The organism is Cryobacterium sp. 10I5 (assembly GCF_035019865.1).
Classification (GTDB): Bacteria; Actinomycetota; Actinomycetes; order Actinomycetales; family Microbacteriaceae; genus Cryobacterium; species Cryobacterium breve_A.
Map to the genome: position 1 here is coordinate 1 of NZ_JASJVI010000004.1, position 56,774 is coordinate 56,774.

A 56,774-nucleotide genomic window follows, 5' to 3' on the forward strand; every position below is an offset into this window, starting at 1 on the left:
CCCCCGAACCCACGACAGCGCGGCCACCCGGGTGCAGACCGTCTCCGTCATCGCCGCCACCGGCGCCCGCGCCGAGGTGCTCGCCAAGCCGGGTTTCCTGCGACCGACCGCCGACTACCTCGCCTGGCTGCCCACCGTCGGCGCAGCGGGACTCATCATCGACGACACCGGACTCGTCTCGACCTCCACGAACTGGGAGCACTACGCATGAACGATCCGCACCTCTGGTGGTACATCTCGAGGGCGAGCGCCGTCATCGGCTGGGCGCTCATGACGCTCTCGGTGGTCTGGGGCATCCTGCTCTCCACCCGGGTGATGCGCCAGATCGACAACCCCGCCTGGCTCCAGGACCTGCACCGCTACTTCGGCGGCGCCGCGATCGTGATGGTCGCCGTGCACATGCTCACCCTGATGCTCGACGGCTGGCTGCACCTCAGCATCGCCGAGGTGCTCGTGCCGTTCTCGAGCCACTTCAAGGCGCTCCCGGTGGCCCTCGGCGTCACCGCGTTCTACCTGCTCGTCGCGGTGCAGGGAACCTCGCTGCTGATGCGCTACCTGCCGCGCCGGTTCTGGAAGATCGTGCACTACTCGAGCTACGCGACCCTCATCCTCGTCTCCTTCCACGCCGCCTTCACCGGAACCGACGTCGGCACAAGCTGGTACCGGGTCGTCTCGATCGGGCTGATCCTCCTGGCGATGCTCGCCGTCGTGCTGCGCCTCGTCGCGGCCAAACGCGGGTCCGGTGTTGCCGCCGGCCGTCCAACGGATGCCGCCCGCGGCAACCGCCCGGCCCCCGCACTGCCCGAGACGCGCACCATGCGTGTCGCGGCAGTGACCCGCGTCGCCGACGGGGTCCTCGGCATCCGCCTGGTCCCCGTGCCCTCCGCCGGATCCGAACCAGAGCTGCTGCCGGCCTGGCACCCGGGCGCACACATCACCCTGCACCTTCCGAACGGCCTCGAACGGCAGTACTCGCTCTGCGGTGACCCCGCCGAGCGTTCGCACCTCGACATCGCCGTGCTGCAGACCGAAACCTCGCGGGGCGGCAGCGCCTGGATCCACGCGAACCTCGCGCCGGGCCTCGTGCTCGAGGTATCCGGCCCGCTCAACCACTTCGACCTGGAACCCGCCGCGGCATACCTCTTTATCGCCGGCGGGATCGGGATCACCCCGATCATGGGAATGATCGAGTCCCTGCCCGCTCGCCGCGACTGGAAGCTCGTCTACCTGGGCCGCAGTCGCCGCACGATGGCGTTCCTCGACGACCTGCTCGAACGCTACCCCGACCGGGTCGCGGTCTTCGCCCGCGACGAGCAGCTCGTGCAACCCGAGGCGAGCGAACTCCTGATCGCCGCCTTCGGAGGCCGCGACGCCCTCGGAACGCCCACTGCGCCGGGAGCCTTCGCGGCGCGCGCCGACGTGTACTGCTGCGGCCCGGAATCCCTGATGCAGGCCGTCGCCGCGCTCGTGCCCCGGGAGCGGATGCACTTCGAACGCTTCGTCGCCCTCGACCGGGAATCCGCCCAGGAACCCCAGGCCGTGACCGTGACCTGCGCCCGCAGCGACGTGACCTTCGACGTGGAAGCCGGCGAGAGCATCCTCGATGCCCTGGAGAACAACGGGATGCCGATCCTGGGTTCCTGCCGCACGGGCGTCTGCGGTACCTGTGAGGTGCGCGTCGTCACCGGCACCCCCGACCACCTCGACTCGGTGATGGCCGACGACGAAAAGGACTCCCTGCGTGTGATGTACCCCTGCGTGTCCCGGGCGACCTCCGCCGAGCTGGTTCTCGACATCTAGTTCCCCCCCTCCGCACCACCAACACTCGTGCGGGCTTCCGTGAGGTGTCGCAAATCGACCTTCGTGGGCCGTGGGAACGTCGATATGCGACACCTCACGGACGTGGCGCGACACCGTCTGGAGGCCGCTCAGGCCTTCGCGGGTCGTCAGCCCCCTACGGCAGGATCGCGCTGTTCACGGAGTTCTCGCCGCCGAGCACCACGATCTTCCCCGGGCGGAGCCGGTTCAACTCGGCCTGGACCACCGCCGGGATGTTGTCGGCACGAGTGAGAAGGATCGGTGCGTCCGCGTCGCCTGCCACCGCCGCTCCCGAAAGAGCGTCCGGGAAGTTGCTTCCGCTGGCCAGATACACGACCGGCAACCCGGGAGCGAAAGTCGCCGCGGAGATCGCCGCCGATGTCGCGAAACGATCGTCGCCGGCGATCCGGGTCACGGCTCCGGCTGCTCCCGTCGTGAACGTCCCGAGCTGCGCCACAACGGATGCCCCGACCGAGCTCTCCCCGCCGAGCACCACGATCCGCCCCGGCTTCAGCCGCGTCAGCTCGGTTGCGATGGCGGCAGGGATCACGTCCTCCTGCACGAGCAGAACCGGCGCGCCCTGGCTGCCCGCGACCGGAGCTCCCGAGAGCGCGTCCGGAAAGTTCGACCCGTTCGCCACATAGACGACCGGGCGTGCCGGAGCGAAGCCGCTCAGCGAGATCGCCGCCGACGTTTCGTAGCGGTCCAGCCCCGCGATCCGCACGACGCCACCGGTTGTGAACGTCGCGAGCTGCTCGGCCACGGATGCCGAGACCGCGTCCTCTCCTCCAAGCACCACGATGCGTCGAGGCTTCAGCCGCGTCAACTCCGCCTCGATCGCCGCCGGGATCGCGTCGGCCGTGACGAGGAGCACCGACGTGCCCTGACCGCCGGCGAGCGCTGCACCGGAGAGGGCATCCGGAAAGTTGAATCCGTTCGCGACATAAACGGTGCTGACTCCCGAGGAAAAACGCCAGGCCGAGAGGGCCGCAGACGTCTCAAATCGATCCGCGCCGAACAGCCGTTGCCGCAGGTGGCTCCACTGGCTGGCGTGATCCGGAGTCCCGGCGTTCCGGATCACGTCGTCACCTACATTGGTGACCGGCTGAACCCCGCCGACCGAGGCCCAGTCTGAGACATAACTCGGCGCACCGCCCGTGACCTGGTAGACCCGCTGGCTTGGTTGCGCGGCCACGAACGTGCCGTCAGACGGATGGAAGCGCAGGTGATTCCACGGGCTCGCGGCATCCGCTGACCCCGCGTTCTGGATATCGTCGTCGCCGATCGACACCGTCGGCTTCGCGCCGCCGACCGTCGCCCAGTCGGAGATGTAGAGGGGAGCGCCTCCGACGATGGTGAACACCTGCTGGCTCGGTTGCGCCGAAACGAGCGTGCCGTCGGCCGGGTAGGGGCGCAGGCCCGCCCACTGCGAGTCGGAGAGCGCGATTGTTGGTTTGACCCCGCCGAACGTCGCCCAGTTGGATACGTAGATCGGAGCCCCGCCCGCGATGCGGTACACGTCGCCCCGGTAGCTCACGAAGTCGCCCGAGTGCACGCCCGAGCCGGAGTCCTTGAAGTGGATGTACCCCGACGGCGCACTCGCCGAATAGGTGCTCTCGTGATAGGCGCCGTCGTGGCCGCCGGTAACCGTGCGCCAGTTGTACGCTTCGACCGTCACCGTGCCGCCGGGGTTGACCGACTCGACCCAGGCGAGGTGCCCGTAGGCCCACCAGGCGACCGCGCCGACGGTCGGGTTCATGTCCACGGTGTAGCCGCGGGCGCGGGCATCATCGGCCCAGCCGGTGGCGTCGTTGTGGAACGGCATCTCGAACCCGTTCCGGGAGTGCAGCCGCCAGGCGACGAACGAGGTGCACTCGCGGTTGTACTCGAGCCAGGTGTCGAACGTCGAGTCGATCGGCGCGTTCTTCCACTGGGCCGGGTAGTCGTCGGTTCCGGCGTTCGCGGCCGGGGCGAAGACGAGGGCGGATGCCGCCAGCACGACGACCGCGACGAGTCCCGCCAGTCCACGGGTCAGCCCGAGAACCAGCCGTTGGGCGAGGCGCTCACGACGCCGGATTGCTCTGCGCGTGCGCGTGTCCTGAATCATGGGCCCCCGTCGGATCGCTGTCGCGTCCCGACCTGTCTAACAGATCCGTGAACCGGAGCCGTCCCCCCATTTTAGGTGCCGCGCAACCGCTGCGCGCCAGCTGTTTCGCGGGATGGTCGCAGACCTGCCAGACGAACACGCTAGGAGAGTTTGACCGGGCGCGTGACCGGGCAATAAGGTTCGATCCGGGGGGTTACCTCCGCGCGTACGCAGCGGTCGTCACGCTGGCCGGCGCGCCGGAAAAAAAATGAGAGTTGTCATGGGGAACATCAATCACCGAATCCGGGAGCGCAGCCTTGCTGCGATCCTGGCCATATCTGCGTTGCTCGTTGTGGGCACGCTCGCCGGCGCAACGCCGGCCAATGCCCTCGCCGACCCGGGCACCGGATCGATCAGCGGCACGATCACGCAGGATATCAAAGGCGTCGTCACGCCCTCGACGGCCTCCGGTATCACCGTGTTCACGGGCGAGGGCCAAAGATACGCGGGCTACGCTCAGGTGGATGGAAACGGCCACTATTCCGTTGGCTCGCTCGCGGCGGGCAGCTACGTTCTGTACTTCGGTGCCGGTAGTTCGGCGACCATTTCGGAGTTCTACGACAACGCGACGAGCTTCGCGTCGGCTCAACGGGTTGTCGTTGCTGCGGGCAAGGCGACGGCAGGAATCGATGCCGTCCTGGAAGCCGGATCGACGGTAACCGGGAAGGTCACCGCAACCCAGGCGGGTTCCACGCAGCCCATCGCCAACGTGTCGGTCACGGCCACGGACTCGACGGCTCCGAGCAGTCAGTACCAGTCCTGGTCGTACTATGCCCAGACGGATAGCGCCGGAGAATATTCCCTCACCGGGCTCGCGGCCGGCACCTACAAGATCAGGTTCGTCAGCAGCGACTCCGGGGTCGTCTCCAAGTGGTACACGGATTCGATCGACTTCACGTCCGCCACGACCGTCACCGTGGGCGCCCAATCGACGCTGCCCGGCATCGACGTAAACCTGCAGGCAGCAGGTGCGATCAGCGGAACAGTGACCCAGACCCTGGGCGGCGTTCCCAAGGTCGCGCAGAGTTATGTCGACGTGTATTCCGCCGAGAGCGGTGACTATGTCACCGGCGCACCGACCAAGCTCGATGGGTCCTATTCGATCGGGTCGTTGATGGCCGGTACCTACAAGGTCGGATTTGTCGGGTATGACAGCAACTCCGGCCTTGTTCCTGAATACTTCGACAACGCCAGCACTCTCGCCTCCGCAAAGCCCCTGACGGTCGGTGTGGCGTCCACAGTCGCGAACATTGATGCCGAACTGAGTGATGTCCCGCTGCCGACCAATGTCACCCGCTTGTCGGGTTCGGACCGGTTTGAGACGTCGTCTGCGATTTCCGCGGCGACGTTTGATCCGGGTGTCTCGGTGGCGTATGTGGCCAGCGGGTCCAATTTCCCCGATGCCCTCTCGGTGGCTCCGGTCGGGGGTAAGGACAAGGCTCCCGTGCTGCTGGTCCCGTCAGGTTTCATCCCGGCGCCGATTCAGGCCGAGTTGACGCGGTTGAAGCCGCAGCGCATCGTGGTACTCGGAAGTGCGGCGTCCGTGTCCGATACCGTTTTCACGGCGTTGCAGGGATTCACGACGGGCACGGTCACACGGACGGCCGGTACTGACCGGTTTGCCACGTCGGCGGCAGTCTCCGCTATCGCGTTCAGCCCCGAGGTTCCCGTGGTCTACATAGCGAACGGGTACAACTTCCCCGACGCCCTTTCGGCCGCTCCGGTCGCCGGCAAGAGCGGTGCCGCCGTGCTGCTGGTCCCGGCGGATCGCATTCCGGCGGTGATTCAGGACGAACTGACCCGGCTCAAGCCCGGACGGGTTGTCGTCCTCGGCGGATTCGATTCGGTCTCTGAATCGGTCGCGACCGCGTTGCAGGGGTACACCACGGGAACGGTCACCCGAATCGCAGGGGGCGACCGTTTTGCCACGTCGGCGGCCATCTCGCAGTCCGCGTTTGACCCGGGTGTGCCGGTCGTCTACGTCGCCAATGGGTTCAATTTCCCCGATGCCCTCTCGGTCGCCCCGGTGGCCGGGATCGACAAGGCGCCCGTGCTGCTGGTTCCGGAAGGGTGGATCCCGGCCGCGATTCAGGCGGAGCTCACGCGATTGAAGCCGGGCCGCATCGTCGTCCTGGGTGGGCCCACCTCGGTTTCCTCCGCGGTCGCCCAGCAGCTCGACGCATTCGCCGTCGCACCGTAGTCCTGTGCACCACGAACGGCCCCCGCGCGCAGGTGCGGGGGCCGTTCGGAGTTCCCCCGCCGTCTACCCGAGCAGCGCCGGCACCACCACGAGTCCGTTGAACACCACGTGCGCGATGATCGCCCCGCCGAGCCGCCCGGTGACCGCGGTGACGGATGCCGCCGCGAGCCCGAACACGAACGTCCCGGCCCCGACCACCCAGAGCACGGTCGGCGAACCGGCATCTACCACGTGCAACAGCGCGAACACCAGTGCGCTCACCGTGCACGCGAGGGCCAGGGCAACCGGGCGGCGGGCATCCGTCGCCGCGGCGACCGCCCGCAGCAGGAGGCCGCGGAAGAACAGCTCCTCAATGACGGGAGCGATCAGCACCGGCGCGAGGAGCGACAGCACGATCCACCAGGCGTCGTGCGCCGGGGCGTCGAGAGTGACGCTCCCGGTGCCGATCCGCCCGTAGCCGGCGATCTCGAACAGGCTCGCCACCACCCGGGTCAGCAGCCCGATCGTGAGCCCCCAGAGCAGGTCGAGCGGGTGGAAGCGCAGCCCGACGTCGCGGGCGAGCGAGCGGGAGCCGCGCAGGTAGCAGGCCACGAGCACGCTTCCGAGAAGTGGCACCCACACCACGAGGTAGCTGAGCACCTCGACGAGTCGCGGGTCGGTGAGGTAGCCGTGGCTGAGCGCCCAGTCGGCCGCAAGCACGAGCAGGATCGCCCCGACCGCGCCGGCGGCCGCGTCGTCGACGCCCCAGCGCACGCGCCGACCTGGGGGAGTGGCGGGAGCAGCGGATGTCATGCACTCAAGCTATCGTGCCGCCCGCGCGCTCAAGCCCGCGCACACCGCGGCAAGGTCGTCGGATGCCACGGGCCGGGAGAAGAGGTATCCCTGCGCGAAACGGCACGCGTGTTCCTCGAGCCAGTCGGCCTGGACATCCGTTTCGACGCCCTCGGCAATGACGCTGCTGCCGAGCCCGCGGGCCAGCCCGAGGATCGACTGCACGAGAGGGGCGTCGTCGGCGGCGCAGCCGATCCCCGAGATGAAGCGGCGGTCGATCTTCAGCACGTTCGCCCGCACCTCGCTCAGCCGCTCGAGGTTCGACGAGCCGGTGCCGAAGTCGTCGATCATGATCGGGATGCCCGACGTCTGCAGCTGGGCCATGTTCGCGTGCACCGCGCCGTACTCCACGACGTAGTCGCTCTCGGTGAGCTCGATCTTGAGCGCGCCCGCCGGCAGCGCCGCAGCCGTGCACAGAGCGAGCAGCCGGTCGGCGTAGTGCGGGTCGCCGAGTTCGATGCCCGAGGCGTTCACGCTCACGTAGAACGGCGGCGCCCCCGGCTCGACCGGCATCGTCCACGTCGACGCGGTCATCACGGCGGTGTCCACGATCCAGTCGCCCAGGCGCGGCATCGCACCGCTCGCCTCGCACAGCGGGATGAACTCGACCGGCGAGATCGCGCCCCGGGTCGGGTGCGTCCAGCGCAGCAGCGCCTCGGCGCCCACGGCCCGCCGGGTGCGCAGGTCCACGATCGGCTGGAAGACGAGGCTGAACTCCCCGTTCGCGATGGCCTGGCCGACCGCCGTCGCGGTGGCGTAGTGCCCGCCGTGGATGCGGGTGGTCCCGCGCCCGGCCCGCTTGGCGCTCGAGAGCGCCTCGGTTACCCGTGTGCGGAGCCCGGAGGCGGACTCGCCCGGCTCATGGCCGGCGATGCCCGCGGAGAACCCGTGGACCGACCGCATGCGCTGCACGGCGGCCTCGGCCTCCGGGGCGGTCATGCCCGGCAGCAGCACCGCGAATTCATCGCCGCTGGTGCGGGCGACCACCGTTCCCGAGTCCGGGCCGCCGAGCTGTGTGCAGTGTGCGGCGAAGTCGATCAGCACCGTGTCGCCGAAGTCGCGCTGCCGCACCTCGTTCGTGAGGGTGAAGTGGTCCAGGTCCATCAACACAACGGTCGCAACGTCCTCGGGGCGGGCATTCCGCACATGGTCGTTCAGGATCCGTTCGAAGTAGACCCGGTTGCCGAGCCGGGTCAGCTCATCGGTCTCCGACTTGAGCGCGCTCGTGACAAGCCAGTGCAGGCCGAAATTCGCCATGATCGCCGCGGGGATGATCAGGAGCAGGTCGATGCCGCGCATTCCGGGGTGCAGGAACAGCGCCGTGGTGACAAGCACAGTGCCGGCGACGGCGAACGGCAGCGACTGCACGATCGGCAGGAACATGTACGACAGGGCCAGCGCCACAAGGATCCAGGTGCTCATTGCGAGGGCCGAGGATGTGGTGTCGGTCAGGTAGACACTGACGGCGGTGTCGACCAGGACGAAGGTGAGCACGATCTTGCGCACGGTTTGGTTGAAGAAGCGGCGCAACAGGATGGACAGAAGACCGACAGCGAGTGAGATCCCCGCGATGACGACGAACAGGCCCGCATGTGGGGCCGCACTCTCTTCCGGCCCCAGAACGTAGACGAACAGCGCGAGGGCGGCCGCCGTCGTCAGGCTCCCGAGCAGCAGGCCCGCACGGCGGGCGCCGTCGAACATCCCGGGATGGAACGTGACCATCAGTTCGGTCCGGAAGAACTTCCCCAGAGACTCGCTGGGCCGTCGTGTGCGATTCCCCCCTGAATCGCTCATTAGCCGGTCGTCTGTGGTGGGGTCAGGTGCGGGCCGTCGCAGCGCGGGGGAGACGACTTCCGATCCGCCGAATTGCATACAAATGTGAAGCCCATTGGGTCAGACTACCGCCGCAATGCACGCCCTCGCTCGATTTCGACGATACCTTTCGGCGTTGCGACGCCGGGCGGCCCCCGCGCGCGTGGCGGTATGGCTCCAACCTGTGAGAACATGACTGGGGGGCACAATCTACGGGCCTTGCTGTGCACTTCAGGGAAAGGCCGCCGCGTGGAACTTCGCGACTACATTCGCATTCTGCGCAAGAGCTGGGTGATGATCCTGCTGCTCGCGCTCGTTGCGGTCGCCGCAGCCTCGACGTACTCCATCCTGCAGACTCCCAAGTACAGCGCCGTCGCGAAGGTCTTCGTCTCCACGCAGGCCAGCGGCACGACGAGCGACCTGGCCCAGGGCAGCAGCTTCACGGTGCAGCGCGTCAAGACCTACTCCGACCTCGTCGGCACCCCCATCGTGCTGTCGGGTTTCGAGGTTCCCCCTAGAACGGCCCCGCACCTCGGTGCGGGGCCGTTTGGCGTGTGGGACGCAGCAGCTTCGGGGTGTCAGCGGCCGCGGGTCGGGAAGCGGGGCGCCGCTGACCGCTCGATGGAGCAGCGCCCGGGGCGTTCGCAGGGTCCCGGTATGGTTTAGCTATGGAGTTGCACGCATGAAGATTTCTGTCATTGGCTGTGGGTATCTGGGAGCCGTGCACGCGGCCGCCATGGTGGAACTCGGGCACGAGGTCGTCGGGATCGACGTTGACGCGAAGAAGATCGCACAGCTTGCTGTCGGTCTCCCGCCGTTCTTCGAACCCGGCCTTCCCGAGATCCTGACGTCGGCGATGGCCACGGGTCGGCTCCGGTTCAGCACGGATATATCCGAGGTTGCCGGCTCCCGGGTGCACTTCGTCGCCGTCGGCACCCCGCAGAAGCCTGGCAGCTACGCCGCAGACCTGACATACGTGGACGTCGCCGTGGAAGCACTCCTCCCTCATCTGGGCGACGGAGATCTCGTCGTAGGGAAGAGCACGGTCCCGGTCGGGACCGCTCGTCGTCTCGCGGGCATCGTGGAGGCATCCGGCACCGGCGCAACCCTCGCCTGGAACCCCGAGTTCCTGCGGGAGGGCTTCGCAGTGAAAGACACCATCAGCCCCGATCGCCTCGTCTACGGTGTTGCCGCCGGGGAGCCGGGTGACCACGCGACCGCGCTCCTCAATGAGATCTATGCTGCCGCCCTCGCCGCGGAGACCCCGCTTGTGATCACCGACTTCGCCACCGCCGAACTCGTGAAGGTCGCGGCGAATGCGTTCCTCGCCACCAAGATCAGCTTTATCAACGCCATGGCCGAAATCGCCGAGGTCACCGGAGCCGATGTCACCCAGCTGGCGGACGCGATCGGCTACGACAACCGCATCGGACGCCGCTTCCTCGGTGCGGGCGTCGGCTTCGGCGGCGGATGCCTGCCGAAAGACATCCGCGCCTTCACTGCTCGTGCCGAAGAACTCGGCCGTGGCGACTCGGTGGCCTTCCTCAAAGAGGTTGATGCGATCAACCTGCGTCGTCGTCAGCGCGCGATTGACCTCACCGTGTCAGCCCTGGGAGGCCGCGTCTACAACAAAAAGGTGGCTGTGCTCGGTCTGAGTTTCAAGCCGCATTCGGACGATGTGCGTGACTCGCCCGCCCTCGACGTCGCGGTGCAACTCCACGGTCTCGGCGCCAATGTCGTGGCGACTGACCCGCAGGGCATCGAGAACTCGAAGGCCCGGCACCCGCAGCTCACCTACTCGACTGACCTCGAGGAGACCTTGCGCGACGCGGCCGCTGTCGTTCTGGTGACAGAGTGGCCTGAATTCCGCCACCTGGACCCGGTCTGGGTTGGCAACCTGGTCAAGGACAAGATCGTCATCGACGGACGCAACTCTTTCGACGCCGCCGCATGGCGTGCCGCCGGGTGGACGTACCATGGTCTCGGTCGTCCGTAACGGACGCCTCTGGCGAGCAGCTCGACTTTCACGTCCATTAGTAAGGAACGCAGCACTGCCATGACGACTCTTCCCCGCCTTGTCGCCTTCGACCTCGATGACACTCTTGCCGCGTCAAAGTCCCCCATCGACCCGAGGATGGCGGACCTGATGGTTCGCCTGCTCGGTGTCGTGGAGGTCTGCGTGATCTCGGGGGGGCAGATCGGCCAGTTCCACATGCAGCTGATCGACAACCTCATCGACGTTGACGACAAGACCCTGGCCCGCCTGCACCTGATGCCCACGTGCGGTACGCAGTATTTCCTGCATAAGCAGGGTGGCTGGACGCAGATCTACGCTGAGTACCTCACCGATGACCAGAAGTCACGGGCGCTCGCGGCCGTGGAGACCACGGCACGCGAACTCGGCTACTGGGAAAGCGACACCTGGGGCCCGATCCTGGAAGACCGCGGTTCACAGATCACGTTCTCGGCACTCGGCCAGGCCGCTCCCGTGGCCTCCAAGGTCGCCTGGGATCCGACCGGAAGCAAGAAGAACACTTTGCGTGAAGCCGTGCAGGCGCTGCTGCCCGACCTCGAGGTGCGCTCCGGAGGTTCAACTTCGGTCGACATCACCCGACAGGGCATCGACAAGGCCTACGGTATGAAGAAGCTCGCCCAACTGACCGGGGTTCCCCTCGACGACATGCTCTTCGTCGGCGACCGGCTCGACGAGAACGGCAACGACTACCCGGTGCTCGCGCTCGGCGTCGAGTGCTTTGCTGTCGAGGGCTGGGAAGACACCGCCGCCTTCCTGGAGACGTTGATCCCCAGGCTCGCGGCTGCATCCGTCTGAGCCTGCTCAGCAGGGTGCCAGATTCTCCACGTTGCTACTCAGGCTGGCGACGCCACCAAGAACCGTGACGTGGCTCGACCTGAGGGCCTGCATATCGTGGACGGTCTGCGTCGGGACGCAGTCTCCCGGTGTCAGAAACAGTGGGGAACGCGAGAGACCCGCCAACGGCACCCCGGCGAGGGCATCGGCGAAACCGGTTCCGTTGGCGAGGAAGGCCGTGCCACTGGAGTCGGACGGCATGCCGGCAAAGAATAGGTTGTTGACCTGCCGGTTGGTGTCGTAGCGATCCACCCCACTGGGATGGACCATCACCTGGCCCCAGTGGTCGAAGTACCCCAGCTGGGCGACAATCTTCGGCCGGATGGCATCCGGGCCGCCGACGACGAAGACCTCACGAATCGCAAACTGAAAACTCTTGAAGTAGTCAAAGGTGTCCTGGTCAAGGAAGGGCAGGGAACCGTCGACGAGCAGCACGGGCGCCTCGTACCTAGCTGCGGCGGGACCGATCGAGAGTGCGTCGGGGAAGTTGAGTCCGCTCGCGACGAAGATTCGGCCGCCTTCGATGTCGGGACCGAATGCGTCTGTGACGATCTTCCGGGAGGTCTCGTAGCGGTCCCGTCCGCCGATGCGCACGACATTCCGGTTCAGCCCCTGCAGGCGGCTGAACACGGCCTGTGAAACGGATGCCTCCCCGCCGACCACGACAATGCGCTGGGGCTGGAGGCGGGTGATCTCCGCAACGACGGCGTCGGGGACGCGGTCCGGCGGCACCAGGAGTAGCGCTCCTTTTCGATGGGACGCTGCCGGGCCCGCGCTCAATGCGTCGGGCCAGTTATAGCCGTTTGCGATATAGACGACGGGCACGCCGGGTGTGAATCCCGACCGTGAGACGGCTACAGCCGTTTCGAGTCGATCGGCGCCGGAGATACGAGACACAGTGGTCTTCCACGCGGGCAGCGTGCCATCGATGCCTGTCGTCGTCTGGCCTGTCTCCACCGGAACGAGCACACTGCCGGCTGCCTGCGTGCCCCCGCCGTAGAACCGGTCCGCGAAAACGGGCAGACTGTTCAGCTGTGAGAACTCCACGGCATAGGACCCGGCCGGAAGTCCGCCCACGGTGAAGGCGCCCGTCGGATCGGCCCCGCCGTTGCTCACGACAGCGTACGAATTCGAGACCGGGTCGAACAGATAGGCCGTGGCGATGACATGGGCGAGAGTGCCATAGTCCGACGGGGCCGGGCCACTAATGTGCCCAGAGAGCGAGCCGCCGTAGTTCATGGTCACGTCGACCCCGGTGACGGGAGTGCTGGAAGCGAAAACAGTCGAGCTTTCCTGCTGATAGGACGTGTTCCCGAACCAGGTTTGAGCATAGACGGTGTCGTTCGAGGTCACTGTCGAGACCGTCGCCACAATGCGATACGTGCCCGGTGGCACCTGAAGGGTGTACGTCGCCACGTCCCGCCAGGTGTCGACGGCGACGCCGGTGAGTGTGTACGCGGTCACCTGGACAAACTGAAAATCTGGAATGGGCCCGCCCTGGGGCGGAGGCGATGGGTTGGGCCTGATCGTGCCGCTGATCGTGGTTGCGGTGGCCGCCTGGGCGGGCTCACTTACGGCGAAGCCCGAGAGCAGCGACACCATCAGGGCGCACGCCAGCAGGGAGGCAATCCGTCCGCGTGGTGCGGACCGAATGCCTGCAGCCCGGAATGCGCGCATGTGTTCCCCCTGACATCGCTGCCATCACGAGGTTAAGAGGGTGAAACCACCCGGATGCAGTACTCCGAATCATAGGGTGGCGTGCGGGGCACTGCTGCCCCCCAAAGGGAGCGCGTGGGACCTCGGATGCCGTAGGGGCGGACGGTGAACGGTCCCTGGACGCAACAAGAGTGGACGGCTCGAGGGGCCCGGTTACCGGTGCTGCGCTGACCTGGCGTGGGGGAACGGTATCTGAGGAATCCCGATCAGGAACGCGGAGAGGGGCGTGCGTGCGATGACCAGCGCCGCCATCCAGGGCACGACCAAGGCCACCAGGAACGAAACCGTCAGTCCGAACGGCGGAACAGTCGACCCGGGCGGCGGGGTGCGCATCAGCCAGAGCACGGCGCTGTGGGTGAGGATCACCATCAGGCTCACCTGGGCAAGCTGCGTGAACCCGGTCTGGATGAGGCGGGGGAGTCGCGGAATGAAGGCCTCCGCCAGGAACAACAAGGCGACACTGATCGCGATCGCGACCGCTACAGAAACGATGGGTGTCCCGAAGTCGGCCCCTTTGAGGTCGACCAGAGAGGACAGCCCGGTGGCGACGAGACTGGCGCTGATCGCCAGCAGCAGAAGGCTCGTCACGACCGGTCGGGTCACACGGTCCCGAAAGCGTCGAACCAGCGTGCCCGACAGCACGAACACCAGGCAGGCGAGACCGGTTCCGACGGCCTCCGGGATCGCAGCCAGTGCGCCGTGACTGGAGTACGCGATGCCCAGGAGAATCAGGGCACACCCCCACGGCAGCCAGCTTGGCCCGCGCTCGAGGATTCTGAACGCGGGTCGACGCGGGTCTCATTCGCCTTACTCTAGGTTCACTCGAGGGTCGCGGCGAACTTCTGGAGCCAGACGCGCAGGTCCGGGCCCAGGTCGGGACGGTCGACCGCGAGCTGCACGATGGCCTTGATGTAGTCGAGCCGGTCGCCGGTGTCGTAGCGGCGGCCGCGGAAGATGACTCCGTAGACGCCGCCGGTGAACTGCGGGTTGACCGCCATCACCTGCAGGGCGTCGGTGAGCTGGATCTCGTTGCCCTTGCCGGGCTTGGTGTTCTGCAACACTTCGAAGATCTCGGGGCGGAGCACGTACCGTCCGATGATGGCCAGGTTCGACGGGGCATCCGCTGCGGAGGGCTTCTCGACCAGACCGGTGACCTTCACCACGTCGGGGTCATCCGTTGTCTCGACCGCGGCGCAACCGTAGAGGTGGATGCTCTCCGGCTCGACCTCCATCAGGGCGATGATCGTGGCGTTGCGCTTGCCCTGCTCGGTGAGCATCTTGGAGAGCAGCACGTCGCGGTCGTCGATGATGTCGTCGCCCAGGAGAACGGCGAAGGGCTCGTGGCCGATGTGCATCTTTGCACGCAATACGGCGTGACCGAGGCCGAGCGGGTCGCCCTGGCGCACGTAGTGGATGTCGGCCAGGCCGGTGGCGAAACGCACCTTGGCGAGGCGGTCCTGGTCACCCTTCTTCTCGAGGAGGTCTTCGAGCTCGGTCATCCGGTCGAAGTGGTTCTCGAGCGCGTTCTTGTTGCGGCCCGTGACCATGAGCACGTCGGTGAGGCCCGCGCCGACGGCTTCCTCCACAACGTACTGGATTGCCGGCTTGTCTACGACCGGGAGCATCTCCTTGGGCATGGCCTTCGTGGCGGGCAGGAATCGTGTTCCCAACCCGGCGGCGGGGATGACGGCTTTGGTTATCTTCGTGGTCATGCCTTCAGGGTAGTGAGGAAAGGTTACGGCGTCATTGCGGGGGGGATGGACGGCGTGTCACCCCCGTTTACGGGTGTTTTTGGTCGTTCAGCCCCGGGCCGCGGTTTGTGGCCCGAGCTATATTGTTTGCACCTGAATCGCACCGTTCTTGCACCGCGACTGCTGGAGGCCCACCGTGTCGAACCCGAATCGAGAATCGTGACGGAGGCGGCCGCTGTGCGCCAGCCGTCGGGGGCCTGGCGAATCACCTCCATCGTGCTCGTCCTCCTCCTCGCTGCGGGTGCCGGTGTCGCGAGCATCGGGTCCATCGTGGGGCGGCTCTTCGACCTCAAGCTCCCCACCTTGTCCCACCCGTTTCCCGCGGATGCCGCCCGGCCGCCGGTCTCGACCGGGCTCGCCGCAGGGGCGCAGAACATTCTGCTGCTGGGCTCGGACACGTGGGACAAGGTCAACGGTTCGATCGTGAACATCAGTAAGCAGCGCTCCGACACCATCATGGTTGTACACATTCCGGCGGACCGGCACCACGTCTACGTGATGTCGATCCTGCGGGACAGCTGGATCGACCTGCCCGGCTTCGGTTCGGACAAGATCAATGCGGCGCTCTCGTATGGGGGCGTGCCGCTCGCCGTGCAGACGATCGAAGGACTCATCGGCACCCGCATCGACCACGTCGCACTCGTCGACTATGCCGGGTACAAGGGGCTCACCGACACGCTCGGCGGGGTGGACATCCTGAACCCGGTGGGGTTCCAGTCCTCTGCGAGCGACCACTACTACCCGTCAGGGGTGCAGCATCTCACCGGCGACGAGACCCTCGCCTTCGCGCGGGAGTGGCGGGCGTTCCCCGACGGGGACTTCCAACGGGTGCGCAACCAGCAGCTGGTGATGAGGGCAACGCTCACCAAGGCGATGCAGCCGGAGACGCTGACCGATCCCGGCAAGGTGTCCGCCCTGTTGTCTGCGGTACGCCCATTCGTTGCCGTGGACGAAGGCCTCAACGTGGACTACCTGACGGCGCTTGCGGGGTCGCTGGCGAGCATCCGCTCGACGGACTTCACGTTCTTCACGGCGCCGACGAAGGGAATCGGGGTGTCGAGCGACGGGCAATCGATCGTGAACCTCGACCTGGCGAAAATGCAGACGGTGCAGCACGTCTTTCAGACGGACACCCTCGACACGTTCGAGCCGGAGTACCAGACCATGCAGACGGTGCCGGCGCCGTAGCCGCCGCCGAGAAGGGGATGACGGCTCAACGGGTGGCCGGTGCAGGGATATCCGCACGCGGGGTGGTCGGCTCGAGGTTTCGGGAGGCCAGGTGCAGCACCAGCAAGCCGAGCAGCACGCCGATGACGGAGCCGCTCGTGTTGGCCAGGACATCGTTCAGCGTGGCGAACCGGGCCGGCAGGAAGACCAACTGGCCGAGTTCGATCGTGCAGCTCGCAGCGAAGCCGGCCGCGATGCCGAGCCACCAGCGGGATTTCCCGGCCAGGACCACGATGAACATTCCCACCGGGATGAAGAGAACAATGTTCGCGGTGAATTCCACCAGGCTGTACCGCAGCCAGTCCGGGGCGCCATGGGCGTGCAACCACCCGAGCACCTGGGTGAGAGTGCCATCGAGGCTGCCATCCACCGGCGTCGGCCAGAATGCGATGAGTGCGAGGAAGACCAGGTAGGTGGCGGCGAGGCCGAGCATCCAGCGGCGCAGTCGGGGATGCCGCTGGGCGCGCCCGTCGCGGTCTGGTTGCCCTCGGCGTTCAGCGACCGAGTCGAACATCACAGCACCTCCCGGACATGAGCGGGTGAGGACCGGTCCGACGGCGTCGGGTTGTGGACCACGTCACCATCGATCCGTCCACTGTATTCCTCCCCGCTGGCAACCGGCTGCCCGGATTGGCGCGGGTTTGCGGGCCGTCGGGCCAGCGGATACGGTGGGCAGGTCAGAATTGCTCAGGCCAGGGGCCCGAGATTGCGATTTCTGAGGGGGTCCACGCGTGAGCGTGGCGGTGCGCGAGTGCCGGAGGACTAGGTACATGAGCCGATCCGGCCGCGCCCGCGAACGGTTGGGCGCAATCGCGATCTGGCTGCTCGTGCTGGCCTCGGTCGCACTCTGGCCGGACGCCTTCGTGCGCTGGTTCCTCCCCAAGGATGCCCTCGCTGCCATTGCGGTCGTCCTTGCCGCGCTGTCCGGCGCACGGGGACGACTTCCGCGCTGGTTTGTCGCCGCGAGCTCGGTGGCTGCGGCCATCGCCCTGACCGCCGTACTCCTGTCCGCAGCGCCGGCCTCCCAGCTGTGGGGCCGATGGCCGCGCTACGAGGGCCTGGTCACCCTCCCCGTCTACTTCGGTGCGGTCTGGGCGGGCGCGCGCGTGCTGGGGCCCGGGACTGACTCTGCGGCCGAGGCCGCGGCCACGGCCGGGGCGTCGCGGACACGGACACTTGTGCGCGCGGTCGCTGGTGCGGCCCTGCTGCTGGGCTTCGTCTCGGTGTTGGAGGCCTGTGGTGCCCGGCCGTTCCCCTCCGACCTCGCCCGCCCCGGAGCGCTCACCGGCAACGCAACGGACCAGGGTGTCCTGGGTGCGTTGTTCCTGGCGCTGCTCGCGCTGCCCGTACTGCGCGCATGGGCGCCGCACGCCGCTCCCGCGACCGGCGGCGCGGCATCCGCTGCCCGAGGCCAGGTCGTCGCGACCGCCGTGACTGTGGGCGAGCGTGCCGTTCTGAGCGCGGCCCTGGTTCTGTCCCTTGCGACGGTCGTTCTGTCGGCGTCGCGTGCGGGACTCGTCGCCGCCTTCGTTGTGCTCGTCACCCTCTCGGCGCTCGAACTTGCCCGCCTGCGCCTTGCCCGTCGCCGAACCAATTCGACGGAGTTTTCGGGTAAAACGATCAAAAACAGCCTTCCCACGCGTGTTTCGGGCAAAAAGTCCGTCGAATTGGTTCACTCTGAGCGCGGCCCGGGGCGCGGGCGGGCACTTCGCATTGTCGTCGTGGCGGGCGGCGCCGTGCTTTTCCTCGTCGGTGGGGCTTTCGCCGTGCCGTTCACCCGTGACCGCTTGCTCGGCGTGAGTCCCCTCTCCGGGTCCTCTCTCGAGGCGCGGTTCGCCTATTGGCAGCAGAGCATCGATGCGCTCGCGGGGCGGCCGTTCGGTGTGGGCGCGAGCGGTTTCCTGAATGCGAACGCGTCCGCCTCGACCTGGGCCGACACTCTCGATTCCCCGCACAACTGGATCTTCCAGGTGCTGCTGGCCGGTGGCATCCCCTTGCTGTTGGTCGTGCTGGGCATCTTCGTCTCCGTGGGCGTTGTCGGGGTTCGTGTCTGGCGACGGGCCGCGATCGGTCAGGCGGATGCCGCCCGCGCCGACGTCCTCGCCGCCGCCGGTGCCGGGCTGGCCGGCTACGGCGTGGCACTACTGACCCACTTCACGGCGCCGTCGACGACGATCGTCGCCGGACTGCTGCTCGGACTCCTGGTGTCCCGGGCGCCCAAGGCCCGGACGTCGTCGCCGCGATCGTCGCCAGCGGGCAGTGGCCCGGCGGTTCGGCGAGGTGTGGCGGGCATCCGTTCGGGGTTGCTTGTCCTCTGGGCCGTCTGGCTGGTCCTACTCGTCGGCGCAGATGTTCCGCTCGCCGCGGGGGTGAGCGCCGCCGCGCGCGGCGACCTCTCCGGCGCCGCGGCGTCGTTCGAGCGGGCGCAGGTGTTGCGGCCGTGGGACGCCGACCTCGCGAGCATCGCGGCGCAGTCGTTTGCGGCGGAGGCCGACGCGCAGGTCGCCGGGGCCGCCGGGTCGGCCGTGACGTGGGCCGAACGATCGCGGGCGCTACTACCGGGGACTGTCGCGACCGAGCGGGCGCTCGCCGTCGGGCAGCTCGGCACCGGGGACATCACCGGTGCGGAGGCGACCCTCGCCGCACTCGCTGCGCTCGCCCCCAACGATGTCGCGGTGGCGGTGCAGCATGCGGTCGTGCTCTACCTCGGCGGTGACGCGGAAGCCAGCGGCCTCGAAATCCGTCGAGCTCTGACGCTCGACCCGGCCGACCCGACCGCACTCAAGGTCCGCGACTTCCTCGCCGGGCACTGACGCTGCAGCGCCCGCCGCGCCCGCTGCGTCCGTTAGAGGCCTCACGTTTGAGGCCGGTGAGAGGAGGTCCATCCCAACCAATTCGGCAGAGTACGTGCCCTTTCGGGACCTGGGACAGCTTCTCATCCGGTTCGAAACTCGAAAACTCCGTCGAGTTGATTCGGAGACGGGACGTCACGGTCAGGATGCCGGTGGGTGTAATGGGGGGCGAGGTTCGATGATGCGCCCGGTCTGCAGAACCGCGATGCGCTCGCAGCACTCGGCGGCGACGTCGACGTCGTCGGTGACGAGGATGAGCGCGAACTTGTGCTCGCTCTGCAGGGTGCGCACGAGGCGGAGCAGGTCGACGAGCGAGCGGGCGTGCGCGGGATCGGCGGGGATTGCGGCGATGACGAGTTCGGGGTCGAGGGACAGAGCCGCGGCGACCGCGACCCGCTGCACGACGATGGGGGAGAGATCGCCCGGGTAGGACAGGGCCACGACCTCGGGGTTGTCCAGGCCGACGCGGGCGAGGGCCTTGAGGGTGCGCGCGCGGGCGGAGGGACGGTCAAGTCCGAGGCGCCGGCGGAGTGGGGTCGCGAGTTGGCTGAGGATGGTGCGGGAGGGGTTAAGGGACCCCAGGAGGTCGGGCGGAAGGTATCCAATGTTGGCGCCGAGGAGGCGGGCCCGGGCGCGGCGGTTCAGGCCGACGAGCTCCTGGCCGTTGAACAGGATCGACCCGTTCGTGACGGCCTTGTTCGCGGGCAGCAGGCCGGCGATGGCGAGCGCGGTAGCGGTCATGCCGCTGCCGGACTCGCCGACGAGGGCCAGCGACTCGCCCTGCATCAGGGTGAGCGCGACGCGGGACACCTCTGGTTCACCGGGAGTTGCACCGCGGCCGCGAGTGCGCGGACGGGTGTGACCGACGGTGAGTCCGCGCACATCGAGCAGCGCCATGGCCCGGAATGCATGGGAGGGCACGGGATCCTGGTCGGCGCGCTCGCGCACAGCGGTGGTGGACTTGGTTCCGGCATTCCTGACGGTGTGGTCACGTAAATGGTTCATGGCCGGGCCTATCGTGTTGCAGCGAGTGATTTACTGTATCCAATCGCCACCAGCTATGACCGGTTCTACAGAGATTCTCAGGAACGGCATATCTCCTGCGAAATGTCCCCCAACCGGCCAAAAGTGCCCATTCTGCGGGGTCGGGCTGGAATTTGCAGGAGTTATGCACCGGCGGGTGCGCACAGCAGGGAATCTCGCACGTTCAAACGTTGTTTGACTGGAAGATGAAAACTTTGCCGATCAGCGTGCTCGACCTGGCCAGCCGCCCCGCGGGCGGCACGAACGCGGAGGCCGTGGCCGGCAGCATCCATTTGGCGCAGCGTGCGGAGGAGCTCGGCTACGCCCGGTTCTGGGTGGCTGAGCATCACAACATGCCGGCGATCGCCTCGAGCGCGCCGCCGGTGCTGATCGCGGGGATCGCGGCGCGGACGACGCGGATCCGGGTGGGGTCTGGTGGCGTGATGCTGCCCAACCATGCCCCGCTCGTCGTCGCCGAGCAGTTCGGCACCCTGCGCGCGCTCTATGGCGACCGGATCGATCTCGGTATCGGACGCGCGCCCGGCACCGACGGCGCGACGGCGCTCGCCCTCCGCCGGAGCGAATCGGGGCTGGGTGTCGACGACTTCCCGCAGCAGCTCGTGGACCTGATCGGGTTCTTCCACGGCGGCATGGCGGCGGACAATCCGCTGAAGGGTATCACGGCCTACCCGGGGCTCGGCGACGCCCCGGAGATGTGGCTACTCGGTTCGAGCGGGTTCAGCGCGCAGCTCGCCGGGGCGCTCGGGCTGCCGTTCACGTTCGCGCACCACTTCGCGGGCGAGCACACCGAGGAAGCCCTCGACCTGTACCGGGCGCACTTCGAGCCGAGCGCGTTCCTGGCCGCCCCACACGCGATGATCGCGGTCGGGCTGATCAGCGACGACGACCCCGAGGTGGTGCGCCGAGAGTCTCTGCCCGGGCTGATCACCTTCCTGCGGATGCGGCAGGGCAAGAAGCCCGCCCCGGTGTCGCTCGAGGAGGCGCTCGCCTACCGTTTCACCGAGTACGAGCTCTCGTTCGTAGCGTCCCGGAACCGCCGCCAGGCCGTGGGCGCCCCGGCCGAGGTGGATGCCCGGCTCACGGCGCTCCTCGACGCCACCGGGGCCGACGAGCTCATGCTCAGTGCGCAGTCCGCGACACTCGCCGGGCGCATCCGCTCGCTCGAGATCGTGGCCGGCCTGCGGGCAGACCCTGCGGACGCCGCGGCATAATACCCCTGTTCGGGGAAGAAACTGAGGGGTAGTCACGTCCCGCTAACCGGGATTTACTGACTGGGCCGCCCCCACCCGAACAGGGGCGGTACGGGCAGGTTGCTATGGACGCGCCACAACACCGGTCGTGGTTCCGCCGAACGGTCGGCGGGTGCGCCCGCGTCGTCGGGGCGGTCAGCCTCGTGCTCGTCGCGGCGACGCCCTCGTTCGCCGCAGCCCGCATCACAGCGGATGCCCCCGCGCCCGATCCCGCCTCCGCGTCCGCCGCTGTCGCGCCCGGCTCCGGCACCATGTCGGCAGCCGGGGCCCGCGCGACCGCCTCCGCCTCGCCCGCAGAATCCACGTCCGACTCGTCCGACTCGTCCGACTCGGCGGTCGGCGCCGTCGGGTCCGGCCGGTACGCGAACCTGCAGCGGACGCCATTCCGGTCGAGAGTGGCCCTTGTGCCGGTCATTGTCGACCGGAAAGGTGCCTCTCGCGGTCTCGTCGACTGGCAGTCTCCGCGGCCGGGGTCCCCCGGGGCAGTGGTCCGGCTGTCGTTCGGCGCCACGCAGTCCGCCGCCGCGCACACGGAACGGATCGCAGAAGCGGCGCGCATCGCCGAGGTCGCGCGGGTTGCGGAAGCTGCCCGGGTTGCCGAAGTCGCCCGGGTCGCGGAGGTTGCCCGGGTTGCGGAGGAGGCGCGGGTCGCGGAAGCGGCGGCCGTTGCTTCCGAGGCGGCACGGGTCGCCGTGGCCGCGCAGGCCGCTGCAGAGGCGGAGGCGGAAGCGGCAGCATCCGCCGCCGCGCAAGGCGTGCCCACCTACACGAAGTACGTCTGGACCAGCGGCTGGCAGGCCGAGATCGACAGCTGCCAGGGCGCGGTCGACCTCAGCGGCAACTACGGAGTCGCGGTGATCGCCGAGCACTGGTCGTGCGGCGGGTCGCACTTCCCGGCGGACGGCACGACCATCGCGCTGACCGGGGTGAGGTCGGGCACCTACCTGGTCGGCGCGGTCGTTGCGATCCTCAACGCGAACACCGAACGCGCCGATGCCATCCCGCGCGGCTACGACCTGCTGTACCAAACCTGCATCAACGGCTCGAACACGACCATGTCGTTCACCGAGCTCACCCGGGTCGGTTGACCAGCGGCATCCGCCGGCTGGAGCACACCGCCGCGTCGGCCTGTGGACGACGCGAGGCGAGGTGAGGTGGCGCAAATCGACGTTCCCGTGGCTTACGAACCTCGATTTGTGGCACCTCACGAGGGCGACGCTCGTGGCGCACCAGCCCACCCCGATGACCAACCGTGAAGTGTCGCATATCGAGGTTTAGAGGCTGCGGGAACCTCGATTTGCGACACCTCAGCGCGAGGAGCGGCCACCACGACCCGTGTGCGCGGCTCCATAACAGGGTGGGCGTTCAACGCAAAACCAGTCGCCCTGTGCACGACAGCTCCGGCAGAGTCTCGGGCGCGCATCCTCGTCACATGACCAGTCGCATTCCACTCCCGCCAGGCCTTGGTGATGGGCCGTTCACGACTCGCGCCGCCGCCGAATTGGGTATCGGCGAGGCGCGACTCCGGGGCCCCGACCTCGCCCGCCCGTTCCACGGCGTGCGCTTGCCGCAGTCGGCGATAGCGCTCGGCCAGCGTGCGCGAGCGCTCCAACTTCGGCTTCCCGAGCCGGGGTTCTTCTGCTCGATTACGGCGGCGCTCATCCAAGGGATGCCGCTCTCGCGCCGGCACGAACGCACGCGCGAGCTGCACGTAGGGATGCCGTCGCCGTTGCGCTCAAGCCGGTGTGCCGGGACAGTCGGGCACAAATTCCTGATCGAGCGGGGCGATCTCTGTGAGTGGTACGGCTTGCGGATGACCGTGCCCGTGCGCACGTGGTGCGACCTCGCCACTGTTCTCGACCTGGAGGACCTCGTCGCGGCCGGTGACTACGTGATCAACGTGGAATACGGGCTCGCAACATATTCAGAACTCGCGGCCGCTGCCAGGCGCCACCGCGGCCGGCGCGGCCGGGCGCGCCTGGGCGAGGCGCTGGCCCTGCTTTCCGACCGGTCGCGGTCACGAGCCGAGTCAATCGTCCGTACCACGATCGTGCTCGCGGGGATCGAGGGGCTCGTCGTGAACCAGCCCATCGCGGATGCCCGGGGCGTTGTCATCGCCGAAGGCGACCTCTGTTTCCCCGAGCGCCGAGTGATCTTCGAGTACCAGGGCGACTATCACCGAACCGAACCCGATCGATGGCGCAAGGATCAGACCCGCAAGGCCCGACTGGCCGCAGCGGGGTGGACGGTCGTCGAGATCGCCGGCGACGAGCTCGAGAACCGATGGATGCTGCTGCAGATCATTCGCGACACTCTCGCGCTGCACCCCGCTCGCTGACCCGTGCGCTGGCTCCCTCGCTGTTCCTGCGCTGTTGCGGCCTTGCCCGCTCGCAGTCGCAACCGTGCGCATCCACTTGGTGAGGTGTCGCAGATCGAGGTTCCCGTGGCTTGCGAACGTCGATATGCGACACTTCACGGAGTTCAGGCGGACGGGTCTTCGCTCGAACACGACCATGTCGTTCACCGAGCTCACCCGGGTCGGTTGACCAGCGGCATCCGCCGGCGCAGATGCTACCGATATTGTTTAGTTAGCAACACTAATTGCGTTCTTTCCCTCCCGGGCATCGCGCGCACGGTACCAGGCCCCAAGCGACGTTCCAGTGCGTCGTCCGGCCGGCGATGCGCTCCGCATAGACCATCGCCCCAGCGAAGGAAAGAACGGCATGACGCAACCAACCCAGGCGCCGACCGGCGGCGACTCCGGTGGTCCCGGTGTCGATGACAACGACAGTCCAGCGGGAGCGACTCGCGGCGAGATCGCGCGCGTTCTCCGCCTCGAGGCTGCGGCGATGGACCCATTCGCGGTAGTCCTTACGTCAATCGAGGACGGCATCGGGCGGTGGCTGGAGTTAGGTACGGGGGACAACACTCGGGTGGCTTTTGCCGAGTCCGCTGAGTACATCTATCCGAGACAGGTCGAGGCCCGTGGTGCGACGAACGCGACCGCTGTTGAGTTCATGGTGGAGAACGCGGCGGGTGACGAACGTCGCGCGGGGCGGCCGTACACGGTGGCCATGGGCGACCGGCTCAGGCTGGCGACGGACGTGCAGGTGTTCGAGTGGATCGACGCGAGCCAGAGCGTCGGCCGATCATCTGAGCGCCCTCCGTTCAAGCGCCTCGTCATGTGGTGGTTGGTCAGCGCCGTGGCGACCGGTGCGACGATTTCACTCTATGCACTCGCCGACGCGGGGGCCCACGTCGGCGGCTATATCGGCGTCGGTGCCGGTGCACTCGCGATCGTCTTCGGTGCCGCGGCGACTATCCAGAGGAATATCCGGATCTCGGTGCGCATTCGGAGAGCGGCGTTCGCATACTGGCAGGTGGCACGAGCCGCGCAGGTCTCAGCGATCTACCCGCCAGAACGCGCCGACCCCGAGGCCCAGGAAACGGTCGTTGGAGACGACACGCCCCAGCCGCCGGAACACTCGGGGTCGCCAGACGGGCGGATGCTGCCGCACTAGAAGTGCGCGTCGACCCGCTTCGGCAGCACGAAGACGAGCAGCAGCGCCAGCACGCTGAACGCGGCGCTGACGGCCATCGCATCCGTCGCGGCGGTCGTGAATGCGGACGCCAGGGCGTCCTTCCCCGGTCCGGCGACGACGAGGTTGCCGAAGAGCACGCTGCCGATCACGGCGATGCCGACGGCGGCGCCGACCCGCTGCATCACGCCGACGACACCGCTCGCGGCACCGGCCTCTGCGCGGTCGACGGTCGCGACGATGAATTGCGCGTTCGGGGCGATGAAGAATCCGCTGCCGAGGCCCGCGATGAGCAGCGGCGGAAGCAGCTCCCAGTTGGTGATCGACGGGCCGATCAGGAGCAGGGCGAGGTAGATCCAGATCAGGCCGGTCGTGACGAGGGTCACGCCGATCACGAGTACAGTGCGGCCGAGGCGCTGCGCGAGCCGGTTGCTCTGCGAGGCACCGACGATGTTTCCGATCGCGAACGGGATCGAGACGAGCCCGGACTCGAGGGCGGTGTGGCCGAGGCCGGCCTGCCAGAGGATCGAGATCGTGAAGAAGATGCTCGTGAACGCCGCGAAGTAAACGAGCGCGAGCACGACCCCACCGGAGAAGGCCGGGTGGGAGAACAGGTGCGGCGGCACGAGCGGGCTCTTGCCGCGGCGGGTGAAATTGACCTCCCAGGCCCCGAACGCGGCGAGGAGCAGCGCCCCGGCGACGAGGGTGAGGTAGGTCCAGAGCGGCCAGCCCTGGTCCTGGCCCTCGATGAGCGGCACGAGCAGGGCGACGAGGCCGCCGGAGAGCAGTACGAGCCCGATGAAGTCGATGCCCGAGCTCGTCTTGTTCGGGTCGCGCTCGGCTCCGGCGGGGAGCATGAACACGGCGGCGATGAGCGCCGCGACGCCGATCGGAAGGTTGACCCAGAACACCAGGCGCCAGCCGTTCTCGTCGCCGAACGCCTGGATGATCAGGCCACCGAGGATCGGGCCGAGCGCGGTGGAGACACCGATGACCGAGCCCATGATCGCGAACGCCTTGCCGCGCGCCATCGGCGGGAACAAGAGCTGGATCACGGCGGTGACGGCGGGCACGAAGATACCGCCGGCGAGGCCCTGCACGACGCGGGCGATGATCATCTGCAGGTCGTTCTGCGCGAGGCCGCAGGCGAGGCTCGCGAGGGTGAAGAGCGCGAGCCCGGTGAAGAAGACCCACTTGTGGCCGATCCGGTCGCCGAGCCGCCCGGCGGGAATGAGCGCGAGGCCGAACGCGAGGGCGTACCCGGAGATGATCCAGGACAGCGTCGCCTCGGAGGCATTGAGGCTCTCCCGGATGGTCGGCAGGGCGACGTTCACGATCGTGGTGTCGAGCAGCGCCATGAACATGCCGGCAAGCAGCACGATCAGGGCCTGCCACGCGTGGCGGGGGATCACGACGGGCGGTCGGGTGCCGGGCGTGCCGGTGCCGGAGCCGGCCCCGGTGGAGGTCGGAGCGTTGGTGTCTGACATGGTCAGTCGGCCTTTCGGGCTAGTTCGTCCGCGACGATGTCGGGGAGGACGGTGACGAGGTGTTCGTGCCAGGCGATCTCGGCACGCAGGCGGGCGGCCTTGTGTTGCATGACGAAGGCTTCGCTGGCGGTGAGATAGGGGAGGGCGTGGGACGTGGTGGCCTCGGAATCGGTGAGCAGGGCGCGCAGGGCGAGCAGGCGCGCCTCGATCATCAGGGGGAGTTCGTCGAGTCGTTCGGGGTCGAGCCGGGTCATTGCGAGGTCGAACGGGTCGGGCTTGAGCACGATCGTGCGCAGCCCGTCGAGCCGGAGAGCCGCGAGGTCCCGGCCCCCGGCATCCGAGATCTCGTAGACCTGCCGCTCGGGGTAGTTGCCCTCGCGCTCGACGCGGGCCACGTGGATCAGCCCCTCGGTCGCGAGCCGCTTGATCGCGCCGTACACCGCGCCGACGGAGATATCCGTCCACATGTGCACGTGTTCCTCCTCGGCAAGCAGCCGCAGCTGGTGCCCGTGCATCGGCCCGCGCTCGGCGAGGGAGCCGAGGATAAACAGACGGATCGAGGACATGCGCTTACTCTCGCATGATTAGTCGCGCGAGTCAAGGCCGAAAGTCGTCGCCCTTCTCCAGCGGATGCCTGCCGCGCGCACAGCAGAAAACCCCCACTCTCGCGAGTGGGGGTTTTCTGTTTCTGTGTCTTGCTGTCGGGGTAACAGGATTTGAACCTGCGACCTCGTCGTCCCGAACGACGCGCGCTACCAAGCTGCGCCATACCCCGATGGCCCGTAAGCCTTGTCAAGTATAACCCCATGCACGCGGATGCTCGGTGCACCCCCAAACGGATCCCGTGAGCGCCGCCTACGACGAGGCGGTCAGGGTCAGCAGGGTCGCCTCGGGCGGGCAGGCGAAGCGCACCGGGGCGTAGATCGACGTGCCGAGGCCGGCCGAAACGTTGAGGTATGCGCTGCGGAGTCCGGATCCCCAGAGGCTGAGCCCCTTGACCTGCGACCGGGGAATGTCGCAGTTCGTGACGAGGGCGCCGAAGCCGGGCACGCAGACCTGGCCGCCGTGGGTGTGCCCCGCGAGGATCAGCTGCGCGCCGTGGTTCACGAACGAGGTGAGCACCCGGCGGTACGGCGCGTGCGCGACGCCGATCGTGACCGTCGGCCGTGGCTCGCGGTGCTCCGCGGAGTCCGGCCAGGTCTCGTCGCCGAGCGGGTCGTCACCGCGGAGGTCGTCGACGGCCCGGGTGATCAGGTCGAGGCGGTCGCGTCCGATGTGCGGGTCGTCCACGCCGAAGAGCTCGAGGTGGGTGCCGTTGATGTCGAGCGCCTCCGCGGCATTGTTGATGTCGTTCCAGCCGAGATTCGCGAAGATCCTGTGCAGACGGTCGGTGTCGAGCCGGTTCTGCGGGGCGGCCTTGAGCAGCGACGGTCCGCCGAAGTACCGGAACGGATTCTTCAGCTGCGGTCCCCAGAAATCGTTGGAACCGTTGACGAAGATCCCGGGGATCCCCGCGAACGGCTCGAGCGTGTACGCGAGGGCGTCGAAGGCATCCGTGTGGCCGAGGTTGTCTCCGGTGTCGACGACGAGGTCGGGCTTCAGCGCGGCGAGGCTCCGCACCCACTCCTGTTTGTCCTTCTGCCAGGGGGCGAGGTGCAGGTCCGAGATGTGCAGCACACGGATCGGTTTCGAGCCGGGGGCGAGCACGGGCACGGATGCCTCACGCAGGGTGAACATCCGGCGTTCGAGCAGAGATCCCCAGGCGAACGCGCCGGCACCGGCCGCGGCTAGCGCGCCCGTGCCGACGAGGAGGGCCTTGGCCCCGGTGCCGAGGGTACTCATCCGCCCGCCTTACCGATGCCGTTGGTGGTGGCGAGCTTTCCGATCACGATCGTGATGGTGTCACCGGGCTTGGCTCCGCCACCGGCGGCCGGGGACATCGAGATGACCTTGCCCACCTGTGTCGGATCGGTGGTGTCGCCGTCCGTCTTCGCGACGGCGAACTTGCCGAGCGTCGATCGAGCCTCACCCTCACTCTTGCCGACGACGTCGGGCACGACGATCTGCGAGGCGTTGCTGGTGTACACGGTCACGCTCGAGCCGCGGCTCGTGCTTGTTGCTCCTGCCGGGTCGGTCTTGGCGATCGTGCCGCCCGGGAGCTCCGAGTCAATCGGGCCGCCGTTGACGAACAGGAAGCCGGCCGCCTCAAGGGTGGTCTGGGCCTCGGTGAGGCTCTTGCCGCGGAGGTCCGGGATGGGGATCTGAACCGCATTGACGATCGTTCCGGTCGCGGCGGGGAACGCGTCTCCGCCGTACTTGGCGTTGGCGACGCTCATGATGACCGGCCACATCCGGTGTCGGGCGGTGGCCGCCGGGCCGCTCGCGAAGGTGGTGTTGCGCTGGTCCTTGTCGCCGGTGACGCTCATCACTCCGACGATGGTCGCGACCTTGCTGCTTGCGCCGCCCATCCAGGTGTCCTTGTTGCCGTCGGTGGTACCGGTCTTACCGATCATCGGGACCTTCGGGCTCGTGGCCGCGTTCGAGGCGGCGGCAGTTCCCCCCGATCCCATGACCTGTTGCATGGCGGTCGTCATGCCGGCCGCGACGTTGGGGTCGACTGACTGGTGGCAGTCGCTTGTCGGTGCCGGGAGTTTGGTTCCGTCGGAGCCGGTGATGTGGTCGATCACGATCGGGCTGCAGGTGGTGCCCTTGTTGGCGATGCCGGCGAAGGCGACCGCCATGCTCAGTGGTGCAACCTCGTTGGTGCCGAGCACCGCTGAGGCACCCTGCTCGAGCGGGGCGCCGTCGGCGCGCGTGACGTCGAAGGCCTCGGCGGTCTTGCGGATGGCACACAGGTCGAGTTTCTTGGCCATGCCGATGAAGCCGGTGTTGATGGACCCGATCGTGGACTGTAGCGCGCTGTAGTTGGCGCCGGTTTCGGACGATGAGTCGTTTTTGGGGTTGTAGCCGGGGAAGCTCACGGTGCCGCCGGTGGCGCAGCTGTCGCGGAAGGTGCCCCAGTTCGATTTGATGCGGGAGTCGACCCGCTCATTGAGCGAGTGGCCCTCGGTGAGCCACTCGGCGAGGGTGAACACCTTGTACATCGATCCGGGTTGGAACCCGCTGGACCCGCCCTGGTCGACGTTGGTGTTGTAGTTGATCCCCGTGTAATTCGCGCCGGTGGCTTGCACGGCCGGGTCTTGGCTGTAGTCCTTGTTCTGCGTCATGGCGAGAACCTTCCCGGTGCCCACACCGACGCTCACGGCCACTCCTCCGACGTCCCAGCCGGGGAAGGTATCGGGGACGTTGGCCTTCATCGTCGCCTCAGCGGCCTGCTGGAGGTCCAGGTCGAGGGTCGTGTAGACGTTGAACCCGCCGCGGCGGAAGTTGGCCATCCGGGTGGTGTCGTCGGCGCCGAAGACCGGGTTGTTCTGCAGGGTGCTCACGACAAGGTCGCAGAAGAAGGCGCTGCCGCCGGCGGTCTGGCAGCCGGTCGAGGGCTCGTGGATGCTGGGCTCGATGGCCGAGGCGACCGCGGCATCGTGGTCGGCCTGGTTGATCTTGCCGTACTTGAGCATCTGGTCCAGTACGTAGTCGCGGCGGTCCTTGTTCGCGGCGTAGCCGTTCGCTGCACCGTTGGTCGCGCTGTCGGGCTGGTCGAGCTGGAACTTGACTGGGTTGTTCACGATCGCGACGAGGCTCGCCGCCTGCGGCAGCGTCAGCGTCGCCGCGGTCGAGCCGAAGTAGTACTCCGCCGCGGACTCGATGCCGTAGACGGTGCCGCCGAAGCCGGTGATGTTCAGGTACTGGCGGAGGATGTCGTCCTTCGCGTACTTCTTCTCCACGCCGATCGCGAGGCGCATCTCCTTGAGCTTGCGGTCGGGAGTGGTCGCCGTGGCCGCGTCATAACAGTCCGACTTCTTCTGCGCATCCGTGAGCACTTCGCACTTCTGCACCAGGACGTTCTTGACGTACTGCTGGGTGATCGAGGACCCACCGCGGGTGCCGCCGCCCCCAAGGGTCGAGACTAGGCCGCCGACGGTGCCCTGCAGGTCGATGCCGCCGTGGTCGTAGAACCGGGGGTCTTCACCGGAGGTCGCGGCGTCCTTGACGAACTGGTTGATCGCGTCCGAGGCGACCTCGACGCGGTTCTGGTCGTAGAACGAGGCCAGGAGATAGGGGGCACCGGTGCTCGTGGTCGCGTAGATATTGCTCTTCTGCGAGAGCTGGTCGATCTTCAGGTAGTCCGGCAGGTTCTCGAAGACGTTGATCGTGTTCGTCGCGGCCATGCCCGACAAAGCGAGAACGGGAGTGACCGCAGCCGTCACGAGAACACCGACGATTGCACTCATTCCAACGAAACCCAGGAGACCGCCCAGGGAGCCGCTGACCGTTCGATTTTTGGCAGACATACAATTGAGCGTAAGGGACAAATCTGTAAAATCGCCTGAATCGGAGTCTTATGCCTGCCTGGGAGTACCTCACCACCCCGCTGATGATCCACAACACCGCGGCCATTCTGAACAGCTGGGGATCGGACGGCTGGGAGCTCGTCCAGGTCGTACCCGGACCGGAGGGCGGGCTCGTCGCCTACCTCAAGCGTCCCGTTGTGAAAGAGGCCTGATCATGTCGATCATTGATGCGCGTCTCGCCGAACTGGGGATCGACCTGCCCAGCGTGGTTCCTCCGGTGGCGTCGTATGTTCCCGCCGTCGTCTCCGGCAACCTGGTCTTCACCTCCGGCCAGCTGCCGATGGTGTCCGGCCTGCTGCCGGAGACCGGCAAGGTCGGCGACGGCCACGGTCTCGTGCCCGCAGCGGACGCCCAGGAGTACGCCCGCCTGTGCGCGCTCAACGCGCTCGCGGCGATCAAGGCCGTGATCGGGTCGCTCGACCGCATCACGCAGGTCGTCAAGGTCACCGGCTTCGTCGCATCCGACCCCGCGTTCACCGGCCAGCCCGGAGTCGTCAACGGGGCATCGCAGGTGCTTGGCGAGATCTTCGGCGACCGCGGCGTGCACGCCCGCTCGGCGGTCGGCGTCGCCGTGCTGCCACTCGACTCGCCCGTCGAGGTGGAGCTCATCGTCTCCTTCGCCTAGGCATTCGCGCTCACCAATGCGACGGCGGGCTACTCGGCGAGGACGCGGTCGTTTTCGGGGGCTCGGGCTGCGAGGGCAGCGGATGCCGCGGCATCCGCCTGCCTGCCGCCGTGCCCGCGAAGCGCCCCGGCCTTCTCGCTCGCCCACCGGCCCGTCCAGGTCGCGAGGCGCTGCGCGGGCAGCTCGACCCACAGGTACATCAGCTGCGCGAGCACGAGGCTGAGCGGCACGGAGACGAGCGCGCCGAGCCACCAGCGGCCCGGTCCGAACATCGTGCCGAAGGCGACGACGACCGGGAAGTGCACGAGGTAGAGGCTGAAGCTCACCGTGCCGAGCCAGACCAGCGGCCGGGCGGAGAGCGGGCGCTGCAACGGGGGCCACAGCGCGACAACGGCGACGACGAGCACGGCCCCGGGCACCCGCAACGCGAGGGTCAGGTCACCCCAGAGTCCGCTGAGCTGCGGGCGCAGTAGCCAGTGCGACACGAGCAGGGCCGGGCCGAGGGCGGTGAGCCCGATCCAGACGGCGGTGCCCCCGCGTCGCGCGGCGACCCGGGCGGCCCAGATGCTCAGGGACTCGTAGTTCGCGGCGAGCAGGGCGCCGAGGCCGAACGCGGGCAGGTACATCAGTGGTTCGATGCCGGTGACGTACCCGGTCGCACTCACGGCGAGGAAGGCAGCGGCCCAGAGCGCGGGCAGCCGGCGCGTCGCGACGGCGAGCAGCACGCAGATCGGCAACAGAAGCGAGAACCACATCTCCCAGGTCAGCGACCAGAGGGGCGGGTTGACGTCCGGCCGGCCGGAGCCGCCGATGACGCTCGCCTCACCGAGCAGGTTGGGGAGGCCGATGTCGGGGCTGTCCTGCCGCTTGAGCCAACTGCCGCCGACGTCGATGCCCGTGCGCGGCACGAGCAGGATCCACGCCGCGGCGAGGGCGACGGACACGACGACGGGGATCGCTAGGCGGATGATGCGGCGCGGGTAGTACGCGACCCAGTCGTAGCCGCGGGAGGAGAGCCCGTTCGCCGTGCTCGCGGCTGTCCTCGCGGCGCGGCTCGCGAGGGGGGAGCGCACAAGCACGAAGCCGCTCAGCACGAAGAAGACGAGCACGAACTCGGGGCCTGCAACGAGGAACTTGAGCGGGGTCAGGGTCGACCACCAGCCCGCCGAACCGGTGTTCACGCCGACGGTGGACTGGTAGGCGGCGGCGATACCGGGAGCGGTCATCGAGACGTGGTGCACGAGCACGATGCCGGCCGCGACACCGCGGAGGGCATCGAGGGCGACCAGGCGTCCGGACGAGGGAAGGCGAGGCATTGTCCCCACGATAGGGGGACCGCTTGTGAAAACCCTCACTGCCCCCTCGTCCGACGCCGACGCGCCTACTTCAGGGTGCTCTTGATCACCTGCATCACCGAGGTATCGGCGAGGGTCGTCGTGTCGCCGATTTCGCGGCCCTCTGCGACATCCTGCAACAGACGGCGGATGATCTTGCCCGAGCGGGTCTTCGGCAGCTCGTTCACGATGAAGATCTGCCGCGGACGCGCGATCGCGCCGATCTGCTGCGCCACGTGCGCCCGCAAGACCGCCTGGATGTCCTCGTGCGAGCTCTCCTCGAGGTGGCTGTACTTGATGATCACAAACGCGACTACGGCCTGGCCGGTCGTCTCGTCGTGCGCGCCGACCACGGCCGCCTCGGCCGTCATCGGGTGCGACACGAGCGACGACTCGATCTCCGCGGTCGAGAGCCGGTGCCCGGAGACGTTCATCACGTCGTCGACCCGGCCGAGTAGCCAGATGTCGCCGTCCTCGTCGAGACGGGCGCCGTCGCCGGCGAAGTAGCGCGGGTTCTCCTCGCCGAACTTCTCCCAGTACGTTTCGATGAACCGCTCGGGGTCGCCCCAGATGCCGCGGAGCATGGACGGCCAGGGTTCGGTGACGACGAGCAGCCCGCCGTTGCCGTGCCCGACGTGCACGCCGGCCTCGTCGAGCACGTCGATCGACACCCCGGGGATCGGCACCTGCGCGGCGCCCGGCTTCGCGACGGTGACCCCGGGAAGCGCGGAAATCATGATCGCGCCGGTCTCGGTCTGCCACCAGGTGTCCACGACCGGGGCGACGTTGCCGCCGATCACTTCGCGGTACCACATCCACGCTTCAGGGTTGATCGGTTCGCCGACCGAGCCGAGCAGCCGCAGGCTCGACAGGTCGAAACCCTGCGGAATCTGGCGGCCGAGCTTCATGAACGTGCGGATCGCGGTGGGCGCCGTGTAGAGGATGCTGACCTTGTACTTCTCGACGATCTCCCACCAGCGGCCCGGGTGCGGGGTGTCCGGGGTGCCCTCGAAGAGCACCTGCGTCGCCCCGTTGGCGAGCGGGCCGTAGGTCACGTAGCTGTGACCCGTGATCCAGCCGACGTCCGCGGTGCACCAGTAGACATCCGTTTCGGGGTGCAGGTCGAAGACGTTCTTGTGCGTGAAGGCGACCTGAGTGAGGTAGCCGCCGCTCGTGTGCAGGATGCCCTTGGGCTTGCCGGTCGTGCCCGAGGTGTACAGGATGAACAGCGGATTCTCGGCGGGGAAGCCCTCGGCCTCGTGCTCCGCGTCGACGCTCGCGAGCTCGTCGTGCCACCACAGGTCGTGGTCGGTCCACTCCACGTCGTTGCCGGTGCGCTTGACGACGAGCACGTTGCGCACAGTCGTCGGCGTGCCGGACAGTGCCATGTCGACCGCGGGCTTGAGGGGCGTGACCCGGCCCTTGCGGTAGCCGCCGTCCGCGGTGATCACGAGCACGGCGTTCGCGTCGTCGATCCGGGAGCGCAGGCTCTCGGCGCTGAAGCCGCCGAAGATGACCGAGTGAACCGCACCGAGGCGGGCGACGGCGAGCATCGAGATCACGGCCTCGGGGATCATCGGCAGGTAGATCGCGACCCGGTCCCCGGCCTGTACACCGAGCTTTGTCAGCACATTGGCAGCTCGCTTCACCTCGGCCGTCAACTCGGCGTAGGTGATCGCGCGGGAGTCGCCGGGCTCGCCCTCGAAGTAGAGCGCGACCCGGTCGCCATGGCCCGCGAGCACGTGCCGGTCGAGGCAGTTCCAGGCCACATTGATGTGCCCGTCCTCGAACCATTTCGCGAACGGCGGGTTGGTCCAGTCCAGCACTTTGGTGAACGGCTTGTGCCAGTGCAGCAGGCTGCGGGCCTGATCGGCCCAGAATTCGAGGCGGTCGTCCGCGGCATCCGTGTAGAGCTGCGAAGTGCCGACGGCGTGGTCCGCGAACTCGGCAGTCGGTGCGAACCTGCGGGTTTCGTTGAGAAGGTGGTCGATCTGAACGCTCATAGCTTGTCGCTCCTTTGCGATGACGGCCGGGTGCGTAACAAGCCCCTCGTGCACCATACCCTGAGGATCCGCGAACCCACGTTGCGGGGAATTGCGGAGCGGCTCCCTCGGCGCCGAACGCGCCGCGATCGCCGCAAGACCCCCTGGATAGGGGCCACGGAATCGTGTCCTCATTTATGAGGACACGGGGGACTTGCGCATCTGGATTTTCCTTATACACTTGGACACGTCCGAACGAAAGTTTTGACCTGCATCACGTTTGGTTCCCCCCAATCAGCGTGATGCCGAGGCGGCACCTGTTCCCCCCAATAGGTGCCGCCCCCCTTTTTTTAACGACTCGGCGGTTGTGTGGCCGGTCGATGGCCCCTCCTGCACCGCTGCCGCGCTGGACGAATTGTCCACAGTCTTCGCGGCGGCCCCGGTCAATCGCTCGTCACGGCCTACCGTCGGGGCATGGTGCAACCGTTCATCGCCGTCCCGTCGCTCAGCCGTGAGCGGATGCCGGGCGCCCCCGGCACGGGGGAGCGCGCGTCGGTGGCGCGGTCGCTGCCCGAGCGGGACCTCTCCGAACTGGGCGCGCTCGCGCGGTACGCGGCATCCACCGGCGTGACCGACCTGTTCGTGAATGGCGAGGCCGGCCTGTGGGTCGACGCGGGCCTCGGCCCGGTGCGGGAGCCGGGCTGGCGGAGCGCCGAGGCGGAGGTCAGAGCGCTCGCCGTGCGGTTGATCGCGCTCGGCGGCCGGCACATCGACGAGGCGAGCCCGTGCGTCGATGTGCGGCTCTCCGACGGCATCCGCGTGCACGCCGTGCTGCCGCCGGTGTCGAGTACGGGCACCCTGCTCTCGATCCGGCTGCCGCGGCCCGACCGGCCGAGACTGGCCGCGCTCGCCGCCGCGGGGCTCTGCGGCTCCGGGGCGGCAGGCCAGGCGCTCACGGCGCGCCCGCGCGCCGCCGTGCAGGGCCGGGAGGACCTGCTCGTGACCGGGGCGGCGGGAAGCGGCAAGACGACCCTGCTGGCTGCGCTCCTCGGCGAGGCGCCGCCGGGGGAGCGCATCGTCGTCATCGAGGACGTCGCCGAGCTTCGCATCGAGCACCCGCACGTTGTGGCGCTCGAGTCGCGGCAGCCGAATCTCGAGGGCGCTGGCCGGGTCGGCCTCGATGCGTTGCTGCGCGAGGCGCTACGGATGCGCCCGGACCGGCTGGTGCTCGGTGAGTGCCGTGGCGGCGAGCTGCGCGAACTGCTCGCCGCCCTCAACACCGGGCATGACGGCGGGGCGGGCACCCTGCACGCGAATTCGCTGGGCGACGTGCCCGCCCGGCTCGAGGCCCTCGGGGTGCTCGCCGGGATGAGCCAGGCGGCCGTCGCCTGGCAGACGGTCAGCGCGATCGGTCTCGTGCTGCACCTCGAGCGCCGCGGCGGCTCGCGGAGGATCGCCCAGCTCGGGCGATTCGAGCTCGACGCCCGGGGGCTCCTTGTCACCGTGCCTGTTGCCGTGCCGGTCGTCCCGTGATACGTCGGCGTGAGGCCGACTCGGCGGCGCGTGTGGGCCGTGCGCCGCGTGCGGATGCCGGGGGGTATCGTCGCGGGACGGGGCGCCGCCGGGCTCGCCGAGACCCGCGACGGGACGTCGACATCGAGCACGCGGCCCGGATCGCGCAGCGGCTGGCCGTTCTCCTCTCGGCGGGGGTGTCGCCCGTGACCGCGTGGGGATATCTGGACGACGACACCGGCCCGGACGCCTCTCGTGTTGTCCCGCTCGGTACCCATCAAAGGCGACCTCGCCCGAACCGCCCCGGTGCCGATGGGCCGGCCGTGGGCATCCGTGTCGTGAGGGCCGCCGGTCTCGCCGCAGGCCGTGGAGACAGCGTCGCGGAGGCCATTGCGGGGGAGGCGCGGACCGTGGGCGGGCAGCCGGGAGACGCCTGGTTCGCTGTCGCCGCCGCCTGGGAGGTGGCGACGCGGTCAGGGGCGCCGCTCGCCGCGTGCCTGCGTCAACTCGCGGCCAGCCTGCGCGACCTCGGCCAGCTGCACGCCGACCTCGAGACGGCGCTCGCCGGACCGGCCGCGACCGCGCGGCTGGTCGCCGTCCTGCCGCTCGTCGGGATCGCCTTCGGCGGCCTGCTCGGGTTCAACACTGTCGCGACGCTGTTCCTCACGGTACCGGGCTGGTTGTGTCTCGGAAGCGGTACCGGACTCATGCTCGCGGGGAGCGTGTGGAATCGCCGGCTGCTCCGGCGGGCACGGGCACGGGCCCCGACGCCGGGTCTCGAACTCGACCTGACCGCGATCGCGATGAGTGGCGGCGGTTCGGTCGAACGCGCCCAGGCCCTGGTGACAGAGGCGCTCGGTCGGTATCTCCCTGCCGACGGTGTCCGGCGCACCGCCGGCGACCGGGTGCTGGACCTGGCGGTGCGTGCCGGCGTGCCCGCCGCCGAGCTTCTGCGCAGTGAAGCCGACCAGCAGCGCCGCGACGCCCGCACAGAGGGCCAGCGGCGGGTGATCGCCCTCGGGATGGCCCTGCTGGTTCCCCTCGGGGTATGCGTACTCCCGGCCTTCATGCTGCTCGGCGTGGTCCCGCTCCTCGTCACGGTGCTGTCGACGACACTGTCGGAGTTCTAGCCGCCGGCGTCCGGACACGACAGAGCCAGACCAGAGCGTACGGCCCGTTCAGAGGCGAATCGCGGTCCGCTCAGCGCTGTCTGACGAGTCGGTGGCGCGCCACGCGTAAAGAACAGCAAGCGCGCAGACGATCGCGAAGGCGATTGAGCCGATGATCCACAGCGGCATGGGCCCGATGGGGAGACCCCACCACCACTCGACGTTCTTGTCGAGGTTCGGCCAGAAGACGTCGAGCCCCGTCGTGAACCGGCGGAGGGTGAACCACTGGATGGTGAGGTTGCTGAGAATTGCAGCGGCGGCAACGAGCACCATATGCACACGCCCCAGTCCTGCACTGGCACTGCGGAAGCCCAGAAGGCTGACTCCGGCAAGAATGATCAACAGCGGATAGAGATACCGCGACTGCACCTGTTGCCCGACAAGGATGTGGTCGCGCATGAGCCACACCATCGGCAGCAGCACCAGCAGGCCGATGATCATCGCCAAACTGAGACCCTTTCTGACGCTGAGCCGCCGCAGGCCGAGAAAGACGACGCCGCCGAACGCGAGCATCACAGGGAACCACACGAGGCCCGGCGCGCCGGTGTCGAGCGACGGCGTGCGTCCGGCAACGGGCGTACCGAAGGCACCCGCCCAGAGCTCTGGCAGCCGGATCAGGTTGTTCCAGAACAGATCGGCCCAACCGCCTGGCACGCTGCCCTCCGGGCTGGAGATGTTCTCCCCCACCAGATTGACCGCTCTCGTCTGGCCTGAGGTGAGATAGCCCACGCCGGCGAGTGCCACGAGCGCGATCGGGAACACGGCGCGGCGCACGAAGGCGCGCGTCCGTTCGGCCTTGAGCACACCGACCAGCACGATCGCCACAACCGCGTACGCCGCGGAGTCGGCCCGTGAGCCGGCGCCGATGACCGTGGAGACCAACGCGAGCGCAGCGAGGCCGATCTGGCGGCCCCGAGTCTCAGCCTCAAAGAATCCCAGTATCGCCAGCCACAGGGTCGAGGCAGACAGAACTCCCCAGCCGCTGGGGTTGACGCTGGCGATCAGGAACACGCCGAAGGGCACGAGAGTGGCCAGCGTTGCCCACACCATCAGGCCGCGACGGGCGCGGGGGAGCAGGAGGAACAGCAGCGACATCATCACCACGTAGAGCAAAGAGTTGAATGCACGCATCAAGAGCACCGACAGGGAGATGTCGGTGCCCGCGAAAATGCTCATCGTGGCGTAGAAGACCGGCGGGTAGACGCCGACGAAGTTTCCCCGGTCCGTGTCCGTCAGGACCGATGACGGTGTAGCGGGGCACGAGGCAGACTGTCCCGGAAGGTGAGTGAAGCACTGGCTCGCGACGATCAGCTGGAGCGGCACGTGCCGATGTGCGTCGTCAGATCCTGCTTCGCAGAGGCCGTCCCGGAGTCCGGAACCGCACCACGAGCTGGCGAGGTGGAAGTCTTCATCTGCGCCGGAGCCGACCGGTGACGACGCACTCCAGGACAGAAGCGCGACGAGCAGGGTGATGGGTGCCAGGCAATACGCAACGATCCGCAGAATCTTGCTGCGTCGCTCAGTCATGTAGATCCGATCATTTCGTGCCGAGAGCGGATGCCGGGCGCAGGAACTGAATCTACTACGGGCTCGCGCTCGGTCTGACGACCCGTGCGCCGGTGCCGCCTAACAAGAGTGTCCTGCTGTACCGGTCACCTGAGCCGGCCGGTACCCGCACAGGGCACACGAAAAAAGAGCCGGACCCGAGGGCCCGGCTCTTTCGAAGTCACGGTAAGTCTGTCCAGCTGCTCTAGTCCTTGCGCTCCGGACGAGCTTTCTTGTCGGCGCGTTTTTCCTTCAGAGTCTTCGCTGCGGCAGTCTTGCCGGTGCTCTTCTTAGGGGATTTGTCTGCCATCAGCGCCTCGTTCCCCGGACCCTGGTGGGTGCCGTTGGGAAGACACTACGCTCATCTTTCGCCAAAGGTAACCCCTTTCTCAAATTGGTCTCCGGGGACCACAAATCGGGTCCCAGAATCGTCCCCGTCTTTCCGCGAGAGTACGATTTTGGCCCTTAAACCGCCGTTTTAAGGGCCGAAATCGTACTCTCGCGGAAAGCTGTGCGGGGTGCGCGGGTCCTCAACCGGACCGGGTCGGGCGGGGTTGTGCACGGATCTCGGACGGGAGCCGGCACCGGCGACCGGCGGGGCGAATCTGGACTCGATCGTGCCGCCGGACTACCGCGTCGCTGGACGCGAGAGGAGAAGAACCGATGCCGAGCACCACAGCCACATCGCAAAGCCAGACCGGGCCCATGCCTGCCCCGGACCTGTCCGAGTCGCCCGTTTCCGAGGGCGCGCTTCCGCCGAAACCGAGAAGGCGGGTCTCCGGCCTGGCCGACGCTGCGGCGGGCGCGGTGCCGCACGGCATCGTGCGCACCCGGACCGTGCCGACGAACACGTCGCGCGCCCTGAGACGGCTGCGCGACGAGGCGGGCGCCGCGACGGCCGAGTACGTGATCGCGACGATGGCGGCCGTCGGCTTCGCCGGGCTGCTCATCCTCATTACTGGGGCAAAAGAGAAGAGCTTCTACGCAGGCCGATGCGCGGACAACCTCGCCCGCCGAACGACGTCGACGATGTCAATGCGCAGCGCGGTGCACAACCTGTCGAGCTGATCGACATCGAGAACCTTGTACCCATTCAGGTACTTGGACAGCTGGGACTGGGAGACACCCACCGCGGCGCCCAGAGTGAACTCGGTCATTCCAGAGAGCCGGTACTCCCGCTTCAAGATCTCCGCGATGGCGACAGTGAGCGGCCCGGGCTGCTTTGGATCTCCAGAGGGCACGATTTGACGCTAGCGCGGCGCGACCGCAGTGCTCGTTTCCATCGCGCCTCTAGTTCATATGAACTAGGCTCAACTATGGAGAAGCGGCAACGTCGACTTCTAGTAGCGGACTCGGTACGTGCCGAGATCGCCCGTCAAGGTTGGACGCGCGAGCGCCTCGCCGAGTCTTTAGATACACCGCTGGCCTCGCTCGAACGCAAGCTCTCAGGTGACACGGCAATCGACGTTGACACGCTGGATGAGATCGCAGCCGCTCTTGGAGTTGCCGTCGACTCGCTTCTTGGTTCCGAGTAGCGGTGGCCCCAGGCCACGGGGATCGGGGATCAGTTGTCTATTGTCGTTCTGGATTCAGCAGTGATTGAGGCGGCGGCGGAGGGCATCGGAATCACGGATCGCGCTGGCCTCACCGCGTACCTCGGACTGGACATCTCGCAACCGGTATCGATGCTGATGATTGCCGCAATCCTGACCCGCCTGCCCGTCGAGCTCGGCGCCACATTCCGGATCGTTGACTCGGATAGTCTCAGGCCATGACCTTCTTCACGGATAAGCCGACACCCCCGCGCGATCCGAAGGGCCCGGCGTCGAAGGTAGACCGCAACCCCTTCGAGGTCCTGCTCAGTGTGGGCGGCGTCATCGCGCTGATCGGCGGCATCATCCTCTCCTCGGTCGGCAACTCGATCTATGCCAGCGCAGACCGAGTGTCGGCCTACACGAACGCCCTGGCAGGCAACTCGTTCGACACTCCGAATAGCTGGGGTCTGCAGCTCAGCGCCTTCGGGAATCAGCTCTCGACCGTCGGCCTCGTCATTCTGATCGGGATGGCCTTCTACGGAATGGTTCGCTGGAATCAGATCCGCTCGAGGTAGCACGTGGGCGTAGCATCTCGGCATGGATGACCTTGCCGAGGTGGACCCGCCGAACTGTCCCACGTGCTTGACCAGATGCGACGCAGCCGGCACGATCCGGCATCCGTTCTGGCTGTGCCCGTGGTGCAAGACTGCGGTGATTGCGCGCGGGTGATCGCGTTGGCCGTTCCTTCGTCGGTAGTGGTGTTTTAGAATCGGACCAGCGCAGGCCGGTGCGCTCCATTCTCAAGGAGCCCCGATGTCGATGCCGAAACCGATCCGCTACAGCCGTGACGAGTGGCTGTGCATGCGCAACGATCCAGCCCTACCGAAGGCGATCATCCGGCGCGTGCACGTCATCAACCGGGCGACCGGCGCAAAGGTCGAGAAGTTCCGCGCGGTGACGTGGTCGATCGAGACGGACCAGCGGGAACTCGTCGGCTACTTCGACGATGTACGATCCGCCAACGAAGCTGTGCTTTACGACGTTGTCGTGCACGGACCCATCGGGCCGGCTAACGGAATCCGGGCCTGAAATTTGGCCCAGTCCACGCCTTCTGAGGCGGGAATCGACCCTTGTCGTGCAGCCGGCGCGCCCAGCTCACGTTGGCAGCGGATAAATTGGAACTCTAGCCCGCGTCCCTTTTCCTGAAGGGGAGCTTCGCCATTGGATAGACGTTAGCCGCAGCGGTGTTCACGATGTCATCGGCGCGCACGATCCTGATCATTTCACTCAGTACCCATATGAGTCTGAGAGCTCCGTGAGACAGGACGAGGAGCGCCAGTGCAAAGAGCGATGGGGAGATCCAGGGCATACCAACCACGTTGAACATTGCTGCCAACACACAGAAGGCACCCGCCTCGAACCCGGACAGCGTGCTCGCGACCCAGGTGCGCGGCAGGGCGGGGCCTGCATCGGCCCGAAATTTTTCGAACCTGGGACTGCTTGCCGACAATCCAAAGACGACTACGACTCCAGCAAACCCCGCAACGATGGCGGCAGGACCGAGCAAGGCCAAATATAGAGCTTGAACTTGACCTTGGTCTGCATTGTTGATCAGCCCCAAACCGATGTTCGGTATCCAATTGAGTACCGTCAAGAAGAAGTGCACGGAAACAAAAGCAGCCAACGCAAGTTCGACCCAGAAGGGTTGATCGCGTATGAAGGCTAGGGTCCTGAGCTTCATTCTGACCTCCCAAATTAAAGCTCTAAACGGAACGCACGAATCGCCTCAAACATTGCATCCAACACGACGGTAGGCGTCGGTTCTTCATCTTCATCAGTGCCGATTTGCTGGCGGATCGTAATTCGATCCCGTTTGAAATCGATTTCGTCCTTTTCGAGTTCGCCAGCTTCGTTTTCAAGGATAACGGTCGCTTTGGCTTTTCTAAAGGTGGTAGACGCGTTCAATAGCTCTCGCACGTCCCGTACGAGTTCTTGCCCGCCCGCGTCGTCCGGCTGAACATTTCCGTAGCTGATCATCAGGTCAACCGAGACGGAACCGTAGGACACGCTTTGCGCTTCCTTCAGAGCCTTGCCAAGCTTGCCGACTGGCTCTTCGGATTGCATCGCACCAGGCAGGATCTTCAAGTGGACCTTCGTCGCAGCCTGAGCCTTACCCAGACGAGCGAGTTGGTCTGTTCGGGTGACTGCCTGGAGTTCGAGATGATCTCCCACAGTCTCAAATCCGAGAACGAGATTTAGCCAGCGCGCGACTGCCGAGCTCGTGGGCCCGGCCGAGGACCTCATCATTGCGATGTAGCGAGTGCCGGACACTGGGAGCAGGTAGGCCGGTTCGTGGAGGGAGACAACAACCCCTTTTGACGCCAGCGTACCGAGCTCTCCATCAGTGCCGACTGCGTCGGGCCAGTCTTGACCCGATCTACGACGGTCTAGGTAGAAGTAGTCCGTTGACGGTCTTGTTTCCGCTCTGGCCTCGCCTTCGATGTCTCGGCCGAAGAACGTGATCTGACGATCTTCGGGCGTCATCCCAAGCACCAGATTGTGCAGATCAGTCCAGAACGTCGCGGGCACAAGTTGCACTTTTTCGTTCTGGTCCACGATGATCGGTTCGTAGAAATAGACAGTGCGAAATTTGGTTCCAGCCACAACATCCCCCTATGAATCCGCGGTACTCCGTGGCTTCGCCTCAGTCTGACACCTCCCATCATCGGCCCACGACGGCCGAGGTCCCCCAAAAAGGGGCTTCTCGGACATGAACGGATAGGCGAACCTAACGTGCACCACCGGCCAATGACCTGACCCATTGAAGTGTCGTGATCTCGGGTCGATTCCGCATCCGAAAGTGGTCGTCGGCGTGAAATAAGTGAAAGGCCCCGGCCGCCCTCGAGGTGAGGACGGCCGGGGCCAGTTTCGTGCAGGGATTACGCGGCGGGCGCGGCCGTCGTCGTGCCTAATGTTTGAGCTGCGTCCGCGATGCCGGTCGGCTTCCACAGACCGAAGTGTAAGGCGACCGCAATGAGGAAAGTGCCGAGGCCCTGAACGAGGCCCGTGAATAGGTCGTAGGTCGTGCCGGCCTGGATAGCGGCGAGAAGTTGGGCGAGCAGGCCGGCGACGAGCGCGAGTCCCGCAAGATAGATGGCCTTCCGGCCCGGGCTGGTCTCCTTCGTCGTGACGAGTCCGACGAGGATCGGGAGGATTACCGCGATGAGCAGCCAGAGAAGAAGGGAAAGGTTGAATGCGAACGAGATCACGGTGTAACTCCTTGGGTTGGGATGGGTGCTGGCATGGGGTCGACGCGGCAGGGGCCGGCGACAGTTTGAGTGGTGGTTGTGCTGTCGGGGAGGGTGAGGGTGAAGAGCCAGTAGCCGTCGCCCTGGCAGGCGATCGCGGTGACGCTGGTGCCCGTGAGGCCAATGGCTCCGACGGCACCTGTTGCTCCGGTATCGCCGGTAGCTCCGGTCTGTCCGGGGATCTGTGAGTCCTGGCCTGCGGTGCCGGTGTCGCCCTTCGCCCCCGGGATGAGGGATGCGGGGCCGGTCGGGCCGGTGCAGTCGAGTCGGATGACGCAGTAGCTGGCGACGGATCCAGCGACTTCCTCGCTCGTCGGGGGGCGGCCGACCGCGCCTGTGTCCCCGGTAAGACCGCGCGCGCCCGCGCCTGGGGTAGTGGGTGCGGCGTCGACGATCGCGTCGGCCGGCGGTGCGACAGGGACTTCTCCCGTGTCCTTCACCTGCTGCCGGAGCGCATCAGAATTCTCCGCGAGGGTCTGGATGGTGCTGCCCTGATCGTGGATGGTCCCCGCCTGCGAGGTCGCCACCACCGATAGGCCGAGGAACCCGGCGGCGATGGTGAGTGCCGCGAGAATGATGGCCAGTTTCTGCAGTTTCATGGTGCTCCTAGTCGAAGAGATCATCGGGGAAAGGCGGGGCGGGAGGCCCCTTCTCGTCGTTGATGTGCGCACGGAGCGTGCCTGAGTAGTTCTGCCATTTCAGGTTCCGGTCGTCTTGCTTGTCTGACCGCGCTTCGAGTTTCGTGATCCGGTCCCGGTCGCTGGTCTTCCGGGTAGAGATCCACGTGAGGAACCCGAGCGCGAAGGTGACGGCGACCCCCACAGCGGTGAGGACAGAGGGTGCCCAATCACTCATCGGGTGTCGGCTCCTGTACGCAGTCGCACCAGTCGCAGCTCATCCCGTGGATACAGGTTGAATCCCAGTTGTGCTGGCAAGCCATGGGGGCTCCTTGGATTGTGTGAGAATGCGGGCATGGTAAATCAGCCGAAGACACCGATCACGGCGACCCGGATCCCGGAGGTGTTGAAGGCTGCGGCGAAGGCGAAAGCGGCCGAGCGTGGGGAGACGCTGACGGATGTCATCGTGCGCAGCCTGGAGGAGTACGTGGCTGCTCCCTGAACGGGGGTGCTGCACGAGTAGACAGAGGTGTATATACACCTCTACAGTTTGAGCCATGAAGACTTTCTGGGGTGCCGTTGTTGCAGTCGTCGTTGCCGTGTCGCTGACCGGGTGCGGGGAGGTTGCGGTGTCCACGCCGACGACTCCCGCCAGTGCGCACCGGACTGGCGTTGCGGTGGAGGCGACCTACAGCCCCGCCCCCATTGCGCCGGAGGTTGCCCCGATCGTGTCGGCCGCGCCCACCCCAGTCGAGGTAGCCGAGGTCGCGGCCGTCACCCCGCCCGATGTGATCCCCGCGCCCGCCGTTGTCGTCGCCCCAGCTGTCGAGGCTGCTCCCGAACCGGTCGCCGCCCCTGCCGTTACCCCTGCGGTTGACCCGTTGACGTCCTGGCTGGCGAACCCCACATTCACGTGTGACGCCGGATTCGCTCCGGGCTGGATGAATGAAGATGGCGTCCCGACCGCCTGCGTGGCAAACTGACCGCTTACCCCACAGCAGAGGCCGGTGTCATCTGGACGGCATGCCATGAAATCTGCGCAACAGGTGCGGCACCCGGCGACCAGTTGGCGAGTGTGATGATGCAACTTGTGGCGGTAGGTGTGGCAATACCAACCGTGAGGCGCGCATTGTCGGTTGACACCACAACAATTGGGGGCTGGGTGAATCGTGCAGACGGCCATGTCAGTGTCACGTTCTGTGTGGCACCAGCAGAAATGGAACCGAGGCTGGCGCGAGTGCCAGAGCACATGGCATATGGGGCGGCAAGCTGATTGTTGACGTTGTTGATCGCACCGCCCACTGTGACGTCACCGACCACGTACTGGGACGGTGCCTGAACGACCGCCGTCCCGCTGGTCGGCAGCGCGTTGTTACCGACGTAGACGACTCCGGAACCCGAGGTGAGAACGAGGTTGGTGCCGGCCGCTCCTCCGTTGTCTGACCCGGCGATGCTGCCCGCTGTTGTGCTCGTCGCCCCGAAAAACGTGATCGTGTTCGCGGCCCCATCGACAACCGTTCGTCGGCCACTGGCCGCGGTTTGCAGGGTGCTGCCAGTGATGATCCCCGCGGTGATCTTCCCGGCGTCGATATTCGCGATCAGGAGGCTGTCGATGGTGCGTGCGGCCCACGCCCCCGAGGTAAACACCCACTGCCCGGTGATCAGGGCGGCGGTCGTCTTGAACCAAGTGTCGCCCTCAACGTATGCCGTTCCCGATGCGGCCGAGGTTGAGAAGATGATCTTGTTCTTCCCGTTCGCCGTGGTCTGCGCGGTGACCGCTTTCCCATCGGCGGCTGCGGCCGCGGCCGCGGCATTGTTCGCGGCGGTCTGCGCGGTATTGGCGGCAGTCTGAGCGGTGACCGCCTTTCCATCGGCCGTGTTGGCGGCTGTCTGAGCGGTCGCGGCGTTCGTTGTGGCGGTGTTCGCCTGCGTCTGCGCGGTCGCGGCGTTCGTCGTCGCCGTGTTGGCCTGACCCTGAGCAGCCACTGCGGCGCTCTGCGCGGTCGCGGCGTTCGTAGTCGCGGTGTTGGCCTGACCCTGAGCGGTGGAGGCGGCAGAGCCCGCGGCAGCAGCAGCGGTAGCAGCATCCGTGGCCACCTTGTCTGTCACGGCAGCCCACGTGGTCCCCGATACCCATTTCTTCGGGGTGTTCAGGTTGCTCGTGGAATCGATCCACAGCGTGAGCGCATTCTGGTACGCGGCGCTGGGGGCGGCGGTCTGATAGAGCACCACGGCCTTCGCGTTGGCGATGCCCGCTGCGGCCGCAGCATTGGTGTCCGCGAGGTTCGCCTTCGACTGCGCGGTCGCGGCATTCGTCACAGCCGTGTCGGCCTGCGCCTGAGCCGTCGCCGCGTTGGTTGTTGCGGTATTGGCTGTCGACTGCGCAGCTGACGCCGCCGTGTTGGCAGAGGCCGCGTTCGTGGTCGCCGTGTTGGCCTGACCCTGCGCAGTGACAGCCTTCGCGTCCGCCGTCGAGGCCGCCGAGATTGCGGTGTTCGCTGCGGTCTGGGCGGTCCCCGCCGCGTTATTCGCCGTGACCGCCTTCGCGTCCGCAGTCGCAGCGTTCGTGACCGCAGTGTTCGCGGTGCCCTGAGCTGCGATTGCCGCCGATTGGGCCGTCGCCGCGTTGGTGGTCGCAGTGTTAGCCTGCGTCTGGGCAGCATTCGCGGCCGTCTGTGCCGTGGCCGCATTCGTCACAGCGGTGTTCGCGGTGCCTTGCGCGTTCGTCGCCGCCGTATTCGCGGTGGCCGCGTCCGACTTGGCCGTGTTCGCTTGGGTCTGGGCCGTGGCGGCCGCAGTATTGGCGGTCGCTGCTGCCGCTGCGGCATCCGTGGCGGCCTTGTCGGTGATCGCCGCCCAGGTGGTGCCGGATACCCACTTCTTTGGGGTGTTCGCCCCCGAGGTCGTGTCGATCCAGAGCGTGTTCGCGTTCGCGTAGGTGCTGCCCGGTGTCGCCGTCTGGTAGAGGACGACGGCCTTGGATGCGGCCAGTCCAGACGCAGCGGCAGCAGCTCCGTTCGCCGTTGATGCCGCGGTGGCCGCACCGTCCGCAGCGGACTGGGCTGTGACCGCTTTCGCATCAGCCGTGGACGCAGCGCCCGCGGCTGCTGTTGCCGCAGACTGCGCCGCAACAGCCTTGCCGTCCGCCGTGGAGGCCGCAGAGGCAGCCGTCGCCGCGGCGCTCTGAGCGGTCACTGCTTTGCCGTCAGCGATCGACGCGGCCGAAGCGGCAGAGTTTGCGGCAGCCTGCGCTGTGGCTGCGTTTGTCGTCGCCGTCACGGCTTTGCCATCGGCAGTGGACGCGACAGTCTGGGCGGCCACGGCCTTTCCGTCCGCGGTGCTCGCCGCCGCCGCGGCACCGGTCGCCGTGGACTGGGCAGCACCAGCGGCGGTATTCGCAGCCGCCGCGTTCGTCGTTGCGGTATTGGCTTGTGACTGGGCAGCCGCGGCCTTGCCGTCAGCGACGACCGCGGAGTCGTGCGCCGTGTCGGCGGTGGACTGAGCGGCGGCCGCCTGGGCAACGACGGGGGAGACGGTGCCTGCGATCGACGCCGCGATCTCGCGGAGTCTCCGCTCGATGTTGGCCGCCTTCCGCTGGCGCGTGTCCTCGCTGGGCAGCATGGCATCGCTGAGATTCATTACAGGCTCGCAATCGTTGTATCAAAAAGCGTTGGGGTGATTACGGATGTTTCGGAGAGGGTCCGCTCCCAGCCAATGCACCGGGCCGTGCCCACGATGCCGCCCGGGAAGGACGGGACCGACTCGGCCGGGCCATCGTCGGTGTTGACGACCCCACCGATCACGAACCCGATGTCGTCCCCGATGCCCCAGCCGTCCGGGGCCGTGTCCGCATCAGCGGAAAGCGCGATCGCTGAGCTGCCCTTTTCAAGGATCCGTAGCGCGGCTAGAGCGTGGTCGATGAGGTTATCGAGGGTCTTGATCGACGTGGACGGCGTCCACCGATGCTCGAATGTCGGCCGGATCGGGTCGTCAGCGAGTTGGGCTGGGGACTGGAGTCGTGCGTCGCCGCTTGCCGTCGACGTCGCCACCACGCAATTCGCGCCACGGCCGTTCGCGAAGCTGCGCACCATCACGAAGGAGGACACGCAACCAGGCATCTCGAACGTTGCCGCCGGGCCGAGGCCTTTCCCGGGTGCGATACCGATGCGGTCACCAACGTAGAGGACGGGTGTGATGCGCTCGGGGTTGTGCTGGCGTTCCCAGCCGACCGTCCACTCGGGGCCACCGTCGAGACCCATCAGGTCCGTGAGGGTCGAGTAGAGCGTCTTGTCGTTGGCGTCCTTGCACTCGAGGTCGCGGAGCTTGCCGTTGCCCGGGGTGGTGAACTGCACCCGGAATGGCACGCCGCCGAGCGGGCCGGCCGCCGCGTACTTCTCCACCAGTGTCTTCACGATGACGTTCTGTCCGACCTGGGTGAAGAGCTCGTCGCCCACGTAGCGTCGGTCGAAGTACGCCTCGAGCGTGGCGAGATTCAGCGGCACAATGGCGCCCTCGGACCGGGTCGGCTCCGTCACCATGCCACCCCAGTCCGGCTCGCCGTCAATGAGGAGGTTCATGACCGACGCGCCTTCGAGGGTGGCGCGCTCCCAGTTCTCCGGTGCGGTCGGCAGGGGCAGTGCGCCCTGCGCGGATTCGTACCGGCCGAGTGTCGCCTTGACGGTGGGCACGACGAGACCGGGCAGGTCAGCGAGGATCCGGCCTGTTTTCAGGTCGGTTGCCACCCATGCAAGTTCTGACATTGCCTACCGGCTACTTGCCGAGCGCTGCGAGCGAGGTGATGACGGATGCCTTGTCAGTGGACAGTCGCTCGAGCGCACGGCGGTCGATCTCGTCGGCCGTGGCCGTTGCGGCGGCTGCGATGTCTGCGGTCGGCACCGACTTGACCACTGCTTCGAGGGCAGCGAGGTCGGCATCGGAGAGCACGGTGCCGGTCTTGATCTTGGCGATGGCGGTCTGCACGACGGCGACCATCTGGCGGAGGCCGTCCTTGGAGTCGGTCGTCGCCCAGAGCAGAAGCGCGTCGGTCCCGAGGAGGGAGTCGACTTTCTTGTTCAGGGCATACACGCCGACCTCGATGCGGCCCACAGCAGCGGTCGCGATGCCTGCGAGGGCGCGGTCTGAATCGTTGAACATGTCGTCTTCTTCCACTGGTTGTTCGTTCAGGCCAGCAGTCGCTGAGCCGTCGATGGGTAGTGCGAGGCCGCCGGCGTAGTTGGTCGACCAGCCGAGGTATCGCGCGGCAGGGCGCGCGTCGAGGTAGTGCTGCACGGACGAGAAGCCGACATCGAGGCCGACCATTTCGGGGCAGGTGGCGGACATCATTGCGAGGCACCCGCCGCCCGGCTTGGCACCCTGCCCGACGTGGCCGTTGTTGATCCCGGCGATGGAGAAGAAGTGCCACGCCGCGACAGGTGCCGCGTCCCGGTCCTCGTTGAGGTCCCCTGAGTTGTTCGCGACGATCTGCGCTGAGTCGACCGCTTTCGTCGGGTAGCGGGACCATCCGCGTGCGCTGTTGAAGCGCATCTGACCCGAACCACACATCTGGTCCCATGTGGCCTTGTCGATTGGCTTCCGGTTTGCGAGCATCCAATCGCGCCACTCGTCGTAGAAGGTCATCAGGCACCCTTCGCGGCGACGTTGAAGAACGAGGACGCCGCATTCTGCGCACCCGAAGAGTTGTACGCCGCGAGGGCCGCGCCCGAGTTCTGCCAGACGGCCACCCGGAGAGTGTCGCCGGCGGCGAGGAGAACGCTCCCGGCCACCTTGAGGATGCCGACGGCAGATGCCGACCCGGCCACCTCGTCGTAGAGGATCGGGTTTGCGGCTGTCGACGCACCGTTCTTTAGGACGAACAGACGCCGCGCCCCCGTTCCGTTGGCTGCGAAGCTGAACGCCGCCGAGATGTCGTACACGCCCGCGGCGAGGATCGTCACCACTCCGGCCGCATACGTGAAGCCACGGACCGTGGGCGATCCGCTCCAGGTGAAAGTCGACTCCAGGACCGTGTCCGTGGTATTGGCCAGGGAGGGCACTTTGTCCCGAGAAGCGAGGAAGTACGGCAGCTTCCCGGCGAGCATCTGCCACACAGAGCCGTCATAGAACTCGAACCAGTCCGTGTCGAAGCGGTACACCTGCTGGGGCTCAACCGGTACGACAGCATCACGCTCGGTAGCCGTGCGAACCGGGAGAGTCCCGCCGGCAGCGACCGCGTACGGCGCGATCCACGTCACTGTGGGTGCGCCGCCGCCAGCGATGGGCATGTTGATGCGCGCGATCGCGAACGCCCGCGACACAGGCAGGGCCGGATCCGGGGCGCCCGCAACCAGCGGACCCGCCACATACTTCCGAGTCACCACCGGGGCCGCGCTGCCGTCCTCCACCGGAATGTCGATCTGCACGTAGATCAGATCCGAGCGCGCGAAGGAGGCACTCGCTGGAGTGACCGCACCTGTGGCAGCCGCGTCCAGGGCAAACGTCACGAGCCCCGCCTCGGCGGCAGCCTCTACGTCTGCGACGCCAGCGAGAGGCCCGCACGTCCACGTCGTCGAGGTCGCCGTGACCGTGGTGGCGGACGTGCCAGAGCGCACCCCGGAACGCCCGCCGAGAGGACGCGTGGCCGTGGCCCCGGCAAAGGCCACCGCGTTCACCTGCCGCAGCATTCGCCCATTGAATAGGGGGACGTTGGCGATGGAATCTACCGGATGAAGTGTGTCGACCATGAGTCTCCTACTTGTCTGCCGAGGTGGCGGTGATCGTGAGTTGAGCGCCAGCCGTGTAGCTCGTCGCGGTGAATGACCATGTGTTGGGTCCGGGTTCGAAAGTGGACCAGCCGCGCGAGCCGATGAACGTGTTGCGGGAGGCCTGACCGTTCGCCAGGACTTCCCGTTTCTCGAAGTCGATGTCCAGCCACTCGCCGGCGCCGAGCACAAGCGACGGCAGAGACAGGACCTGTGTGCCGTGAGTGATGACCGGGCCGGCACAGGGGCCTTCGATGCGGGCGAAGACGGGCCCGGCGACGTTCCCTGTGTTCACGAGGCTCAGTTGCCCGGTGACCTGCAGCGCATTGATGCTGTACGGGATCGTGTACGGGAGCGCCAGACCGCCCGAGGTCGACGGCAGGTAGGTAGAGCCGCTGACCAGCGCGTAGAGTTTGCGCGGATCCTCCGCGACCACCTGGAGAGACCATTCGGCGACGGTCGGGCCGATGCGTTTGAAGAGGACGACATCGGTGCGCTTGACCAGGCAAGACCGCACGATGCCAGCCTCATCGACGACGAGCGGCACGTTGTCGTACGAGCACGCCTTGTTCAGCGCGTTCTCGTACGACACCAGCGAGGCGAACGACGGCATGAACACCTTGCCGCCGGCCGCGATGTGCCGGGCGTTCGCGTAGCCCTTGCCCGTCCACGCCCCGGCGCCGCGCGGCTTCTGCTTCACGTCGACGCTGGAGGCCGGGGACCCCTCCCACCCCTCGAAGGCTTCCAGCACATACCCGATCCCCGTCGCAGGATCGTAGTCCGCCAGGGCGAGCCCGGACAGGACTGGATAGGTGAGTTCCAAAGCCACTAGACGGCCCCCCAATTGTTTTCGATCCGGGCAATTGAGAGCGCTGTCGCCTGAGCGTCATACGTTTCATAGATGTTGAAGATGCGATCGCCGCCCCGCCCAGCGGACGTCTTCGAGGGGCTGCTCCCGCCGGCGAACTGCTGCGCGCCGACTGGGACGAGTTGATACCCGAACTGGCCCGCGACGTCTTCGAGGATCGCCGTCGACCGGCTGCGCTTCGATTCGGCCATGGGGATGTAGGCCTCGCCGCCTGTCTCCTGCTCTGCCCACACCCGGTACTCGCCTGCGCGAGCGATCTGCGCGACGTGGTGCTCGGACCCACTGCCGTTGGCGAAGTACCGGACGCTGCCGTTGGCTTGTGCCGACAAAACCGAACCGTTGGCCTGGCCGGTTACGTAGAGCAGCGAGCCGGAAACCGACTTGCCGGGTGACGTAATCAGCGCGTAGAGCGCGCGGACCTTCGCGGCCGCCTTATCGGTCTCGACGTTGACGGAAGGTGCAAAACCGTCGATCTTGAGGCCATAGTCTGCGAGGATCTGCTCGACTGTCGACGTCCCCGCGGCAAGCTTCCCGGCGATCTCTGCGGCGGCGCCCGCGCCCAGCTGGCCAGCCGCTGCGGCGACGACTGTCTCCGCTTGCTGCAAGGTCAGCGCATACGCGCCCGTTGCCAATGCGGCTTTCTCCGAGAAGAGGGAGTCAGCTTTGGCGAGCTCATCACCGGAGGCGCTGACCAGCTGCGCGACGAGCGGTGCACCCTCGGGGCCCATCTTCGCGAGCTCGTCGAGGGTGCCCTGCGACACCTTTCCCGCTAGCAGGATCATGTTCGATTCCCAGTTGTTCTGGGAGTCGACCATCGTCTGCAGCTGCGCGAGGTAGTCGTCGAGGTTGACCGTGAAGCCGTCGTAGTAGTCAGTCCACGAGTCGGTGCTGGACTTCGTACCATCGGCCGTCGCCTGGGCGACCGCCTTGTTCTGGTCGATGACGTTCTGGTAGGCGCCGCCGATGTCGATGAAAGCGGCATCCTGATCGGAGACGGCCTTGATCCAGTCTTCGGATGCCTTGGTCGCTGCCTCAGTGGCTACCTTGGCGGCTTCGGTCGCGGCCGTGGCAACTGTCGTCGCGCCGGTGTCGCCTTCGAGTGCGGCCTTGTGTGCGGCCCACGCCGTCTCTGAGTCGGCCACCTCGCCCTTAGTGCTGGCGACCACCTTTCCGAGGACGTCGGCGGCGACTCCCGCCTCGTCCGACTTGCCCTTGTGTTCGGAGATGACCTTATTGACGTGCGCGACCGCGTCGGCTTCTCCGAGGACGGCATTGGTTACGTCAGCAAGGGAGATACCAAGCTTCTGGGCGGAAGCGACTGCGCTGCCGCTCTGCTCGAGGTTGTTGACGACCATCTCGCGGGTGTTCTTCGTGAGTGCGCCCGTGCTCTCGTCGAGCGAGCGGGTGTAACCGTCGACCCGGTTCTTTGCGTCGAGGTTGATCTTCGCGTAGGCACCGAGCACGATCGCGGCCGCGGTGATGGCCAGACCGATGGTCCCGCCGACGACGGCAGTCTTGGTCATCGTGGAGTTCAGGAGGCCAACGGCGGTCTTGAACTCTGCGATCTTTGGGACGGCTCCCATGAAGGTCCCACCGAGGAGAAGGACCGCAGCTGTGCCGACACCGAGCCACAGAACCGTGCTCTGCATCCCTCCGTCAAGGCCCGAGTACCAGTCGATGAGGTTCGAGAGGATCTGGACCATGTCGCGCAGGGACCCGTTCGCGGCCCCACCGGTCTTGATGAGCGCGGTGTCCATGGACCCGCCGAGGCGTTCGATGTCCCCGGAGAGGTTGTCGGTTGCCTTCCACGCCTGCTCAGCTGCGTAGCCCTGGTCGTTGACCTCGTTGGTCCACTTCTTCACGCCGTCCGCGCCGGCGTCGTAGAGGATGCCCGCGGCGCTGGCTGCTTCTGCGCCGAAGATGGCACCGAGAGCGGCAGATCGGGTGCTTTCGTCGAGTCCGCCGAGGCCCTTCTTCAGTTGCTCGGCGACGCCGGCCATGCCGATGAACTTGCCCTGTGCGTCCCAGACGTTGATGCCGTATTGCGCCATTGCCTCGGCGCCCTTAGCCACAGGTGCAGTCAACGACGAGATGACGCTGCGGAGGCCCGTGCCAGCCTTCTCGCCGAGCAGACCGTTCGAGGCGAGCAGGGCAAGGGTGCCGACGGTGTCCTCGAGCGGGATGTTCAGGCGGGCGAAGGTGACGCCGACGTAGTCGAGCCCGAGCGCGAGGTCTTCGACAGAACCCTGCGCCTTGCCCGCGCCTGCAGCGAGGAGGTCGGCGACGTGCCCGGCCTTGTCACCGCTCAGCTTGAACACGGTGAGGGTCGTGGCGGCGATCTCTGCCGCCCGGGCGACGCCGAGCTGGCCGGCGGCCGCGAGCGCGAGGGAGCCGGTGAGCGCGCCGCCGAGGATGTCTGCGGTAGACAGGCCCGCCTTGGATAGTTCGGTCTCGGCGTTGGCGGATTCGGTGGCGGAGTAGATCGAGGCCGCGCCTGCTTCGAGTGCCGCCGCGCTGAGCTTCTTCTGGTCCTCTGCGCTGGCCATGCTCGCCGCGCCGACCTCGGACATGGCCCGGTCGAACTCGGCGTACTTCGACACAGCCAGGATTGACATGGCCGCGACAGCCGCACCGATGCCGACGGCTGCGGTGGCGACCTTGTCGCGCGCCTGCTCCGACTTGACCTTGAGGGCTTCGAGTTCGGCGGCGGTCTGCTTGACCTTCGGCGCCGCGGCGGTGTTCTCGTCGCCGAGCTGCTTCGTGGCCTTGCCGGTGTCGTCGAGCGGGGCCTTCGCGGCGGTGCTCGCCTTGCCGGTCTTGTCGATCTCGGTCCCGAGGGGAGTGACCTTCTTCGCCGCTGTCTCGGACTCGGTGCCGACGTCCTTCGTTGACTTGGCTGCTCCGTCGAGGGGTGCCTTCGCATCCTTTGCGGACTTGCTCGTCTTGTCGAGGGCTTTGCTGGTCGGCTCCACCTTCGTGGCGGCGGCCTGCGCGGCGGTGCCGAGTTCCTTGACGGCTTGGTCAGCTGCCTTCGCGTCCCTCTTGAATACGTCCGCCCCCACCATCGTGAGCCGGAATGCGATTGCTCCTGCTTCGAACAAGGGCCATCACCTCTTTCTTGATCCACGAGTCCGTGTCGGAGTCGATGAGTCGTGTGATGGCGGAGCGGACGTAGTGCCAGGTGCGCGTGTCGAGCGCCCGGTCGAGGTCCGTGATGAGGTTGTGCTGTGCGAGGTCTAGTTCGACCTCGCCGAAAAGCTGGGGGAGCACGAGGCCCCAGAGTTCTACTCCGGAGACGCTGCGGGCTTGGGCTTCCGTACCGCCCTGTTGGCGCGCGGCTTGTTGGCCGGCAGCCTGTCGACGGTCGTAGTACTCCTGGCGGTACGCAGGGTAGGTTCCTGTTTCTGGATCAGGGTCTCCAATGCCGTACTGGGCGCGGTCTGCGTTGGTAAGATCCCCAAACTCAGGATCAGGAGCTCCAGTGCTTTTTTTGCGCCGGCGAGGCCTTCACCGCCCGCGAGGTAGGCGTTGACGCCTTCGAGGCCGAGCACGGTCTGCCAGTAGAACGCGGGGGTGAGGACGGATTCGCCCTCGAACAGCGTGAGTTCGTCCTGCACGCGCTCGTACACGTCTTCACCGGCGCTCTCCCGCAGGATGGCTTCCATGCCGACGGCGGAGGATGCCCCGGCGCAGATGGCGATGAACTCGTTGGTGAGCGCCTTGCCGCGGCGGCCGCTGAGTGGGGCGATGATGAACGGCTCGTCGACGCCCTCGATGTGGATCGAGAGGTTGCGGCCGGTGAGTGTGGCGATAGTGGTCATGGGGTCTCCCTGCAGAGGTTGGTGAAGTGGAAGGGGTGCCCGGCGGCCGACCGAAGCCGGCCACCGAGCGGGCAGTGCTAGACGATCCGCGTATACGGGAGCGCCGCGCTGGCGCCGATCGCGTTGGTGAGGATGATCGGCGCGGATCCGGCGGTTCCGGCCGGGAGCTCGACGACGACGATGTTCAGCTCGTTCGGGATCTGCGAGATGGACATGGCCGCAACGCCGCCGACGGTTGCGGAGATGATCGCGTTCACGTTGAAACCACGGACGTAGACGTTGTCGTTCGCGCCCTTGCCGGTGGGCAGCGCGGAGTCGAGCACCGGGATGCCTGTGCCCGCGATCGGCGAGGTGATCTGGGCGATCGGGCCGTCGTTGGTGAGGGTGAACGTCCACACGAACTTGTCCTTGAACCCGGTCGAGGACTTCACCGCGGCGACCGAGTACGAACCCTCGAGGGCGATGAGCGTCTCGTCCTTCGCGTCGAAGGTCTGGGCGCTGATCTTGTTCGCGGCACCCGTGGCGCGGGCGACGTTGAGCAGGGCGACGAGCCACGGCTGCGCGATGCGGCCGAGTGTGTCTCGGATGCCCTCCACGGTGAACGTGATGACCTGGTTGTAGCCGATCACCGAGACGGAGTCGGTGCCCTTGAGCCCGTAGGCCTCGCGGGCGACGGTGATCGGGGT

General features: G+C 67.1%; 51 protein-coding genes, 1 tRNA gene and 1 pseudogene (1 of these 53 running past the window's edge). 23 read left to right on the forward strand and 30 right to left on the reverse strand.

The genetic code is table 11. From position 1 onward, the window contains the following. On the forward strand, positions 1-211 hold a 211-nt coding region (locus QN350_RS02260; RefSeq protein WP_323515666.1), incomplete at its 5' end, for a hypothetical protein. After that, positions 208-1,800 carry a 2Fe-2S iron-sulfur cluster-binding protein gene (locus QN350_RS02265; protein WP_322138834.1) on the forward strand — a complete coding sequence of 531 codons (1,593 nt, stop codon included), beginning with the start codon at positions 208-210 and terminating at the stop codon, positions 1,798-1,800. The genes QN350_RS02260 and QN350_RS02265, both read left to right, overlap by 4 nt. Before the next feature lie 154 nt (positions 1,801-1,954). On the opposite strand, the gene QN350_RS02270 is transcribed toward QN350_RS02265, so the two are convergent. Beyond that, positions 1,955-3,925 carry a cell wall-binding repeat-containing protein gene (locus tag QN350_RS02270; RefSeq protein WP_322138835.1) on the reverse strand — a complete coding sequence of 657 codons (1,971 nt, stop codon included), beginning with the start codon at positions 3,923-3,925 and terminating at the stop codon, positions 1,955-1,957. A gap of 259 nt (positions 3,926-4,184) precedes the next feature. On the opposite strand from QN350_RS02270, the gene QN350_RS02275 reads away from it, so the two are divergent. Next, on the forward strand, positions 4,185-6,164 hold the full coding sequence (locus QN350_RS02275) for a cell wall-binding repeat-containing protein (RefSeq protein ID WP_322138836.1): 1,980 nt from the start codon (positions 4,185-4,187) through the stop codon (positions 6,162-6,164). 63 nt (positions 6,165-6,227) lie between these two features. Here the strand turns inward: QN350_RS02275 and QN350_RS02280 are convergent, their stop codons facing one another. Next, positions 6,228-6,956 (reverse strand): CPBP family intramembrane glutamic endopeptidase, encoded by a 729-nt coding sequence (locus QN350_RS02280; protein WP_322138837.1) that lies wholly within the window; start codon positions 6,954-6,956, stop codon positions 6,228-6,230. 9 nt (positions 6,957-6,965) lie between these two features. Continuing rightward, positions 6,966-8,717, reverse strand: coding sequence for a putative bifunctional diguanylate cyclase/phosphodiesterase (locus tag QN350_RS02285; protein WP_322138838.1), 1,752 nt, complete (start codon positions 8,715-8,717; stop codon positions 6,966-6,968). Between the two features lie 339 nt (positions 8,718-9,056). Between QN350_RS02285 and QN350_RS02290 the strand changes: the two genes are divergently transcribed. The 3 genes from QN350_RS02290 to QN350_RS02300 are packed head-to-tail and all read left to right on the forward strand — an operon-like array spanning position 9,057 to position 11,637. Next, positions 9,057-9,473 carry a Wzz/FepE/Etk N-terminal domain-containing protein gene (locus tag QN350_RS02290; RefSeq protein WP_322138839.1) on the forward strand — a complete coding sequence of 139 codons (417 nt, stop codon included), beginning with the start codon at positions 9,057-9,059 and terminating at the stop codon, positions 9,471-9,473. A gap of 16 nt (positions 9,474-9,489) precedes the next feature. Further along, complete coding sequence (locus QN350_RS02295; RefSeq protein ID WP_323515670.1) at positions 9,490-10,803, forward strand: UDP-glucose/GDP-mannose dehydrogenase family protein; 1,314 nt, start codon at positions 9,490-9,492, stop codon at positions 10,801-10,803. Positions 10,804-10,863: 60 nt separating this feature from the next. Further along, positions 10,864-11,637 (forward strand): HAD-IIB family hydrolase, encoded by a 774-nt coding sequence (locus QN350_RS02300; RefSeq protein WP_322138841.1) that lies wholly within the window; start codon positions 10,864-10,866, stop codon positions 11,635-11,637. Positions 11,638-11,643: 6 nt separating this feature from the next. Here the strand turns inward: QN350_RS02300 and QN350_RS02305 are convergent, their stop codons facing one another. From QN350_RS02305 to galU, 3 genes are all read right to left on the reverse strand, one after another. Continuing rightward, positions 11,644-13,140, reverse strand: a complete 1,497-nt coding sequence (locus QN350_RS02305) for a cell wall-binding repeat-containing protein (RefSeq protein WP_323515673.1) — start codon at positions 13,138-13,140, stop codon at positions 11,644-11,646. Between the two features lie 405 nt (positions 13,141-13,545). Next, positions 13,546-14,040: a hypothetical protein gene (locus QN350_RS02310; RefSeq protein WP_322138843.1), complete on the reverse strand. Its 495-nt coding sequence runs from the start codon at positions 14,038-14,040 to the stop codon at positions 13,546-13,548. Positions 14,041-14,210: 170 nt separating this feature from the next. Beyond that, the gene (galU, locus tag QN350_RS02315; protein WP_322138844.1) at positions 14,211-15,104 is read right to left on the reverse strand and encodes a UTP--glucose-1-phosphate uridylyltransferase GalU; all 894 of its coding nucleotides are present in this window, start codon (positions 15,102-15,104) and stop codon (positions 14,211-14,213) included. Between the two features lie 216 nt (positions 15,105-15,320). Here galU and QN350_RS02320 point away from each other — a divergent pair, with 216 nt between their 5' ends. Then, the gene (locus tag QN350_RS02320) at positions 15,321-16,331 is read left to right on the forward strand and encodes an LCP family protein (protein ID WP_322138845.1); all 1,011 of its coding nucleotides are present in this window, start codon (positions 15,321-15,323) and stop codon (positions 16,329-16,331) included. 25 nt (positions 16,332-16,356) lie between these two features. On the opposite strand, the gene QN350_RS02325 is transcribed toward QN350_RS02320, so the two are convergent. Further along, positions 16,357-16,884 (reverse strand): VanZ family protein, encoded by a 528-nt coding sequence (locus QN350_RS02325; protein WP_322140375.1) that lies wholly within the window; start codon positions 16,882-16,884, stop codon positions 16,357-16,359. A gap of 256 nt (positions 16,885-17,140) precedes the next feature. Here QN350_RS02325 and QN350_RS02330 point away from each other — a divergent pair, with 256 nt between their 5' ends. Further along, positions 17,141-19,183 (forward strand): O-antigen ligase family protein, encoded by a 2,043-nt coding sequence (locus tag QN350_RS02330; RefSeq protein ID WP_322138846.1) that lies wholly within the window; start codon positions 17,141-17,143, stop codon positions 19,181-19,183. A gap of 180 nt (positions 19,184-19,363) precedes the next feature. Here QN350_RS02330 and QN350_RS02335 read toward each other — a convergent pair whose 3' ends face one another. Further along, positions 19,364-20,227, reverse strand: coding sequence for an ATP-binding cassette domain-containing protein (locus QN350_RS02335; protein ID WP_322138847.1), 864 nt, complete (start codon positions 20,225-20,227; stop codon positions 19,364-19,366). A gap of 224 nt (positions 20,228-20,451) precedes the next feature. On the opposite strand from QN350_RS02335, the gene QN350_RS02340 reads away from it, so the two are divergent. The 4 genes from QN350_RS02340 to QN350_RS02355 all read left to right on the forward strand — a co-directional run bounded on the left by QN350_RS02340 (position 20,452) and on the right by QN350_RS02355 (position 25,037). After that, positions 20,452-21,477, forward strand: a complete 1,026-nt coding sequence (locus QN350_RS02340; protein WP_322138848.1) for an LLM class flavin-dependent oxidoreductase — start codon at positions 20,452-20,454, stop codon at positions 21,475-21,477. Between the two features lie 104 nt (positions 21,478-21,581). Next, the gene (locus tag QN350_RS02345; RefSeq protein ID WP_323515676.1) at positions 21,582-22,604 is read left to right on the forward strand and encodes a hypothetical protein; all 1,023 of its coding nucleotides are present in this window, start codon (positions 21,582-21,584) and stop codon (positions 22,602-22,604) included. 344 nt (positions 22,605-22,948) lie between these two features. Continuing rightward, positions 22,949-23,854: a hypothetical protein gene (locus QN350_RS02350; protein ID WP_322138850.1), complete on the forward strand. Its 906-nt coding sequence runs from the start codon at positions 22,949-22,951 to the stop codon at positions 23,852-23,854. Between the two features lie 385 nt (positions 23,855-24,239). Further along, positions 24,240-25,037 carry a hypothetical protein gene (locus tag QN350_RS02355; RefSeq protein ID WP_322138851.1) on the forward strand — a complete coding sequence of 266 codons (798 nt, stop codon included), beginning with the start codon at positions 24,240-24,242 and terminating at the stop codon, positions 25,035-25,037. Here the strand turns inward: QN350_RS02355 and QN350_RS02360 are convergent. From QN350_RS02360 to QN350_RS02380, 5 genes are all read right to left on the reverse strand, one after another. After that, the gene (locus QN350_RS02360) at positions 25,034-26,542 is read right to left on the reverse strand and encodes an MFS transporter (protein ID WP_322138852.1); all 1,509 of its coding nucleotides are present in this window, start codon (positions 26,540-26,542) and stop codon (positions 25,034-25,036) included. The two genes, QN350_RS02355 and QN350_RS02360, sit on opposite strands and share 4 nt — an antisense overlap. A 2-nt stretch (positions 26,543-26,544) precedes the next feature. Then, entirely contained in the window at positions 26,545-27,108 is a 564-nt protein-coding gene (locus QN350_RS02365) for a PadR family transcriptional regulator (protein WP_322138853.1), read from the reverse strand. A 135-nt stretch (positions 27,109-27,243) separates the two neighbouring features. After that, positions 27,244-27,317, reverse strand: a tRNA-Pro gene (locus QN350_RS02370). An 80-nt stretch (positions 27,318-27,397) separates the two neighbouring features. Next, positions 27,398-28,384: a metallophosphoesterase gene (locus QN350_RS02375; RefSeq protein WP_322138854.1), complete on the reverse strand. Its 987-nt coding sequence runs from the start codon at positions 28,382-28,384 to the stop codon at positions 27,398-27,400. After that, on the reverse strand, positions 28,381-30,894 hold the full coding sequence (locus QN350_RS02380; protein WP_322138855.1) for a transglycosylase domain-containing protein: 2,514 nt from the start codon (positions 30,892-30,894) through the stop codon (positions 28,381-28,383). The genes QN350_RS02375 and QN350_RS02380 overlap by 4 nt, the downstream gene beginning before the upstream one ends. 110 nt (positions 30,895-31,004) lie before the next feature. On the opposite strand from QN350_RS02380, the gene QN350_RS02385 reads away from it, so the two are divergent. Together QN350_RS02385 and QN350_RS02390 are read left to right on the forward strand one after the other, a co-directional pair. Then, entirely contained in the window at positions 31,005-31,166 is a 162-nt protein-coding gene (locus QN350_RS02385) for a DUF4177 domain-containing protein (RefSeq protein WP_166787392.1), read from the forward strand. A gap of 2 nt (positions 31,167-31,168) precedes the next feature. Continuing rightward, positions 31,169-31,639: a RidA family protein gene (locus QN350_RS02390; protein ID WP_322138856.1), complete on the forward strand. Its 471-nt coding sequence runs from the start codon at positions 31,169-31,171 to the stop codon at positions 31,637-31,639. Positions 31,640-31,668: 29 nt separating this feature from the next. Here QN350_RS02390 and QN350_RS02395 read toward each other — a convergent pair whose 3' ends face one another. Continuing rightward, on the reverse strand, positions 31,669-32,955 hold the full coding sequence (locus QN350_RS02395; protein WP_322138857.1) for an acyltransferase: 1,287 nt from the start codon (positions 32,953-32,955) through the stop codon (positions 31,669-31,671). A gap of 65 nt (positions 32,956-33,020) precedes the next feature. Next, on the reverse strand, positions 33,021-34,976 hold the full coding sequence (acs, locus tag QN350_RS02400; protein ID WP_323515679.1) for an acetate--CoA ligase: 1,956 nt from the start codon (positions 34,974-34,976) through the stop codon (positions 33,021-33,023). A 453-nt stretch (positions 34,977-35,429) separates the two neighbouring features. Between acs and QN350_RS02405 the strand changes: the two genes are divergently transcribed. Together QN350_RS02405 and QN350_RS02410 are read left to right on the forward strand one after the other, a co-directional pair. Next, positions 35,430-36,488 (forward strand): TadA family conjugal transfer-associated ATPase, encoded by a 1,059-nt coding sequence (locus tag QN350_RS02405; protein WP_322138859.1) that lies wholly within the window; start codon positions 35,430-35,432, stop codon positions 36,486-36,488. A 302-nt stretch (positions 36,489-36,790) separates the two neighbouring features. Continuing rightward, positions 36,791-37,597 carry a hypothetical protein gene (locus QN350_RS02410; RefSeq protein ID WP_323515682.1) on the forward strand — a complete coding sequence of 269 codons (807 nt, stop codon included), beginning with the start codon at positions 36,791-36,793 and terminating at the stop codon, positions 37,595-37,597. 48 nt (positions 37,598-37,645) lie between these two features. On the opposite strand, the gene QN350_RS02415 is transcribed toward QN350_RS02410, so the two are convergent. Continuing rightward, positions 37,646-39,163: a DUF2142 domain-containing protein gene (locus QN350_RS02415; RefSeq protein WP_322138861.1), complete on the reverse strand. Its 1,518-nt coding sequence runs from the start codon at positions 39,161-39,163 to the stop codon at positions 37,646-37,648. Between the two features lie 723 nt (positions 39,164-39,886). Between QN350_RS02415 and QN350_RS02420 the strand changes: the two genes are divergently transcribed. Further along, positions 39,887-40,249 carry a DUF4244 domain-containing protein gene (locus QN350_RS02420; RefSeq protein ID WP_322138862.1) on the forward strand — a complete coding sequence of 121 codons (363 nt, stop codon included), beginning with the start codon at positions 39,887-39,889 and terminating at the stop codon, positions 40,247-40,249. Between the two features lie 8 nt (positions 40,250-40,257). Here QN350_RS02420 and QN350_RS19930 read toward each other — a convergent pair. Further along, positions 40,258-40,338, reverse strand: a pseudogene (locus QN350_RS19930) (hypothetical protein); the annotation flags it as partial. A gap of 159 nt (positions 40,339-40,497) precedes the next feature. On the opposite strand from QN350_RS19930, the gene QN350_RS02425 reads away from it, so the two are divergent. The 4 genes from QN350_RS02425 (at position 40,498) to QN350_RS02440 (ending at position 41,805) form a co-directional block, all read left to right on the forward strand. Beyond that, positions 40,498-40,716, forward strand: coding sequence for a helix-turn-helix transcriptional regulator (locus QN350_RS02425; protein ID WP_322138863.1), 219 nt, complete (start codon positions 40,498-40,500; stop codon positions 40,714-40,716). A gap of 60 nt (positions 40,717-40,776) precedes the next feature. Continuing rightward, on the forward strand, positions 40,777-40,956 hold the full coding sequence (locus QN350_RS02430) for a hypothetical protein (protein WP_322138864.1): 180 nt from the start codon (positions 40,777-40,779) through the stop codon (positions 40,954-40,956). Then, on the forward strand, positions 40,953-41,291 hold the full coding sequence (locus QN350_RS02435; protein ID WP_322138865.1) for a hypothetical protein: 339 nt from the start codon (positions 40,953-40,955) through the stop codon (positions 41,289-41,291). Before QN350_RS02430 ends, QN350_RS02435 begins: the two co-directional genes overlap by 4 nt. A gap of 238 nt (positions 41,292-41,529) precedes the next feature. Next, positions 41,530-41,805, forward strand: a complete 276-nt coding sequence (locus tag QN350_RS02440) for a hypothetical protein (protein ID WP_322138866.1) — start codon at positions 41,530-41,532, stop codon at positions 41,803-41,805. 94 nt (positions 41,806-41,899) lie between these two features. Here QN350_RS02440 and QN350_RS02445 read toward each other — a convergent pair whose 3' ends face one another. The 5 genes from QN350_RS02445 to QN350_RS02465 form a co-directional block, all read right to left on the reverse strand. Further along, positions 41,900-42,457, reverse strand: coding sequence for a hypothetical protein (locus tag QN350_RS02445; RefSeq protein ID WP_322138867.1), 558 nt, complete (start codon positions 42,455-42,457; stop codon positions 41,900-41,902). Between the two features lie 14 nt (positions 42,458-42,471). Beyond that, on the reverse strand, positions 42,472-43,380 hold the full coding sequence (locus QN350_RS02450; RefSeq protein WP_322138868.1) for a hypothetical protein: 909 nt from the start codon (positions 43,378-43,380) through the stop codon (positions 42,472-42,474). A gap of 275 nt (positions 43,381-43,655) precedes the next feature. Beyond that, complete coding sequence (locus QN350_RS02455; protein ID WP_322138869.1) at positions 43,656-43,985, reverse strand: hypothetical protein; 330 nt, start codon at positions 43,983-43,985, stop codon at positions 43,656-43,658. Then, positions 43,982-44,623 carry a hypothetical protein gene (locus QN350_RS02460; RefSeq protein ID WP_322138870.1) on the reverse strand — a complete coding sequence of 214 codons (642 nt, stop codon included), beginning with the start codon at positions 44,621-44,623 and terminating at the stop codon, positions 43,982-43,984. The genes QN350_RS02455 and QN350_RS02460 overlap by 4 nt, the downstream gene beginning before the upstream one ends. Positions 44,624-44,630: 7 nt before the next feature. Next, the gene (locus tag QN350_RS02465) at positions 44,631-44,879 is read right to left on the reverse strand and encodes a hypothetical protein (RefSeq protein ID WP_322138871.1); all 249 of its coding nucleotides are present in this window, start codon (positions 44,877-44,879) and stop codon (positions 44,631-44,633) included. A 117-nt stretch (positions 44,880-44,996) separates the two neighbouring features. Between QN350_RS02465 and QN350_RS02470 the strand changes: the two genes are divergently transcribed. Together QN350_RS02470 and QN350_RS02475 are read left to right on the forward strand one after the other, a co-directional pair. Beyond that, the gene (locus QN350_RS02470) at positions 44,997-45,143 is read left to right on the forward strand and encodes a hypothetical protein (protein ID WP_322138872.1); all 147 of its coding nucleotides are present in this window, start codon (positions 44,997-44,999) and stop codon (positions 45,141-45,143) included. Positions 45,144-45,198: 55 nt separating this feature from the next. Next, positions 45,199-45,624, forward strand: coding sequence for a hypothetical protein (locus QN350_RS02475; protein ID WP_322138873.1), 426 nt, complete (start codon positions 45,199-45,201; stop codon positions 45,622-45,624). Between the two features lie 4 nt (positions 45,625-45,628). On the opposite strand, the gene QN350_RS02480 is transcribed toward QN350_RS02475, so the two are convergent. From QN350_RS02480 to QN350_RS02515, 8 genes are all read right to left on the reverse strand, one after another. Next, the gene (locus QN350_RS02480) at positions 45,629-48,280 is read right to left on the reverse strand and encodes a hypothetical protein (RefSeq protein ID WP_323515685.1); all 2,652 of its coding nucleotides are present in this window, start codon (positions 48,278-48,280) and stop codon (positions 45,629-45,631) included. Continuing rightward, positions 48,280-49,401: a hypothetical protein gene (locus tag QN350_RS02485; RefSeq protein WP_322138875.1), complete on the reverse strand. Its 1,122-nt coding sequence runs from the start codon at positions 49,399-49,401 to the stop codon at positions 48,280-48,282. Before QN350_RS02485 ends, QN350_RS02480 begins: the two co-directional genes overlap by 1 nt. A gap of 10 nt (positions 49,402-49,411) precedes the next feature. Continuing rightward, positions 49,412-50,278 (reverse strand): hypothetical protein, encoded by an 867-nt coding sequence (locus tag QN350_RS02490; RefSeq protein ID WP_322138876.1) that lies wholly within the window; start codon positions 50,276-50,278, stop codon positions 49,412-49,414. After that, positions 50,278-51,381, reverse strand: coding sequence for a hypothetical protein (locus QN350_RS02495; RefSeq protein WP_322138877.1), 1,104 nt, complete (start codon positions 51,379-51,381; stop codon positions 50,278-50,280). The genes QN350_RS02490 and QN350_RS02495 overlap by 1 nt, the downstream gene beginning before the upstream one ends. A 7-nt stretch (positions 51,382-51,388) precedes the next feature. Next, positions 51,389-52,222 carry a hypothetical protein gene (locus tag QN350_RS02500; RefSeq protein ID WP_322138878.1) on the reverse strand — a complete coding sequence of 278 codons (834 nt, stop codon included), beginning with the start codon at positions 52,220-52,222 and terminating at the stop codon, positions 51,389-51,391. A gap of 5 nt (positions 52,223-52,227) precedes the next feature. Beyond that, positions 52,228-55,368: a phage tail tape measure protein gene (locus QN350_RS02505; protein WP_322138879.1), complete on the reverse strand. Its 3,141-nt coding sequence runs from the start codon at positions 55,366-55,368 to the stop codon at positions 52,228-52,230. A gap of 183 nt (positions 55,369-55,551) precedes the next feature. Continuing rightward, positions 55,552-56,088, reverse strand: coding sequence for a hypothetical protein (locus QN350_RS02510; RefSeq protein WP_322138880.1), 537 nt, complete (start codon positions 56,086-56,088; stop codon positions 55,552-55,554). A 77-nt stretch (positions 56,089-56,165) separates the two neighbouring features. Then, positions 56,166-56,774 carry the 3' portion of a hypothetical protein gene (locus QN350_RS02515; RefSeq protein ID WP_323515688.1) on the reverse strand. It continues 138 nt past the right edge of the window, so only the last 609 of its 747 coding nucleotides appear in the window; its start codon lies beyond the right edge, outside the window; the stop codon is at positions 56,166-56,168.

Bases quoted from the DNA above. Each gene is read 5' to 3' on its own strand.
- QN350_RS02265 (WP_322138834.1), top strand. From the start codon at position 208: ATGAACGATCCGCACCTCTGGTGGTACATCTCGAGGGCGAGCGCCGTC.
- QN350_RS02270 (WP_322138835.1), bottom strand. From the start codon at position 3,925: ATGATTCAGGACACGCGCACGCGCAGAGCAATCCGGCGTCGTGAGCGC.
- QN350_RS02275 (WP_322138836.1), top strand. From the start codon at position 4,185: ATGGGGAACATCAATCACCGAATCCGGGAGCGCAGCCTTGCTGCGATC.
- QN350_RS02280 (WP_322138837.1), bottom strand. From the start codon at position 6,956: ATGACATCCGCTGCTCCCGCCACTCCCCCAGGTCGGCGCGTGCGCTGG.
- QN350_RS02285 (WP_322138838.1), bottom strand. From the start codon at position 8,717: ATGGTCACGTTCCATCCCGGGATGTTCGACGGCGCCCGCCGTGCGGGC.
- QN350_RS02295 (WP_323515670.1), top strand. From the start codon at position 9,490: ATGAAGATTTCTGTCATTGGCTGTGGGTATCTGGGAGCCGTGCACGCG.
- QN350_RS02300 (WP_322138841.1), top strand. From the start codon at position 10,864: ATGACGACTCTTCCCCGCCTTGTCGCCTTCGACCTCGATGACACTCTT.
- galU (WP_322138844.1), bottom strand. From the start codon at position 15,104: ATGACCACGAAGATAACCAAAGCCGTCATCCCCGCCGCCGGGTTGGGA.
- QN350_RS02325 (WP_322140375.1), bottom strand. From the start codon at position 16,884: ATGTTCGACTCGGTCGCTGAACGCCGAGGGCAACCAGACCGCGACGGG.
- QN350_RS02330 (WP_322138846.1), top strand. From the start codon at position 17,141: ATGAGCCGATCCGGCCGCGCCCGCGAACGGTTGGGCGCAATCGCGATC.
- QN350_RS02335 (WP_322138847.1), bottom strand. From the start codon at position 20,227: ATGAACCATTTACGTGACCACACCGTCAGGAATGCCGGAACCAAGTCC.
- QN350_RS02340 (WP_322138848.1), top strand. From the start codon at position 20,452: ATGAAAACTTTGCCGATCAGCGTGCTCGACCTGGCCAGCCGCCCCGCG.
- QN350_RS02345 (WP_323515676.1), top strand. From the start codon at position 21,582: ATGGACGCGCCACAACACCGGTCGTGGTTCCGCCGAACGGTCGGCGGG.
- QN350_RS02350 (WP_322138850.1), top strand. From the start codon at position 22,949: ATGACCAGTCGCATTCCACTCCCGCCAGGCCTTGGTGATGGGCCGTTC.
- QN350_RS02355 (WP_322138851.1), top strand. From the start codon at position 24,240: ATGACGCAACCAACCCAGGCGCCGACCGGCGGCGACTCCGGTGGTCCC.
- QN350_RS02360 (WP_322138852.1), bottom strand. From the start codon at position 26,542: ATGTCAGACACCAACGCTCCGACCTCCACCGGGGCCGGCTCCGGCACC.
- QN350_RS02365 (WP_322138853.1), bottom strand. From the start codon at position 27,108: ATGTCCTCGATCCGTCTGTTTATCCTCGGCTCCCTCGCCGAGCGCGGG.
- QN350_RS02375 (WP_322138854.1), bottom strand. From the start codon at position 28,384: ATGAGTACCCTCGGCACCGGGGCCAAGGCCCTCCTCGTCGGCACGGGC.
- QN350_RS02380 (WP_322138855.1), bottom strand. From the start codon at position 30,894: ATGAGTGCAATCGTCGGTGTTCTCGTGACGGCTGCGGTCACTCCCGTT.
- QN350_RS02385 (WP_166787392.1), top strand. From the start codon at position 31,005: ATGCCTGCCTGGGAGTACCTCACCACCCCGCTGATGATCCACAACACC.
- QN350_RS02390 (WP_322138856.1), top strand. From the start codon at position 31,169: ATGTCGATCATTGATGCGCGTCTCGCCGAACTGGGGATCGACCTGCCC.
- QN350_RS02395 (WP_322138857.1), bottom strand. From the start codon at position 32,955: ATGCCTCGCCTTCCCTCGTCCGGACGCCTGGTCGCCCTCGATGCCCTC.
- acs (WP_323515679.1), bottom strand. From the start codon at position 34,976: ATGAGCGTTCAGATCGACCACCTTCTCAACGAAACCCGCAGGTTCGCA.
- QN350_RS02405 (WP_322138859.1), top strand. From the start codon at position 35,430: ATGGTGCAACCGTTCATCGCCGTCCCGTCGCTCAGCCGTGAGCGGATG.
- QN350_RS02415 (WP_322138861.1), bottom strand. From the start codon at position 39,163: ATGACTGAGCGACGCAGCAAGATTCTGCGGATCGTTGCGTATTGCCTG.
- QN350_RS02420 (WP_322138862.1), top strand. From the start codon at position 39,887: ATGCCTGCCCCGGACCTGTCCGAGTCGCCCGTTTCCGAGGGCGCGCTT.
- QN350_RS02425 (WP_322138863.1), top strand. From the start codon at position 40,498: ATGGAGAAGCGGCAACGTCGACTTCTAGTAGCGGACTCGGTACGTGCC.
- QN350_RS02435 (WP_322138865.1), top strand. From the start codon at position 40,953: ATGACCTTCTTCACGGATAAGCCGACACCCCCGCGCGATCCGAAGGGC.
- QN350_RS02440 (WP_322138866.1), top strand. From the start codon at position 41,530: ATGTCGATGCCGAAACCGATCCGCTACAGCCGTGACGAGTGGCTGTGC.
- QN350_RS02445 (WP_322138867.1), bottom strand. From the start codon at position 42,457: ATGAAGCTCAGGACCCTAGCCTTCATACGCGATCAACCCTTCTGGGTC.
- QN350_RS02460 (WP_322138870.1), bottom strand. From the start codon at position 44,623: ATGAAACTGCAGAAACTGGCCATCATTCTCGCGGCACTCACCATCGCC.
- QN350_RS02465 (WP_322138871.1), bottom strand. From the start codon at position 44,879: ATGAGTGATTGGGCACCCTCTGTCCTCACCGCTGTGGGGGTCGCCGTC.
- QN350_RS02470 (WP_322138872.1), top strand. From the start codon at position 44,997: ATGGTAAATCAGCCGAAGACACCGATCACGGCGACCCGGATCCCGGAG.
- QN350_RS02475 (WP_322138873.1), top strand. From the start codon at position 45,199: ATGAAGACTTTCTGGGGTGCCGTTGTTGCAGTCGTCGTTGCCGTGTCG.
- QN350_RS02480 (WP_323515685.1), bottom strand. From the start codon at position 48,280: ATGAATCTCAGCGATGCCATGCTGCCCAGCGAGGACACGCGCCAGCGG.
- QN350_RS02485 (WP_322138875.1), bottom strand. From the start codon at position 49,401: ATGTCAGAACTTGCATGGGTGGCAACCGACCTGAAAACAGGCCGGATC.
- QN350_RS02490 (WP_322138876.1), bottom strand. From the start codon at position 50,278: ATGACCTTCTACGACGAGTGGCGCGATTGGATGCTCGCAAACCGGAAG.
- QN350_RS02495 (WP_322138877.1), bottom strand. From the start codon at position 51,381: ATGGTCGACACACTTCATCCGGTAGATTCCATCGCCAACGTCCCCCTA.
- QN350_RS02510 (WP_322138880.1), bottom strand. From the start codon at position 56,088: ATGACCACTATCGCCACACTCACCGGCCGCAACCTCTCGATCCACATC.